The 57,671-nt window shown below is 63.5% G+C and carries 49 protein-coding genes and 1 riboswitch (2 of these 50 cut by a window edge); of the genes, 31 read left to right on the top strand and 18 right to left on the bottom strand.

All coding sequences use genetic code 11. The annotated features are described in order from the left end of the window. The 4 genes from pgi to HWE01_RS18050 all read left to right on the top strand — a co-directional run. A protein-coding gene (gene pgi, locus HWE01_RS18065) for a glucose-6-phosphate isomerase (protein WP_241822492.1) crosses the window boundary here: on the top strand, window positions 1-1,369 show its 3' portion. The gene continues 335 nt to the left of window position 1, outside the view; 1,369 of the gene's 1,704 nt are visible here — the last part of the coding sequence; its start codon lies beyond the left edge, outside the window; it ends in the stop codon at window positions 1,367-1,369. 351 nt (window positions 1,370-1,720) lie between these two features. Next, on the top strand, window positions 1,721-3,325 hold the full coding sequence (locus HWE01_RS18060; RefSeq protein WP_241822491.1) for a sensor histidine kinase: 1,605 nt from the start codon (window positions 1,721-1,723) through the stop codon (window positions 3,323-3,325). 49 nt (window positions 3,326-3,374) lie between these two features. After that, a complete protein-coding gene (locus HWE01_RS18055; protein ID WP_008329193.1) occupies window positions 3,375-3,839 on the top strand; it encodes a response regulator in 465 nt (154 codons plus the stop codon). Beyond that, entirely contained in the window at window positions 3,836-5,023 is a 1,188-nt protein-coding gene (locus HWE01_RS18050) for a hybrid sensor histidine kinase/response regulator (protein ID WP_241822490.1), read from the top strand. The genes HWE01_RS18055 and HWE01_RS18050 overlap by 4 nt, the downstream gene beginning before the upstream one ends. A 51-nt stretch (window positions 5,024-5,074) precedes the next feature. On the opposite strand, the gene HWE01_RS18045 is transcribed toward HWE01_RS18050, so the two are convergent. Next, on the bottom strand, window positions 5,075-7,267 hold the full coding sequence (locus HWE01_RS18045; RefSeq protein ID WP_241822489.1) for an ATP-binding protein: 2,193 nt from the start codon (window positions 7,265-7,267) through the stop codon (window positions 5,075-5,077). Window positions 7,268-7,820: 553 nt separating this feature from the next. On the opposite strand from HWE01_RS18045, the gene HWE01_RS18040 reads away from it, so the two are divergent. The 3 genes from HWE01_RS18040 to HWE01_RS18030 all read left to right on the top strand — a co-directional run bounded on the left by HWE01_RS18040 (window position 7,821) and on the right by HWE01_RS18030 (window position 12,576). Further along, a complete protein-coding gene (locus tag HWE01_RS18040; protein ID WP_175343491.1) occupies window positions 7,821-8,027 on the top strand; it encodes a hypothetical protein in 207 nt (68 codons plus the stop codon). Window positions 8,028-8,040: 13 nt separating this feature from the next. Continuing rightward, window positions 8,041-8,403: a hypothetical protein gene (locus HWE01_RS18035; RefSeq protein WP_008329186.1), complete on the top strand. Its 363-nt coding sequence runs from the start codon at window positions 8,041-8,043 to the stop codon at window positions 8,401-8,403. A 372-nt stretch (window positions 8,404-8,775) separates the two neighbouring features. Further along, a complete protein-coding gene (locus HWE01_RS18030; RefSeq protein WP_241822488.1) occupies window positions 8,776-12,576 on the top strand; it encodes a hybrid sensor histidine kinase/response regulator in 3,801 nt (1,266 codons plus the stop codon). Between the two features lie 16 nt (window positions 12,577-12,592). On the opposite strand, the gene HWE01_RS18025 is transcribed toward HWE01_RS18030, so the two are convergent. Together HWE01_RS18025 and HWE01_RS18020 are read right to left on the bottom strand one after the other, a co-directional pair. Further along, window positions 12,593-13,207, bottom strand: a complete 615-nt coding sequence (locus tag HWE01_RS18025; protein WP_008329175.1) for a hypothetical protein — start codon at window positions 13,205-13,207, stop codon at window positions 12,593-12,595. Window positions 13,208-13,209: 2 nt separating this feature from the next. Continuing rightward, a complete protein-coding gene (locus tag HWE01_RS18020; protein WP_008329173.1) occupies window positions 13,210-13,683 on the bottom strand; it encodes a PAAR domain-containing protein in 474 nt (157 codons plus the stop codon). A 246-nt stretch (window positions 13,684-13,929) separates the two neighbouring features. Between HWE01_RS18020 and HWE01_RS18015 the strand changes: the two genes are divergently transcribed. Continuing rightward, entirely contained in the window at window positions 13,930-16,101 is a 2,172-nt protein-coding gene (locus HWE01_RS18015) for a TonB-dependent siderophore receptor (RefSeq protein ID WP_241822487.1), read from the top strand. A gap of 66 nt (window positions 16,102-16,167) precedes the next feature. Next, entirely contained in the window at window positions 16,168-17,418 is a 1,251-nt protein-coding gene (locus HWE01_RS18010; protein ID WP_241822486.1) for a PepSY-associated TM helix domain-containing protein, read from the top strand. A 25-nt stretch (window positions 17,419-17,443) separates the two neighbouring features. On the opposite strand, the gene HWE01_RS18005 is transcribed toward HWE01_RS18010, so the two are convergent. After that, entirely contained in the window at window positions 17,444-18,268 is an 825-nt protein-coding gene (locus HWE01_RS18005; RefSeq protein ID WP_008329167.1) for a universal stress protein, read from the bottom strand. A 229-nt stretch (window positions 18,269-18,497) separates the two neighbouring features. Here HWE01_RS18005 and HWE01_RS18000 point away from each other — a divergent pair, with 229 nt between their 5' ends. Next, on the top strand, window positions 18,498-18,914 hold the full coding sequence (locus HWE01_RS18000; protein WP_008329166.1) for a VOC family protein: 417 nt from the start codon (window positions 18,498-18,500) through the stop codon (window positions 18,912-18,914). Continuing rightward, window positions 18,911-19,861 (top strand): 2-hydroxyacid dehydrogenase, encoded by a 951-nt coding sequence (locus HWE01_RS17995; RefSeq protein ID WP_241822485.1) that lies wholly within the window; start codon window positions 18,911-18,913, stop codon window positions 19,859-19,861. Before HWE01_RS18000 ends, HWE01_RS17995 begins: the two co-directional genes overlap by 4 nt. A 14-nt stretch (window positions 19,862-19,875) precedes the next feature. Here the strand turns inward: HWE01_RS17995 and HWE01_RS17990 are convergent, their stop codons facing one another. The 6 genes from HWE01_RS17990 to HWE01_RS17965 all read right to left on the bottom strand — a co-directional run bounded on the left by HWE01_RS17990 (window position 19,876) and on the right by HWE01_RS17965 (window position 29,393). Next, complete coding sequence (locus HWE01_RS17990) at window positions 19,876-21,312, bottom strand: heavy metal sensor histidine kinase (RefSeq protein ID WP_241822484.1); 1,437 nt, start codon at window positions 21,310-21,312, stop codon at window positions 19,876-19,878. Then, window positions 21,305-21,997 (bottom strand): heavy metal response regulator transcription factor, encoded by a 693-nt coding sequence (locus HWE01_RS17985; protein ID WP_008329163.1) that lies wholly within the window; start codon window positions 21,995-21,997, stop codon window positions 21,305-21,307. The genes HWE01_RS17990 and HWE01_RS17985 overlap by 8 nt, the downstream gene beginning before the upstream one ends. Before the next feature lie 99 nt (window positions 21,998-22,096). Then, window positions 22,097-25,249, bottom strand: a complete 3,153-nt coding sequence (locus HWE01_RS17980) for an efflux RND transporter permease subunit (RefSeq protein ID WP_241822483.1) — start codon at window positions 25,247-25,249, stop codon at window positions 22,097-22,099. Beyond that, the gene (locus tag HWE01_RS17975; RefSeq protein WP_241822482.1) at window positions 25,246-26,460 is read right to left on the bottom strand and encodes an efflux RND transporter periplasmic adaptor subunit; all 1,215 of its coding nucleotides are present in this window, start codon (window positions 26,458-26,460) and stop codon (window positions 25,246-25,248) included. Before HWE01_RS17975 ends, HWE01_RS17980 begins: the two co-directional genes overlap by 4 nt. A gap of 55 nt (window positions 26,461-26,515) precedes the next feature. Continuing rightward, a complete protein-coding gene (locus HWE01_RS17970; RefSeq protein WP_241822481.1) occupies window positions 26,516-27,976 on the bottom strand; it encodes an efflux transporter outer membrane subunit in 1,461 nt (486 codons plus the stop codon). A gap of 232 nt (window positions 27,977-28,208) precedes the next feature. Next, complete coding sequence (locus HWE01_RS17965; RefSeq protein ID WP_008329158.1) at window positions 28,209-29,393, bottom strand: citrate synthase family protein; 1,185 nt, start codon at window positions 29,391-29,393, stop codon at window positions 28,209-28,211. Window positions 29,394-29,501: 108 nt separating this feature from the next. Between HWE01_RS17965 and HWE01_RS17960 the strand changes: the two genes are divergently transcribed. From HWE01_RS17960 to HWE01_RS17945, 4 genes are all read left to right on the top strand, one after another. Then, on the top strand, window positions 29,502-30,890 hold the full coding sequence (locus tag HWE01_RS17960) for a CoA transferase (RefSeq protein WP_241822480.1): 1,389 nt from the start codon (window positions 29,502-29,504) through the stop codon (window positions 30,888-30,890). Window positions 30,891-30,939: 49 nt separating this feature from the next. Then, window positions 30,940-31,635: a signal peptidase I gene (gene lepB / locus HWE01_RS17955; protein WP_241822479.1), complete on the top strand. Its 696-nt coding sequence runs from the start codon at window positions 30,940-30,942 to the stop codon at window positions 31,633-31,635. Window positions 31,636-31,741: 106 nt separating this feature from the next. Continuing rightward, window positions 31,742-32,392: a TetR/AcrR family transcriptional regulator gene (locus tag HWE01_RS17950; protein WP_283817522.1), complete on the top strand. Its 651-nt coding sequence runs from the start codon at window positions 31,742-31,744 to the stop codon at window positions 32,390-32,392. Window positions 32,393-32,810: 418 nt separating this feature from the next. Continuing rightward, complete coding sequence (locus HWE01_RS17945; protein ID WP_237713545.1) at window positions 32,811-33,149, top strand: hypothetical protein; 339 nt, start codon at window positions 32,811-32,813, stop codon at window positions 33,147-33,149. An 8-nt stretch (window positions 33,150-33,157) separates the two neighbouring features. Here the strand turns inward: HWE01_RS17945 and HWE01_RS17940 are convergent, their stop codons facing one another. Together HWE01_RS17940 and HWE01_RS17935 are read right to left on the bottom strand one after the other, a co-directional pair. Further along, complete coding sequence (locus HWE01_RS17940) at window positions 33,158-33,955, bottom strand: endonuclease/exonuclease/phosphatase family protein (protein ID WP_241822477.1); 798 nt, start codon at window positions 33,953-33,955, stop codon at window positions 33,158-33,160. Next, window positions 33,955-36,264, bottom strand: a complete 2,310-nt coding sequence (locus tag HWE01_RS17935; protein WP_241822476.1) for a VTT domain-containing protein — start codon at window positions 36,262-36,264, stop codon at window positions 33,955-33,957. Before HWE01_RS17935 ends, HWE01_RS17940 begins: the two co-directional genes overlap by 1 nt. Before the next feature lie 337 nt (window positions 36,265-36,601). On the opposite strand from HWE01_RS17935, the gene HWE01_RS17930 reads away from it, so the two are divergent. Genes HWE01_RS17930 through HWE01_RS17910 form a run of 5 tightly spaced genes read left to right on the top strand, consistent with a single transcriptional unit; the run spans window position 36,602 to window position 41,823 of the window. Continuing rightward, window positions 36,602-39,028 carry an ATP-binding protein gene (locus HWE01_RS17930; RefSeq protein ID WP_241822475.1) on the top strand — a complete coding sequence of 809 codons (2,427 nt, stop codon included), beginning with the start codon at window positions 36,602-36,604 and terminating at the stop codon, window positions 39,026-39,028. Window positions 39,029-39,080: 52 nt separating this feature from the next. After that, complete coding sequence (locus HWE01_RS22885; RefSeq protein WP_283817521.1) at window positions 39,081-39,806, top strand: methyl-accepting chemotaxis protein; 726 nt, start codon at window positions 39,081-39,083, stop codon at window positions 39,804-39,806. After that, a complete protein-coding gene (locus HWE01_RS17920) occupies window positions 39,803-40,411 on the top strand; it encodes a hypothetical protein (protein WP_241822474.1) in 609 nt (202 codons plus the stop codon). The genes HWE01_RS22885 and HWE01_RS17920 overlap by 4 nt, the downstream gene beginning before the upstream one ends. A 31-nt stretch (window positions 40,412-40,442) precedes the next feature. Continuing rightward, window positions 40,443-41,396 (top strand): chemotaxis protein CheX, encoded by a 954-nt coding sequence (locus tag HWE01_RS17915; RefSeq protein ID WP_241822473.1) that lies wholly within the window; start codon window positions 40,443-40,445, stop codon window positions 41,394-41,396. Between the two features lie 58 nt (window positions 41,397-41,454). Continuing rightward, complete coding sequence (locus tag HWE01_RS17910) at window positions 41,455-41,823, top strand: response regulator (RefSeq protein WP_008329138.1); 369 nt, start codon at window positions 41,455-41,457, stop codon at window positions 41,821-41,823. A 50-nt stretch (window positions 41,824-41,873) separates the two neighbouring features. Here HWE01_RS17910 and HWE01_RS17905 read toward each other — a convergent pair whose 3' ends face one another. The 4 genes from HWE01_RS17905 to HWE01_RS17890 form a co-directional block, all read right to left on the bottom strand. Then, the gene (locus tag HWE01_RS17905; RefSeq protein ID WP_241822472.1) at window positions 41,874-42,743 is read right to left on the bottom strand and encodes a PCC domain-containing protein; all 870 of its coding nucleotides are present in this window, start codon (window positions 42,741-42,743) and stop codon (window positions 41,874-41,876) included. Window positions 42,744-43,111: 368 nt separating this feature from the next. Beyond that, window positions 43,112-44,428: a voltage-gated chloride channel family protein gene (locus HWE01_RS17900; RefSeq protein WP_241822471.1), complete on the bottom strand. Its 1,317-nt coding sequence runs from the start codon at window positions 44,426-44,428 to the stop codon at window positions 43,112-43,114. 89 nt (window positions 44,429-44,517) lie between these two features. After that, window positions 44,518-44,591, bottom strand: a riboswitch (Fluoride riboswitch). Window positions 44,592-44,657: 66 nt separating this feature from the next. Beyond that, window positions 44,658-45,482 (bottom strand): tetratricopeptide repeat protein, encoded by an 825-nt coding sequence (locus tag HWE01_RS17895; protein ID WP_081486055.1) that lies wholly within the window; start codon window positions 45,480-45,482, stop codon window positions 44,658-44,660. 28 nt (window positions 45,483-45,510) lie between these two features. Then, on the bottom strand, window positions 45,511-45,885 hold the full coding sequence (locus HWE01_RS17890; RefSeq protein ID WP_008329124.1) for a cupin domain-containing protein: 375 nt from the start codon (window positions 45,883-45,885) through the stop codon (window positions 45,511-45,513). Between the two features lie 264 nt (window positions 45,886-46,149). On the opposite strand from HWE01_RS17890, the gene queE reads away from it, so the two are divergent. From queE to ldcA, 4 genes are all read left to right on the top strand, one after another. After that, window positions 46,150-46,785: a 7-carboxy-7-deazaguanine synthase gene (queE, locus tag HWE01_RS17885; RefSeq protein ID WP_241822470.1), complete on the top strand. Its 636-nt coding sequence runs from the start codon at window positions 46,150-46,152 to the stop codon at window positions 46,783-46,785. 106 nt (window positions 46,786-46,891) lie between these two features. After that, window positions 46,892-47,338 (top strand): 6-carboxytetrahydropterin synthase QueD, encoded by a 447-nt coding sequence (gene queD / locus HWE01_RS17880; RefSeq protein WP_008329122.1) that lies wholly within the window; start codon window positions 46,892-46,894, stop codon window positions 47,336-47,338. Beyond that, window positions 47,338-47,895 (top strand): tRNA adenosine(34) deaminase TadA, encoded by a 558-nt coding sequence (gene tadA, locus HWE01_RS17875; RefSeq protein ID WP_175343578.1) that lies wholly within the window; start codon window positions 47,338-47,340, stop codon window positions 47,893-47,895. The genes queD and tadA overlap by 1 nt, the downstream gene beginning before the upstream one ends. Then, window positions 47,892-48,902, top strand: a complete 1,011-nt coding sequence (ldcA, locus tag HWE01_RS17870; RefSeq protein ID WP_241822469.1) for a muramoyltetrapeptide carboxypeptidase — start codon at window positions 47,892-47,894, stop codon at window positions 48,900-48,902. The genes tadA and ldcA overlap by 4 nt, the downstream gene beginning before the upstream one ends. Window positions 48,903-48,950: 48 nt before the next feature. Here ldcA and HWE01_RS17865 read toward each other — a convergent pair whose 3' ends face one another. Beyond that, a complete protein-coding gene (locus tag HWE01_RS17865; RefSeq protein WP_008329119.1) occupies window positions 48,951-49,529 on the bottom strand; it encodes a DUF1439 domain-containing protein in 579 nt (192 codons plus the stop codon). A gap of 244 nt (window positions 49,530-49,773) precedes the next feature. Here HWE01_RS17865 and HWE01_RS17860 point away from each other — a divergent pair, with 244 nt between their 5' ends. The 7 genes from HWE01_RS17860 (at window position 49,774) to HWE01_RS17830 (ending at window position 56,446) form a co-directional block, all read left to right on the top strand. Further along, complete coding sequence (locus HWE01_RS17860) at window positions 49,774-51,372, top strand: ABC-F family ATPase (RefSeq protein ID WP_017451103.1); 1,599 nt, start codon at window positions 49,774-49,776, stop codon at window positions 51,370-51,372. 37 nt (window positions 51,373-51,409) lie between these two features. Next, window positions 51,410-52,549 (top strand): quinolinate synthase NadA, encoded by a 1,140-nt coding sequence (gene nadA, locus HWE01_RS17855; protein WP_241822468.1) that lies wholly within the window; start codon window positions 51,410-51,412, stop codon window positions 52,547-52,549. After that, entirely contained in the window at window positions 52,546-53,451 is a 906-nt protein-coding gene (gene nadC, locus HWE01_RS17850; protein ID WP_241822467.1) for a carboxylating nicotinate-nucleotide diphosphorylase, read from the top strand. The genes nadA and nadC overlap by 4 nt, the downstream gene beginning before the upstream one ends. Before the next feature lie 145 nt (window positions 53,452-53,596). Further along, window positions 53,597-54,703, top strand: a complete 1,107-nt coding sequence (locus HWE01_RS17845; RefSeq protein ID WP_241822466.1) for a zinc-binding metallopeptidase family protein — start codon at window positions 53,597-53,599, stop codon at window positions 54,701-54,703. Between the two features lie 115 nt (window positions 54,704-54,818). Then, window positions 54,819-55,199 (top strand): PAAR domain-containing protein, encoded by a 381-nt coding sequence (locus HWE01_RS17840; protein WP_175343522.1) that lies wholly within the window; start codon window positions 54,819-54,821, stop codon window positions 55,197-55,199. Further along, entirely contained in the window at window positions 55,141-55,701 is a 561-nt protein-coding gene (locus HWE01_RS17835) for a Tox-REase-5 domain-containing protein (RefSeq protein ID WP_241822465.1), read from the top strand. The genes HWE01_RS17840 and HWE01_RS17835 overlap by 59 nt, the downstream gene beginning before the upstream one ends. A 16-nt stretch (window positions 55,702-55,717) precedes the next feature. Next, entirely contained in the window at window positions 55,718-56,446 is a 729-nt protein-coding gene (locus tag HWE01_RS17830) for an Imm52 family immunity protein (RefSeq protein ID WP_241822464.1), read from the top strand. 93 nt (window positions 56,447-56,539) lie between these two features. Here the strand turns inward: HWE01_RS17830 and HWE01_RS17825 are convergent, their stop codons facing one another. Beyond that, window positions 56,540-57,671: the 3' portion of an MFS transporter gene (locus HWE01_RS17825; RefSeq protein ID WP_008329105.1), read on the bottom strand. It continues 212 nt past the right edge of the window; only the last 1,132 of its 1,344 coding nucleotides appear in the window; its start codon lies beyond the right edge, outside the window — the gene reads right to left on this strand; its stop codon occupies window positions 56,540-56,542.

Raw genomic sequence — 57,671 nt, 5'->3', positions numbered from 1 at the left:
CCTCCATACGGCCCTGCGCATGCCGGCCAGCGCCCGGCTGATGGTGGAGGGCGAGGAGGTGATCGCCCAGGTGCAGCAGGTGCTGTCCCGTATGGAGAATTTCGCTCAACAAGTCCGCAGCGGCCAGTGGACCGGTCATACGGGCCGTCGCATCCGCCATGTGGTCAACATCGGCATCGGCGGCTCCGACCTCGGCCCGATGATGGCCTGCGAGGCCTTGCGCCCCTATGCGCAATCGGACCTGTCCCTTCACTTCCTCTCCGACGTGGATGGGGCCGCGCTGCTGGAGACCGTGCGCAGCCTGCCCGCCGAGCAGACGCTCTTCATCGTCTGCTCCAAAACCTTCACTACGCTCGAAACCACCACCAATGCGCGTGCCGCGCGTGACTGGCTGGTCCGGCAATTGGGCGAGCCCGCCGCCGTGGCCCGTCATTTCGTCGGCGTCACCACCAACATCGAAGAGGCCAGCCGCTTTGGCATCGACCCGCAGAACATGTTCGGCTTCTGGGACTGGGTCGGCGGACGCTATTCCATGACCAGTGCCATCGGCCTGTCCACCATGATCGCCATCGGCCCCGCGCAATTCCGCGAGATGCTGGCCGGCTTTCATGCCATGGACGAACACTTCCGCACGGCACCGCTGGAGGCCAATCTGCCGGTCATTCTCGGCATGCTCACGGTGTGGTACACCAATTTCTTCGGTGCGGCCAGCCAGGCAGTGCTGCCCTACAGCCAGTATCTCAAGCGCCTGCCAGCCTACCTGCAGCAACTGACCATGGAGAGCAATGGCAAGCAGGTCACCCTGCAGGGTGATGCCGTGGATTACCAGACCTCGCCCGTGTACTGGGGCGACAATGGCATCAACGGTCAGCATTCGTTCTACCAGATGCTGCATCAGGGTACGCAGATGGTGCCCTGCGATTTCATCGGCTTGTGCCAGCCGCAGGAAGCGCTGGGCCAGCATCACGCCCTGCTCATGGCCAACATGTTTGCCCAGAGCGAGGCGCTGGCCTTTGGCAAGAACGCGCAGCGGGTGCGCGAGGAGGGCGGGCCCGAGGCCCTGACGCCGCATCGCGTCTTCCCTGGCAGCCGTCCGAGCAACAGCATGCTGCTCGACAAGCTCACCCCGTATAGCCTCGGCACGCTGGTGGCCTTGTATGAACACAGCGTGTTCACTCAGGGCGTGATCTGGAATATCGATTCCTTCGACCAGTGGGGGGTGGAGCTGGGCAAGCAGTTGGCCCGGCGTACCGCGCGCGAGTTGCTTGATCCCTCCGAACCTCTGCACCATGACAGTTCCACCAACGCCCTGATTCGCCTCTACCGTGCCCGCCAGGGGGCGGATGCTGGTGCAGCCGGGGCGGCATAAGCCGTCGCGCCCCCAAGGTCTGGCATCCCCGTCCCGACAGCGCGTTGCCGGGCTTGTGTATGGTCCTTGCCAGGGTCTGCACGCGCGGGCATAGTGTGAGTTTATAATCCCACGTAACAAGCGATTACCCTGAAAGTACGCGCCAGGTCCGCAGCTCTTCGGTCAACAGGACCGCGCAGTCAGGGGTGTGCGCAGGACAGAACAACAAGGAAATGTCGAAGGGGGCGCACTGCAGGTCAGGCCCGTTGCGCTCCGAGCTACCCACCCATGTGCGTGGAGCGCTCGGGGACGTGACGGCGCTTGATCGATGGCTTTGCACCGTAACAATGATCATGAAGCGGGCGAACGCACATGAGATTGCTGACCAAGGGCTTGTTGATCGTTGCCATACCAAGCCTGTTTGAAGTGCTGCTGTTGGGGGCGCTGTTCAAGTCACAGGCCGATGCCGAGGACGCCGAGCGCTGGGCCTCGCACTCTCTGCAGGTGATGAACAAGGCCGCCGAGCTGCGCGAGCCCATGCTGCTGGAGGCCGCGCGCATCCGCAATGCGGTCCTGCTGGACCAGCCCGATACGCTCAGCCGGGGCGACCTGTGGGCCGACATCGAGGTCAGGGCTGGCGAACTGGCGCGCCTGGTGGCGGACAACCCCGTGCAGGGCGATACCCTGCGCGCGGTGCACGAATCCATCGCACGCTACCGTGCTTGGGACGACGGTGCCCGCCAGCGCCTGATGCGAGGCCAGCGCGATGATCTGATCCGCCAGTTGCGTGATGAGCAGGGACCGCACCGGCTCTCCGAATTTCTCGTTCTGCTGGGCAACTTCATGTCCGAAGAGCGGCGTCTGGGGGCCGCGCGCCAGCAGCGCCTGCAGGAGGCACGCCATTCGCAGACCTGGCTGCTGGTTCTGGCAGTGCTGGGATCCATCGTCACGGCCGCCCTGGCTTCGCTGGCTTTCACGCGCAGCATCAGCAGTCGTATCGCGGTATTGACCGCCAATGCCCGCCACCTGGCCGATGGTCAGCCACTGGCTGCACGCGTGGGCGGCAATGATGAAATCTGCCTGCTTGACGATGCCCTGCATCGCAGTCACGAACGCCTCACCGAAGCCGCCCGCCAGGCCCAGGGGTATCGCGAGGAACTGGAACAACGCGCCCGCGAGCTGGCCGACGTCAACAGCGACCTGCGCCAGCAGACCCAGGACAACGAGATGTTCATCTACAGCGTCTCGCATGACCTGCGTTCGCCGCTGGTCAACCTGCAGGGCTTCAGCAAGGAAATCGGCCATGCCACGCGCGAGCTGCTGGACGAAGTGGATCGCCTGACCTTGCCCGAGCCGGACCGGCAGCGCCTGCGCGCGCTTGTCGAGGACGACCTCCAGGCATCGCTGCGCTTCATCCAGAATGCAGTGACACGCTCGTCGGGCATCATCGATGCCATGTTGCGACTCTCGCGTGCAGGGCGGGTGGAATACCAGCCGGTCATGCTGGATATGCACGCCATCGTCCAGCGCATCGTCGCGGCGATGAGCGGCAGCATTCGTACCAAGTCAGCCCGGGTGGACATCGAGCCCGATCTGCCTCCGGCCTATGGCGATCCGACTTCGGTAGAGCAGGTATTGGGCAACCTGGTCGGCAATGCCGTCAATTACCTGGATCCGTCCCGCCCCGGTCACATCATCATCGGCCACGTGCCGCAGTCCGACAGCGTGGTGGCGGCTCCCAGCCTGGTGACCTATTTCGTGCGCGACAACGGGCTGGGGATTCCCGCGGCCTACATGGACAAGATGTTCATCGCCTTCCAGCGTCTGCACGGCAATGCCGCCAAGGGCGAGGGCATCGGACTGGCACTGGTCAAGCGGGTGGTGGAACGGCATGGCGGGCGCATCTGGGTGGAATCGGTCGAGGGCCAGGGCAGTTGTTTCTATGTCGCCTTGCCGGCTCGTCCGCCGGTGTTCTGAAGGTGGTGCGGACAAACACGGATTACGCAACGGACAAGGGGAAAACAAGATGGCCACAGAGCAGAGCGTCAACATCATCCTGGTCGAAGACGACGACGGCCATGCGGTACTGGTCGAGAAGAACCTGCGGCGCGCCGGACTGGTCAACGGTTTCCAGCGCCTGCGCGATGGCCAGGAAGCGCTGGATTTCTTCTTTGGCGGCGATCTGGCCCGCGCCGACCTGCAGCAGGTGGTGGTACTGCTGGATGTGAACATGCCACGCGTCAATGGTGTGGAGGTGCTGCGACGCATGAAGCAGGCAGCGGCCACCGCGGCCATTCCGGTCATCATGCTCACTACCACGGATGATCCGCGTGAAATCGCGCATTGCTATGACGTGGGCTGCAATGTCTACATCACCAAGCCGGTCGAATACGATGACTTCATCGAAGCCGTGCGGCGCCTGGGCTTCTTCCTGCAGGTGGTCAAGTTGCCGGTGCCGGGTGCGGTGGTGCGTGAGCCTGAGTCACGATGACGATCACAAGCGCGCACGTGCTGGTACTGGAGGATGACGAAGGCTTGCTGGCGCTGGCCAGCCGGGTCCTCCAGAAGCAGGGCTACCGCGTCACTGCGGTGGCCGATGCCGAGTCCGCCCAGGCGGCCGTGCAGCAGGCTGTTCCTGACCTGCTCATCGTGGACTACCAACTGCAGGCCCCTGACAGCGGGCTGGACTTCTTCCGCAGTCTGCGTGCGGCGGGGAAGGATATTCCGACCATCATGGTCTCGGGCTTTTCGGACGAATTGCACATCATCGAAGCCTGGCGGGCAGGCGTGGCCGATGTGCTGCCCAAGACCAGCGATTATCTCGACCACCTGCCGCAGATCGTGCAGCGCGTACTGGCGCAGCAAAGGCAGGCACAAGCCGCAGGGCAAGCCTGGGACGGGGTGCAGCAACTGCAACAGCTGCAACAGCTGCAACAGGAGTGCGCGATGCTGCGAGCCTCGGCAGCCTCCGACCGCGCGGAAATCGAACGCCTGCGCAGCGCACACGAAACCTTCCTTGCTACGCTCTCACACGAACTGCGCACGCCCCTCAATGCCATCCTCGGCTGGACCGGCTATCTGCTGCATCACGCTGCCGATCCCGCCACGGTGCGGAAGGGCGTGCAGGTGATCGACCGCAATGCCAGGCTGCAATCACTGTGGGTGGAAGAACTGCTCGATAGCAACCGGATCCTGTTGGGCACGGTGCCGCTGGCGGCTGCGCCGGTGCACCTGGCCGAGCTGATCCGCGATGCCATCGCGGCTGCCGAGGGCCCCGCAGCGGACAAGCAGATCGCCTTGCGCGCCGAGTCGGCGGCAGTGACCGTGCTGGGGGATGTCGGGCGCTTGCGGCAAGTGCTGGGCCGGCTGCTGATGAATGCCATCCGCTTCACGCCGCCCCAGGGGCGGGTGTTGCTGTGCCTGCACCGCAGGGAGCATGCAATCGAACTGGAGATACGCGATAGCGGCCGGGGGCTGACACCGGCCGAGCTGGAGAGCCTGTTTCCGTCGGCGCCCGAGAGTGGCGCGATCCGGGGCGATATGGTCGCATCAACAGCAGCCCCGGGACTGGCCGTGGCAGGCCGACTGGTGGCGCTGCACGGGGGGCGTCTGCGTGCTGCCAGCGCCGGTCCCGGACAGGGGGCCAGTTTTTTTGTGAGCCTGCCGCTGGCTTAGGGGGTGCTCACGTTAAATCTCGCGCAGATTGAATGTGAACAGGCCCTGGCCCTACACAATGGGCAGAGTGACCGTGAAGGTGATGATGTGGTTGTCGCAGTGGACGACGATCTTGCCGCCATGGCCGCTGATGATTTCGCTGACGATGTACAGGCCCAGGCCCAGGCCGCGGGCATTGCGCTGGTTGCCCATCGACTCCTTCTTGTAGGGCTTGAACATGTGCTCGCGCACGGCAGCCGGGATCGCCGGGCCATGATTGGAGACCGAAATGGTCAGCATGTCGTCGCGACGAAACACGATCAGGGTCGAGGGCTTGCCGATCTCGCCATGATGGCGCGTGTTCGACAGCAGGTTGGAGACCACCTGGCTGATGCGGTCGCCATCGACCTCGATTTCGCCGCAATCTTCCGCTTCGAGGATGATCTCGTTGTCGGGGTAGGCCATGCGCGCTTCGTTGACGATTTCGGTGACCATCTTGCACACGTCCACCGGGCGGCGCTGGATATCCAGCCCCATGCCGCTTTGCAGGCGACTGATGTCGAGCACCTGGGAGATCAGGCGGTGCATGCGGCTCGATGAGGAGGAGATGCGCTTGCTCAGGTTGGAGCTTGAAGGCGAATGCTCGCGCACCTCGATCATGCGCGCGGCCATCATGATGGCCTGCAGCGGATCGCGCAGGTCATGGCCCAGCGTGGCCAGCAGGGTCTCGCGGGCGCGCTTGATCATGTTTTCGTTGGACAGCGCCACTTCCTGGAAGTCCAGGCGCAACTGGCTGGCGATTTCGGTTTCGGTGTTTTCCCAGGGCAGGCTCTTGCCGCGTACGGTTTCCTTCCAGACGGCGAAGGAGCCGCGTGGCGTCAGCCGGGGTCCCAGTGGGCCGATGCTGTATTTCTTTTCAGGATTGCCGCCCCAGCGCACGTCTTCCACCTGCTCGGTACGGAACCAGAAGGCATAGCCGTCCTGCTCACGATAGAAGCGCACCGCCAGCACGCCGCAGATATCGCCCAGTGCTCCCTTGAGTGCCGGTACGTCGGCGCCCAGCGCACTGGTGGAAAAATAATCGCCCGGCTCGTTTTCGTTGAGCCAGTTGATGAGGGCGTTGACGCCTTCCCGCGTAGGGGCCTTGCCAAATACCTGGGTCTTGCGATCCAGAGTAATGGCACCGCCATGGGCATTCATCAGTCGCAGGAAGCCCTCATGATCGGCGGCCAGGGCCAGCACGATGTCTTCCCGGTCGGTGACCTGGGCCACGATCTGGCGGCGCAGGTCGGCGCTGTGCTCCAGGGCGCGGGCACGCTCGCCGTTGAGATTGCGTTCCACCAGCGCGCTGACGAATTGCGAGAGCAATTGACACGACATGCGTACCGCGTGCGGTACCAGGTGCGGACTCATGTGGTGGCAGGCGATCAGGCCCCACAGCCGTTCGCCGATCACGATCGACAGGCTCATGGAAGCACCCACGCCCATGTTGCCGAGGTACTCGACATGCACGGGCGAGACGCTGCGCAACATGCTGTGGCTCAGGTCCAGCGCACGGCCGGTGAGCGGGTTGTGGTCCGGTTCCAGCGCCACGGTGGGCGCGCTCACGTCGGCGATCAGGCGGATCGGATTGATCACGTACAGACGCCGCGCCTGGGCCGGAATGTCGCTGGCCGGATAGCGCTGGCCGAGGAAGGGTTCGAGGTCCTCGCGCTTGTGTTCGGCGATGACTTCGCCACTGTCGTCATGCAGGAAGCGGTAGGCCATCACGCGGTCGAAGCCGGTGATGCGGGCGATCTCGTCCACGGCCAGGGCCAGCAGATCTTCCACGCCGGGTTGGCGCTGGATGCGCTGGATGGCCTGGTGCGCGGCCAGGGCAAAGGCCTCCAGCGACAGCGCATCCGAGGGACGCTGTTCGAATTCGGCGATGAGCACACCCTCGGACTTGTGGGTGACCAGGTCGAAGGCCCCGGAATCCAGTGTGATCATGCGAGAGTCGACATAGCCCTGCCGGTCTTGCAGCGCCGACTGAATCACTGCACGGGCCGCGGCATTGAGGTGCTCTGCCGCCAGCGGCTGTCCGACCTCGGGCAGCTCGCCCAGCAGTGCAGCAGCATTGGCACTGCGCGTGGCCAGCCGGCCCTCGGGCGTGAAGCACAGGAGGGCGCCATGGTTCTGGATGGAACCGGGAATGTGGATCGGTTCCTGATCACAATTGCTCAGATCGACCGGTCGCCGGCGGCTTGCGTGATACGGATTGCTCATGCACTGCTTTCTCGATGCTGCAGCAGCAGGGCATCGAACTGCCGGCGCATCGATGATCGATGGTTGCGCCAGCAAGTTGGAGGGGAAGAAGAGAGCGGCATCCGGGAGACCCGTGTCTCCGGTCCGGTAGCCAAGGGCTGCGGCGGAGAATGATGCACATTCTTGGCTTCGGGAAAGCCTGATTATAGGCGTCATCGCAAGCCCGCGCGCAGGCGGCATGACAATTAATTCGTCGCCTTACCCGCCGGGCGATCCGTCTAGTCTCGTCAGGGGGGGGCTCTTTCGCTTTGTCCTACAAATCAATCGGGCGCCGTCCGATAGGACTCATCCGTAACCTGGTTCTAAGATCACCAAAACTCGCAGAAACAACGCGGCACCATTGGACTCGTCGCTGGATGGAGCAGCCGTCGTGGATGCCGCATGGGAAAAGAAAGCCCGGTCCTGCGCTGTCATCGAGCCGAAACGACAATTCATGCGCGCGTCCGCTGCATCAAGCTCTTCCAGTTTGGCGCCACGCGGCTAAAATGAAGTGTCATCAGAAGGTGCAGACAGCATGGCGACCTGGCGTACATCAGGGAGCGAACACCCCATGCTGTCGATGAAACACAGGGAAGAAACCGATCGCGGCGTCGGCCAGACGACGCGCCCGGTCGGTCAGTGGCAATGCGAACGCCTGCACGTGCGGGCCCGACGCAGTGCCGCACAGGACAAGCTGACGTTGCAACCAGCCTGGCGCAAGCGGTCCGCGCCGGATCTTTGAGCAGGGTAGCCTCATGGACAAGTCTGATTCCACCCATCCTTACGATCCTCTGATCGCCATTGCACAAGGCGACTGGAGCGCATATCGCAACCATATCGCCGCGCAGTCCCAGGCGGACGCCGAACCGCCGCCGGCCTGTCCCGAGCCCGCACAGGACAGCGCAGGACCGCCGTTGCACGGCGAGGAGGACATCCTGGCTTACCGGCGCCGCTGTGCCCGTGCCTACATCGGCATGAACGGGCGCCTGGGCGGGCGGGCCTATCGCGCCAATGAACCGGTGATCCTGACTCAGGAAGCGGTGCAGGAGCTGGCCGAACTGAACCGTCTGCTGCGCGAGGAACGGGCGCAGAAAAAGAAGAGCCGCTCAGACAGCTGAATCACACCCCGCCAGTCACATGCAGGCTTTGCGAAAAAGCACCCTGTGCAGGGACATGGGCGTGTAGGTGCGTGGCGCAATTTCGTGTAGGAAAGCAGGAAGTCTGCGCTCACGCTTGTGCCGAGCGGGGTTGCGGCCGACGGCTGGTTTGCCGTCGGTTGAGAGCGCCTCCGGAAGCGGCATGGGCTTCCCGTATAATCACCGGCGGCACGCAGCAGGTGCGCCGGGCGTTCGCGCCCCTCGGCAAGCGCCTGCTCCAAGCGGATGCGAACAACAATGAAGGGACCCGCGGGAGGATGACGGCGCAAGTCCGTCTTTCCCGCTCGACCGACCTCGGTGCTCAAAGCTAGGCTTAAAGGTAAGTTTCACGACATGGCAGACATTTCTTGGTTGCGCGGCTCAGGCCTGGCCGCGCAGATCGTCACGGCAACCGATTGGACGGCAAGTCCCCTGGGAGCGCCGGCGCAATGGTCCCCGACCTTGCGTACCTCGCTCAACATCGCACTGCACTCGCCGCTGCCCAGTCTGCTGGTGTGGGGTGCGGCACGCCAGATGCTCTACAACGACGCGTTCGCCGCCTGCATCGGAGCGGCCCATCCGGCGGCCTTCGGTACGCGCCTGAGTCAGTCGCCGCTCTGGCGTGGCGCGGCACGTCTGTGCGAGGCGGCGATTGGGGCGGCCTTCAATGGCCAGCAACAGCAGCTGCCGCGCGTGTCGCTGTTTGCCGATGCCAGCCCGACAGACGGTGGGGCCGGCCAATGGGATCTGTCCTGCCTGCCGGTGTGGGAAGACGCTGCGGAGGGTGAGCCGGCGCAGGTGGCCGGCGTGTTCTGTACGCTTGTGCGCACCTCGGGCCTGGATACCGCACTGGCGCACACCGACATGTTGCGCGACCTGATGGAGCAATCGCCCAGTTTCAAGGCGATCGTGCGTGGTCCGCAGCACGTGTTCGAACGTGTCAATGGTGCCTACTTCAAGTTGTTCGGCGATCGCCCGGTGCTGGGCCTGCCGGCGCGGCAAGCGCTGCCGGAATTGCTGGACAAAAATCTTTACGAACTGCTGGACCGTGTCTACCAGACCGGCCAGACCTATACCGAACGCGGCGCACGTCTGTTCTTGCGACGCGAGCACCAGAGCGGCTTTGCGGGTGCGGTGCTGGACTTCGTGTTTCAGCCCATCAAGGGTGCCGATGGCCGGGTGGCTGGCATATTCATCGAGGGCAACGATGTCACCGAACGCTTCGTGGCCGAAGAGCGTCTGCGCATCGTCGATCGTGCTGGCGGGATCGGCATCTTCGAGTGGTTCCCGGTTTCCGGCAAGCTGGCGGTCTCGGACCGTTTCCGCCGCCTGTGGGGCCTGCCTGCCGAGGGCGAAGTGACTTCGCAGCAACTGGTGGACATGATCGACGAGGAATTCCACCCCAATCTCGGTACTTCTCGCATCAAGGAGGGCGGACCGCGCAATCCGCTCGAATACACCGAGTACCACATCACCCGCCCCGACGGCGAGCAGCGCTGGCTGGCGCGCAAGGGTGAGGTGGTGGAGGATGATCCGCGTACCGGTTCACGCTATGTCGGGGTGGTCTTCGACGTCACTTCGCGCAAGCTCGTGGAGCAGGCACTGGCCGCTTCCGAAGCCAGCGTGCGCGCCAACAACGCCTTCGTGCGGCAATTGCTGGACTCGACCGACCAGGGCTTCTTCTCCATCGACCGCGATGGCATCGTCACGCTCTGCAATGCCGCCTTCCTGCAATTGCTGGGCTATGCCGGCGAGAAGGATGTGCTGGGGCGTTCCATCCATGAGGTGATCCTGACTGCGGCTGACGACGGCACCGGCACGCGCGGCCAATGCGCCGTGCTCAAGGCCGCGCGAGAAGGGCTCGCGGCCCATGTGGAGAGCGAGGATTTCCTGCGTGTCGATGGCAGCAGTTTCCCCGTGCAGTACCAGGCCCATCCGGTATGGCAGGATGGCCAGCTGCAGGGAGCGCTGTGCACCTTCGTCGACCTGACCGAACGACGACGCGGACTGCAGGCCCTGTCATGGAGCGAGAACCGTCTCACTGCCATCTTCAACCAGGCCTCGGTGTGCTTCTCGGAGCTGGACCTGGAAGGCCGCTATCTGCGCGTGAACCAGGCACTGTGCCGTATGCTCGGACGCACCGAGGCCGAGATGCTGCAGATGACCCTGGCCGACGTCACCCATCCTGACGATGTGCCGATGAACATGACTCTGTTCAATCGCTGCATTACCGACGGCAGTTCCTTCACACTGGAAAAGCGCTACCTGCGTCCGGATGGCAGTTCGTTCTGGGTCTCCAGCGACATCAGTCGCATCGTCGATGGCGAGGGCAGGCCGCAGGCCATGATCGCGGTGTCGACCGACATCACTGAACGCCGCCGTGCGGAAGACGCGTTGCGCGAACTCAACGATACGCTGGAGCAGCGTGTGGTCGAGGAAATCGTTGAGCGCAGTCGCGCCGAAGCAGCGTTGCGCCAGATGCAGAAGATGGAAGCGGTCGGCCAGCTCACCGGCGGTGTGGCGCATGACTTCAACAACGTATTGCAGATCATCGGCGGCAACCTGCAATTGCTGCAGACCGATCCGCGCCTGGACGACCGCAGCCGTCAGCGTGTGCGCACGGCCATCGGCGCGGTTGATCGCGGTGCCAAGCTGTCCTCGCAACTGCTGGCGTTCGCCCGCCGCCAGCCGCTGCAGCCACGCAGCATCAACCTGGAGCGGGTGGTGCAGAACATGGATGATCTGCTGCGCCGTGCCGTGGGTGAAAACATCGAGATTTCCACCGTCATTACGCATGACCTGTGGAACACCATGCTCGACCCCAACCAGGTCGAGAACCTCATCATCAACACCGCCATCAATTCGCGCGATGCGATGCCCAATGGCGGACGGCTCACCCTGCAGATCGACAACGTGCAGCTGAGTGATCCGGCCTTCCTCTCGCAGGCCGACCTGCAGCCGGGCGATTACGTGGAGCTGCAGATTTCCGACAATGGCGCCGGCATGTCGCCCGAGGTACGTGAGCGCGCCTTCGAACCTTTCTTCACGACCAAGCGCGAAGGCGAGGGCACCGGGCTGGGCCTGTCGATGGCCTATGGCTTCGTCAAGCAGAGCAGGGGCCACATCAGCCTGCACAGTGAAGCGGGCAAGGGCACCACGATCCGCATCTACTTCCCGCGCTGCATCGATCAGGAAGTGCTGATCGACGACAACCGCGACATGGAGGTGCGCGGTGGTGACGAGACCATCCTGGTCGTTGAGGATGATCCCAATCTGCAGTTGACGGTGATCGATACCCTGTCCTCGCTGGGCTACCGGGTGCTCAAGGCCGACAATGGCGAGCGTGCCCTGGCCATCCTGCAGAGCGGCATTGCAGTGGACCTGATGTTTACCGATGTGGTCATGCCGGGCAGTGTCCCCGTGACCGAACTGGCACGTCAGGCGCGCCAGCTGTTGCCGGAGATCGAGATTCTGTTTACGTCCGGCTATCCGCGCGATGCCATTGTGCATGAAGGACGCCTGGATGCGGGGGTGGAGCTGCTTTCCAAGCCGTATCGCATCAACCAGCTGGCCCAGCGCATCCGGCAGATGCTCTCCAGCCGGGCCCATCGCATCGAACTGGCCCAGCTCACGCGCGAGCGCGATCAGGCCAATGCCAGCGCCAGCCTGCATGTGCTCCCGGTGGGGGATCCCCAGCGCCAGCCCGAGGGACAGGACGCGCATTTCGAACAGGCCGACGCCGGGAGCGCCGCTGCCGCGACGGCGACACCTGCGACACCTGAGCCGACGGCGGCATCTTCCAGCGGATTGCGTCTGCTGGTGGTGGAAGACAACATCGATTCCCAGCAACTAGTGTGTGAATTGCTGGAGACGCTGGGCCACCAGGCACGCGGCGTGGTCAGTGCGGAAGATGCGCAGCAGGCCCTGGACGAGCAGAGTTTCGATGTGCTCTTCACTGACGTCAATCTGCCGGGCATGTCCGGGGTGGACCTGGCCAGGCACGCCCTGGAGCGGTTTCCGGAAATGTCGGTGATCTTCGCTTCCGGCTACGGCACCATGGTGGCGCGCAACGTCGGCTTTGCCTCGCACTCCCTGCCCAAACCTTACGATATCGATCAGTTGCAGGAGATCCTCAGCAGGATTGCCATGGCCTGAGGAGAGCGGGGCGGTGTCACGATGGTTTCCTGGGATAGAAATTTTTCCTGACCAGACGGCGCGACTTCTCCAGCGCCGCGAGCAGTTCCGCGGGAGTCACCGGGGTGGGTGGCCAGCGCGGATCATGCGCGAGGATGCCAATCAACTCAAGGACATCGGCAACGTTGGTCGAACATGAATTGTCGAGAATGCTGTAGCTGCTCCGGGTGCCATTGCTTTGAAGGATCAGCTGCCTGTCCAGTGCCACTCTTCGTTTGAGCTCGACGTCCAGCATCTGCTTTTCCTTTGCCGATAACCAAAGGACGAGGCCAACACTGTCGCGATAGCTTTGTCCTCTGATGCTCAGGATTTTGAGAGCCTTCTCGAGTTTGCCACCATTCATGTACACGGTTTTGCTCATGACCAGGTATTCGTCATGCGCGCGCAAGTAGACGGTTCCATCAATCATGATCGCCGCATGACCCCACTGCTCCCCACTGCCGGGCAGTCGTGTGTCGCCAATGATGACCTCGATGAACTCCCTCTTCACGGTGACGACCTTCTCGCCGACATCGGTCATCGGCGTCAGCGTCCGGGTAGCGACCTTGCGCAAGGTCTTGCCGGTCCTGGGCGAGCGCAGCGGGTTATCCATCGTCAGCCCTCCAGATAAATATCCACCTCCCACCGCTGCGCCGCCGTTGCAGTCATGTGGGTGCGGCCATGCGCGTCGGTGAGGCCGAACTGCGGCGCTCCGCCGGCGATCGACAAGGCATATTCGGCATGGGCAATCGGGTTGCCGTGCTGGTCGCGCAGGAGGTAACGATCGCCATAGCGGGTCTGTGCGGGCTGCGCCGTCGCCGTGAACTCATCCGCCGTGACCTGCCGCTGGGTCGCCTGCAGCACGGCACCGCATGAGGTCATCATCCCTTCCACCGCCACCTGACGCCCCAGATAGCGAAACTGCTCCGCGCCCTCGACAATGCTGAACACGCTGCGACATTGCGGGCAATAACCGCGATGCCCCACGCCGGCCATGGGCTTGCCAAACAGCGTGAAGTTGGAAAAGCCTTCCTGCACGATGCCGCCGTGAGAAGTGGGATCGCCTTGGCGGATGATGGCTCTGGCCATGTGCTGCTCCTCTTCATGGTTGAAACAGCACGAAGGTAAGCCGAGTTGCGCGCTTGTTGCTTATAAGCTGAAAGAGATCAAGCGGAGTCCGAAGTTATTCCAAAGACTCTTCTCATTATTTCGAGACAGCGAAGCGGGCAGGGGTGAAGACTTGTCAGGAAACTTTCTTTTTTCCGTCATATTGCTTAAAATAAATAAGAACTATTATCGTTCGCATTAAAGTTAATCAATATGAAGAGGAAACCCTTGATCCAGTCGTCGCTGCGCGCTCGTCCCCGCGCCATGTATCGCGCCTTGCGCCCGGTTTTCATCAGCATGGCGCTGGCCGGCGCGCCTGCACTGGCGGTGGCGCAGGCGGTACAGACCGGCGCTGCCGAGAGCGATGCCAATGACGCTGGCAGCGTGCAGTTGCCGACCGTGACCGTCTCCGCCACTGGCACAGGCGAGGCAACGCAGCACCTGCAAAGCCAGTCCAGCGCGGGTGCATTGGGATCGCGTTCGCTGCTGGAGACACCTTTCTCCGTCACCAGCATCACCGCTGCCGACCTGGCCGACAAGCAGGTCAACAAGCTTGGCGACCTGTTCTACAACGAGGCTTCGGTCAGCGACAACAGCGGTGGTTACAGTGCCTGGGCCTCCTACATCACCATTCGCGGCCTCCCTGCCGACTGGCAGAATTCCTTCCGCATCGATGGCAAGCCTTTCCTCGGCTATGGCATCACGTTGCCCTACGATCACTTCGAGCGGGTCGACCTGCTCAAGGGCTCGGCCGGCTTCATGTATGGATTCGGCTCGCCGGGCGGGGTACTCAACTACGTCACCAAGAAACCGACCGACACCCCCGTGCGCAGCGTCTCGGTGGGCTACACCAGCAACAGCATCTGGAGCGAGCACATCGACCTGGGCGGGCGCTTCGGCAACGACAACATGTTCGGTTATCGCCTCAACGTCACGCATGACCAGGGCCAGACCTTCAATGATGGCCACCTGCGCCGCAACTCGGCCTCGCTGGCGCTGGACGGACGTCTGACGCGCGACCTGACCTGGGATTTCCAGGCCATCTGGCAGAACAGCAATTCCACCGACCAGACGCCGTCCTTCGTGACCAGCAGCCTGAGCGGCAGCGCACTGCCCTCGGTAGTGAGCGGCAGCGACAAGACCCTGGCCGGCCCCGGCCAGCATCTGGACACCAACTTCCAGTTCTACCAGACCGGGTTGACCTATCGGCTCAACGCCGACTGGAAGGCCAACCTGAGTTACAGCCACAGCACGGCCAAGCGCTTCCGCAATGAAGACATCGCCATGCTCTCGGATGCGGCAGGCAACTATGCCGACTGGCGTTCCGACAGCCGCGAGGGCCATACCTTCGACCAGTGGCAGGCCATGCTGGAGGGCAATGCCCGCACCGGCGGCATCGACCATCAGTTGGTGCTGGGGGCGTCATGGCAGAAGCAGGTCAATGATTATTCGATCAGTTCGGTGTACCAGCAGATCGGCAGCGGCAATCTGTATGTGCCCAATACCAATGCCTACTACAGCAACACCGGCCTGCAGACCTATCACAACGCCATCATCAGCCAGCAGGCGATCTTTGCCAGCGATACGCTGAACTTCTCGGAACGCTGGTCACTGCTGGCCGGTGGCCGCTACAACCAGTTCAAGCAGGACAACTTCACCACCGCCGGTGCACTCAGTTCGCGTTACGACAAGTCGGCCCTGACGCCGACAGTCGCCCTCATGTTCAAGCCCGAGCGCAATACCACCCTCTACACCAGCTATGTGGAATCGCTGGAGCAGGGCGGTGTCCCCGGCGTGACCAACACCAACTACGGCAGCCAGTTGAAGCCGCTCAAGAGCAAGCAATATGAGGTCGGTGCCAAGACCGATCAGCAGAACTGGAGCGCCACCGCCGCGCTGTTCCGCATCGAGCGGGCTTCCGAATACACGCGCAATGGCGCGCTGGTGCAGGATGGCCAGTCCAACTACCAGGGCCTGGAGCTGGGCGCGGCCTATCGCCCGACGGCACGGTGGCTGGTCGCAGGCAGCCTGATGCTGCTCGATGCCAAGTACGACCAGGGCAATACCTACAACGGCAACCGTGTGGCCGGTGCACCGCGCAACATGGCCACGGCCCGGGTGTCCTACCTGGTGCCGCAGGTGGCCGGCCTGAAGCTGTCGGCCGATGCCAAGTTCACCGGCAGCACCATGGTGCGTGCAGCCAATGACATTGAACTGGCCAGTTACATCCTGTTCAATCTGGGTGCCAGCTACACCACGCGCATCGGGCAGCACGACACGACCTTCCGGGCGTCCGTCAACAATCTGCTGGACAAGCGCTACTGGCAATACCAGTACGAGAACTACATCAAGCCGGGTGACCCGCGTACCTTCAGCGTGTCGGCCAAGGTCGATTTCTGACCCGGTCATGGTCGCCTTCCGAGCAGCCCCTGAATCACTCCGCCATCTAGCCAGGTAAGTCAGCCCATGCGTGCAATTCTCGTCCTCCTCCATCGCTGGTTCGGCCTGGCCGTGGCCGTGTTCCTGTTCATCGCCGGCGTGACCGGCGCGTTGATCTCCTGGGATCACGAACTGGATGCCTGGCTCAATCCGCAACTGTTTCATGCCCGCAGCGCCGACCGCCCCGACGCCGGGCCGCCGTTGCCGGGCCTGGAACTGGCACGGCGCGTGGAAGCTGCCGAGCCCGCCTTGCGCGTGACCTATGTGCTCACCGAGGCCGAACCCGGTCACACCATCAGCATGATGGTCGAGCCACGCCTGGATCCGGCTACCGGCAAGCTGCCGGTGCTGGATTACAACCAGATCGCGGTCGATCCGGTCACCGGCGACATACAGGGGCGCCGCATGTGGGGCGCGATCTCGCTGGCGCGGGAAAACCTGCTGCCCTTCCTCTACAAGCTGCACTACACGATGCACCTGCCGGACGTGGGCGGCATCGAGACCGGCATCTGGCTCATGGGCATCATCGGCATCGTGTGGACACTGGATTGCTTCATTGCGCTCTATCTGTCTTTCCCCAACTGGCGCAGCTGGCGCAAGTCGCTGGCCTTCCGCTGGCGCGAGGGCGGGCACAAGCTCAATTTCGATCTGCATCGCTCGGGCGGTGTCTGGATCTGGGGCTTGCTGCTGATACTGGCGGTGACCTCGGTGTCGATGAACCTGGAGCGCCAGGTCATGCGTCCCCTCCTGCAGAGCGTTTCCACGCTGAGCGCCGGCCCCTTCGATACGCGCACCCCGATCGCGCCCGACAAGGTGCCGGAGCCGCGTATTTCACGCGAACAGGCCGTGGCCCTGGGGCGCGCGCAAGGACAGAAGCTGGGGCTGACCGAGCCGGTCGGCGGGGTCTTCTATTCGGGCATGTTTGGCGTCTATGGGGTGGGTTTCTTCCAGCCTGGCAACGACCATGGCGATGTCGGGCTGGGCAATGCCTGGCTGTATTTCGATGCCATGAGCGGCGCCTATGAAGGCGGCAAGATTCCCGGTCGCGGCAGTGCCGGCGATATCTTCCTGCAGGCCCAATTCCCGCTGCATTCGGGCCGCATTCTCGGGCTGACCGGACGCGTGCTGATTTCCTTGATGGGCGTGCTGGTGGCGATGTTGTCGGTGACTGGCGTGATCATCTGGGTGCGCAAGCGCCGTGCGCGCCTGCAACAGCGTGATCGTCTGGCCGCCCAAAAGACACCGGCCCGCGAGGGGCCGGTGGTGCAAGCGCGCTGACTCAGCGCAGGTCGTGCTGATGGTGTCAGTGCGCCATCAGCACCGGCAGCGTCATGGTTTTGAGGATGGTCAGCGTCACGCCGCCCAGCAGCACTTCGCGGAAGCGGGTGTGACCGTAACCGCCCATGACCAGCAGGTCGGAACCCTTGTCGGCCGCCAGCGAGAGCAGGGCATTGCCGATATCGAGCGTGGTCTGTTCCTGCGCCACTTCCACCTTCACGCCATGGCGCGCCAGGTAGAGCGCGATGTCGGCGCCGGGCTGCTCACCGTGTGTGCCCAGGCGCTTGTCGGAATTGAAGAGCACCACCGTGACGTTGTCGGCCTGCCGCAGCAAGGGCAGGGCGGCGGTGATGGCGCGGGTCGATTCCATGCTGCCGTCCCAGGCGATGAGCGCATTCTTGCCCACCTGCCTGAATTCACCCGCGCTGGGGATGATCAGTACCGGACGCGGTGAATTGAGCATGACGTATTCGGGCAGGTCGGTGAGGAAGCTGTCGTCGGCATCATCGAGGTCGGCCTGGCTGACCACCACCAGGTCGGCATAGCGCGCCTGCAGAGCCAGACCGCCTTCGGCGTCGTCATCGACGAAGCGCTTTTCGCAGGAGGGCACGCCGACGCTGTTGGCGATCTTGTCGAAGTTTTCCAGCGCAGCCAGGGCACGGTCGCGGAAACCATCCATCTGCGCCGCAACGTAGGCGGCGCCTTCCATGGTGATGAAGCTGGAGATGCCGCTGACGGCACTGCCGATCAGGTGCGCCTGCTGTGCGCGGGCCAGTTCGGCGGCAATGCGGATGCGCTGGGCGGCGTGACGCGACTGGTCGACATGGACCAGGATGGACTTGTAGCTCATGGTGGCTCCTCGGAGATTCGTGGGGGAAGGCATCCACGGCGGAATGCCATGTCTTCAGAGTAGGCCGGACATGGGCAGGCGTCCAGCGCAAATCCGGGGCTGCTTGACGCATGTCAATGGCGTTTCGGCGCGATTGTATGGAAGCATCGTTGGCATGTTTCCATACAAGCACGCCCATTGCGGTATGCTAGTCGGCTTTCGCAACCAGCCTGCCGATCCGGGACTTTTCATGCCATCCATCTTCCACCTGGCCTACCACGTGCGCGACCTCGACCAGGCGCGCCGCTTTTATTGCGATCTGCTGGGCTGCGCCGAAGGGCGCAGCACCGACACCTGGGTCGACATTGACTTCTTCGGTCACCAGCTCTCGCTGCACCTGGGCGAACCCTTTGCCGTGAGCAACACCGGTCATGTCGGTCATCACCTGGTGCCCATGCCGCATCTGGGCGTGATCCTGCCATTGGATCAATGGCAGCAACTGGCCGACCGTCTTGCCGCCAGCGGCGCGCTGCAGTTCGTGCTGGCACCGCAGATCCGCTTTGCCGGCGAGCCAGGCGAGCAGGCCACGATGTTCTTCCTGGATCCCTCGGGCAACCCCATCGAAGTCAAAGGCTTCCGCGATCTGGCCACGGTGTACGCCAAATGAGCGCGGTCACGCCCATTGCCTTCGTCAGCCAGGGCGATGCCGCCTCGGTAGCCGCCTGGTTGCAGTGCTTGCGCGCGGCCATGCCGGAAGAAGAGATCCTGGCCTATGCCGACCTGGATGAAACGCGACGCGCGCAATGCCGCGTGGCCATCGTCGCCAATCCCGATCCGGCGCAACTGAAACTGCTGCCGCAATTGCAGTGGGTCCATAGCGTCTGGGCCGGGGTGGAGCGGCTGGTGGCCGATCTCGATCAGAGCGGTCTGCAGATCACGCGTCTGGTCGATCCCCGGCTGGCTGCCACCATGGCCGAAGCGGTACTGGCCTGGACCCTCTACCTGCACCGCGACATGCCGTATTACGCCCGCCAGCAGCAGGCGCGGCAATGGCAGCCGCTGGACTACGTGCTGCCGGAGCAGCGTCGCGTGGGCATCCTCGGGCTCGGTGCCCTGGGTGAAGCGGCAGCAGCGGCCCTGCGCCAGGCGCGCTTTCCGGTGACGGGCTGGAGTCGCAGTGCGCGCAGCATACCGGGTATGCAGACCTGTAGCGGGATGGAGGGACTGGCACAGATGCTGGCACAGACCGACATTCTGGTCTGCCTGCTGCCACTGACGGCCCAGACACGCGGTTTGCTGGATGCCGCGCGGCTGGCGCTGTTGCCACCGGATGCACAGATCATCAATTTCGCGCGCGGACCCATCATCGATGATGCCGCCCTGCATCAGGCACTGGATGCGGGGCAGTTGCGGCATGCGGTGCTGGACGTCTTTGCGACTGAACCATTGCCGCCTGACGCCTGGCCGTGGTCGCATCCTGCGGTGACGGTACTGCCGCATTGTTCGGCACCGACCGATTCGGGGACGGCCTCGTCCATCGTGGCGGCCAATATCCGCCATTACCGCAAGACCGGCGAGATCCTCGCCAATGTGGATCTGAAGCGCGGCTATTGAGGCCATCGGGCGCCTCAGTGGCGCGCGATGGTAAAGCCGATGCTGTTGTACCCGTCACGGCTGCTGGCGAAGGTCCGTCCACCGTGCATGCGCGCCACCGCCTTGACGATGGCCAGGCCCAGGCCGTGGCCGTGGCTGCCGTTGATGTCCTGGCGCGCGCTGTCGACACGATAGAAGCGGTCGAACAGGCGCGGCAGGTGTTGCTCGTCGATGGCCGCGCCGGGATTGGTGACGGCCACGCGCACCATGTCTTCGCCGCTGGCGATGTCAATGCGCAACTGCGCACCTTGCGGCGAATGCTGGATGGCGTTCTGGATCAGGTTGGTCAGGGCGCGCTTGAAAAGCGCGGTTTCCATGGTGGCCGTGGCCTCCAGGTCGCCCGCCACCGTGATGGCCATGCCGGTGTCATCGAGCACGAATTCGAAGAAATCCACCGTCTTCTGCACCGCCTCGGCCACCCGCACCGGCACCCGTGCGGTGGCGGCTTCGCCCTGGTCGGAGCGCGCCAGGAACAGCATGTCGTTGACGATGGAGCGGATGCGGTCCAGCTCTTCCAGATTGGATTGCAGCACGTCCTTGAATTCCCCCGCACTGCGTTCGCGCGCCAGCGCGACCTGGGTCTGGCCGATCAGGTTGGCCAGGGGCGTACGCAGTTCGTGGGCGACGTCGGCATTGAAGGCTTCAAGCTGCGTATAGGCCTGTTCGATGCGTTCCAGCGCGCCGTTGAAGGCTTCGGCCAGGACCGACAGCTCGTCCGGCAAGGCTTCCACCGGCATGCGCGCCGACAGCTTGCGCGGAGAGAAACTCTGGGCGCGGGCCGACATGCGGCGCAAAGGGGCCAGGCCGGCGCGCGCAATCCAGTAGCTGGAAATGACGGCCAGCACGATGCCCAGCAGTGAGGAAATGCTCGTGGCCAGAAGAAAAGTGCGCCGCATCTCGAAGTAGGGTGCACCGTCGACCCCGACCGTGACCCGGACTTCCGGGCGCTCCTCGAAGGCCGGCAGGGTGCGCGTCATGATGTGCAGCGGATAGGCCCGCCCCGGCAGGTGCAGCCGTCCGACCTCCTTGCCATCCACATGATTGATGGCCGCCGGGGACAGCCGCGTGAGATCGCCATAGGTGAAGCGTGCATCCTCGCTGGCGATCCAGAAGAATACGTGCTGGTCCGCCTGCGACAGGGTGGACAGTTTCAGTTGTACGCGGCTCCAGCGTTCGGTAGTGCCGGCGCGTTCGATCTGGTAGCTGATGTCATTGAGGGTAGTGAACAGGGAATCGCGTTCATGGCGCAGCAGCTCGCCCTTGAGGACGGTGTAGAGCACCACGGCAGCCACGGCGAAGATGAGCAGTGCCGATACCGCCGACATGAGCACCAGGCGCGCCGTGATGGAGCGCTGCAGCGGCAGGCGGCGTTTGTTCCGGCGGGCCCCCTGCGGGATCGGCGTCTCACTCATCGTCGCTGTCACAGGTGGCGCGCGGCTCCAGCACGTAACCCATGCCGCGCACGGTATGCAGCAGCTTCTGTTCGAAGGGCGCGTCGATCTTGGCGCGCAGGCGCTTGATGGCGACTTCGACCACGTTGGTGTTGCTGTCGAAATTCATGTCCCAGACCAGTTCGGCAATGGCCGTCTTGGAGAGGATTTCCCCCTGGCGCCGTGCCATCACGGCCAGCAGAGCGAACTCCTTGGCGGTGAGGTCGATGCGCAGCCCGCCGCGGAAGGCCTTGCGCGAGATCAGGTCGATCTGCAGGTCGCCGATGCGCAGCTGCGGTGCTTCCTGGACACGTCCCCGGCGGGTCAGTGCCTGCAGACGGGCCAGCAGTTCGAGGAAGGAGAAGGGCTTGATGAGGTAGTCGTCGGCCCCCTCGTGCAAGCCCTTGATACGGTCTTCCACGCTGTCCCGTGCGGTCAGCATGATGACCGGCGTCTGCTTGACCGTGCGCAGCGAACGCAGCACGGCAAAGCCATCCAGGCCCGGCAGCATGACGTCCAGCACGATGACGTCATAGTCATGCTGGATCGCCAGGTGTTGTCCGTCGACCCCGTTGCCGGCCACATCGACCGCGCAACCCTGCTCGGTGAGGCCCTTGCAGAGGTACTCGGACATCTTTTGCTCATCTTCGACTATCAGGATCTTCATGCGCTCTCCACTGGCGGCGCCAGGAACATTCCCCGGCGCTCGCCCATGCCGGATTCTACCTTCCCGGCCGGACCTTGTTGATGACGCTGCTGCACAGGCTCAGTGCTCCTGTGCCAGGCGTGCCGCCTTGCGTTGCTGGCGCGCCTTCTTCTTGCGTTCGTACCAATAGTGGGCGCGGTCCAGATAAAGGTAGACCACCGGCGTGGTGAAGAGCGTGAGCGCCTGCGACAGCACCAGCCCGCCCACCATCGCATAGCCCAGCGGACGACGCAGCTCGGAACCGGCACCATGGCCCAGCATCAGCGGCAGGCCCGAGAGCAGGGCACACATGGTGGTCATCATGATGGGGCGGAAGCGCAGCAGGCAGGCCTTGTAGATGGCTTCTTCCGGTTTCAGTCCCTGGCTGCGCTCGGCGGTGAGGGCGAAGTCGATCATCATGATGCCGTTCTTCTTGACGATGCCGATGAGGAGGATGATACCGATCAAGGCAATCACCGACAGGTCGTAGCCGCCTATCATCAGGATCAGCAGCGCCCCCACGCCCGCCGAGGGGAGGGTCGAGAGAATGGTCAGCGGATGGATGTAGCTCTCGTAGAGCAGGCCCAGCACGATGTAGACCGCAATGAGGGCGGCCGCGATCAGATAGGGTTGCGAGGCCAGCGAATCACCGAAAGCCTTGGCCGTACCCTGGAAGTTGCCCACCAGCGTTTGCGGCACGCCCATCTCGTCCTTGGTCTTCTGGATCACGTTGACCGCCTCGCCCAGCGACACGCCCTTGGCCAGATTGAAGGAAATCGTCACTGCCGGGAACTGGCTCTGGTGGCTGATCGACAGGTAAGAGGTCTTGCTGGTATCGATCTTCACGAAGGTCGACAGCGGCACCTGCTGACCGGTCAGCGGCGAGGTCAGGTAGAGTTTGTCGAACAGTGAAGGATCCTTCTGCAGTTGCGGCGTGACCTCGAGAATGACGTGATAGCTGTTGATCTGGGTGAAGTATTGCGCCACCTGGCGCTGGCCGATGGCGTCATAGATGGTGGCATCGATCAGCGAGGGCGAGATGCCGAAGCTGGAGGCGCGCGCCCGGTCGATGGTGATGACGGCGGCGGCCGCCTGGTTCTGCTGGTCGGAAGCCACGTCGGTCAATTGCGGCAGACGACGCAAACGCTCCAGCATGCGCGGCGCCCAGACGTTGAGTTCATCGAGGTCGGTATCGGTGACGGTGTATTGGTACTGGGTACGCGAAAGACGGCCACCGACGTTGATGTCCTGGCTGGCCTGCATGAACAGGTTCACTCCCTGGATCTTCGCGACCTGGGGACGCAGGCGCGCGATGATCTCGTCGGCATTGGTGGTGCGGCCTTCGTCCTTTGGCTTGAGCGCGATGAAGAATTGGCCGGTGTTGAAGGTGGTCGAGCCGGCACTCATGGCAAAGCCGAGCACGTCCGGATCACGGCGGACCACCTCGGCCACCTTCAGCAGGCGCTCGTGCATGGCCGCCGATGAGGTGTCCTGCGAGGATTCGGCAAAGCCGACGATGACGCCATTGTCCTGCTGAGGAAAGAAGCCCTTGGGGATGAAGATGAACAGCACCACCGTCAGCGCCACGGTAGCGATGAAGCTCATCAGGGTGATGAACTGGTGCCGCATCACCACGTCCAGCCCGCGCTTGTAGCCATTGAGCATGGCATCGAAGCCGCGCTCGAACCACTGGTACAGCTTGCCGTGCGGGTGACCATGTTCGTTCTTGAGGAAGCGCGAGCACAGCATGGGAGTCAGGGTGAGCGAGATGATGACCGAGACGGCGATGGTCAGCGTGACCGTGACCGCGAATTCGCGGAAAAGCCGCCCCACGATGCCACCCATGAGCAAGAGAGGAATGAACACTGCCACCAGCGACACCGAGATCGAGATGATGGTGAAGCCGATCTCGCCGGCCCCCTTCAAGGCCGCCTCCAGCGGCGTCATGCCTTGTTCGACGTAGCGATAGATGTTTTCCAGCATGACGATGGCGTCATCCACCACGAAACCGACTGCAATGGTCAGGGCCATGAGCGAGAGGTTGTCCAGGCTGTAGCCGACCACATACATCACCCCGGCCGTGCCCATGATGGCCAGTGGCACCGTCACCGAGGGGATCAGGGTAGCGGCGACGTTGCGCAGGAACACGAAGATCACCATCACCACCAGCGCGATGGTCAGCACCAGGGTGAATTCCACATCCTGAACCGAGGCACGGATGGTCTGGGTGCGGTCGATCAGGGTATTGACGTGGATCGCCGCCGGAATGGCAGCGCGCAGGCGGGGCATGGCGGCCTTGATGCGGCCGACCGTCTCGATCACGTTGGCGCCGGGCTGCTTGGTGATGGCCAGCACGATGGAACGGCCATTGGTGATGGTGTGGTCGGCGGTATTGGCGGCCCCCGCGAAGGCCCAGGCGGCGATCTTGTTGTTTTCCGGGCCATCGACGGCTACGCCGATGTCCCTGACCCGGATCGGCGCCCCATTGCGCCAGGCCAGGACCATGTCATTCCATTGCTCGGCCTTGAGCAACTGGTCGTTGGTATAGACGGTAAAGGCCTGGCGCGCACCATCGACGGTGCCCTTGGGCTGGTTGACGGTGGTGGTGGCGATGACGCCGCGCAGGTCTTCCAGGCTGATGCCCAGCGTGGCGATCTTGGCCGGATCGACCTGGATGCGCACGGCCGGTTTTTGCTGGCCGTTCACGTTGACCAGGCCGACACCGGAGATCTGCGAGATCTGCTGGGCCAGGATGTTGTCGGCGTAGTCGTTGACCACCGTCAGGGGCAGCGCATCGGACTGCACGGACATGATCATGATGGGCGAGTCGGCCGGGTTGATCTTGCGGAAGGTCGGCGGATTGGGCAGGTTCGAGGGCAATTGCCCGGTGGAGGCGTTGATGGCCGCCTGCACGTCCAGCGCGGCGGCATCGATGTTGCGGTTGAGATCGAACTGCAGCGTAATCTGGGTGGTCCCCAGGGTACTCTGCGAGGTCATCTGCGACAGGCCGGCGATGAGCGAGAACTGTCGCTCCAGCGGCTGCGCCACGTTGGAGGCCATGGTCTCGGGACTGCCTCCGGGCAATTGCGCCGTCACCTGAAGGGTGGGGAAGTCGACCTGCGGCAGCGGTGCCACCGGCAGCAGCGGCCAGACCGCAATCCCCACCAGCAGGAGGGCGATGGCCAGCAGCGTGGTGCCGATGGGGCGCTTGATGAAGGTGGCCGAGACGCTCACTTGGTGCTTCCTTTCGTCTGGGCACCGGACGACTGCGGCTTGCTTTCGACGATGCGGCTGCCGGGCTTGAGCTTGTACTGTCCGTCAATGACCACGCGCTGGTCAGCGCTCACGCCGCTGTCGGCGGCCAGGACGGCAATGCCGTCCTGGATACGGTCGACCTTGACCGGCTGCATGTCGGCCTTGTCGTCCTGGTCGATGGCATAGACGTAGGTGCCTTGCTGGTTGCGCTGGATGGCCGCTGCCGGGACCGTCAGGGCGTTGCCGTGGCTGTTCATCTGCAGGCGGGCATTGACGTACTGGCCTGGCCAGAGCGTGTGTTGGGCATTGTCGAAGCGCGCCTTCAGTTGCACGGTGCCGTTGCCGGTGTTGATCTGGTTGTCCAGCAGCACCAGTTTGCCGGTGGCCAGTATCTCCTGCGAATCGCGCGCATAGGCGATCACCTTGAGCGGCTGCTGGCTGCTGCGCTGAGCGCGATTGATGCCGACCACGGCGTCTTCCGGCAAGGTGAAGACCAGGGTGATGGGATCGATCTGGTTGATCACCACCAGCCCGTTGGCATCGCTGGCATGCACGATATTGCCCGGATCGACCAGACGTGCGCCGACGCGCCCCGAGATGGGCGCATGGATGGTGGTATAGCTCAGTTGCACCCGGGCATAGGCCACTTGCGCCTCATCGGTCTTGACCGCAGCTTCCAGCTGCGCCACCAGCGCCTTCTGCGTATCGAGCTGCTGCTGTGTCGCGGCATCCTGGCTGCGCAGGGTGGTATAGCGCTGCAGGTCCAGTCGCGCATTCATGAGGGTGGCGGCGTCCTTGGCGCGCTGCGCCTCGGCCTGGGCCAGCTGTGCCTGCAGGGCACGCGGGTCGATCCGGGCCAGCAGTTGTCCCTTCTTGACCTCGGCACCTTCCTGGAACCCGACCTGGTCCAACTGGCCGTCGATGCGCGTCCTGACGACCACGCTGGCATTGGCGGTGACGGTGCCGACCCCGGCCAGGTAGAGCGGCAGATCGCGCTCCTGTACGCGGGCCAGCGAGACCGACACTGGCGGTGTTGCCTTGGCAGCCGGCTGGTCGGCGGCGCGGGCGCGCTGCAGGGTGATCCAGCCGCCAGCACCGGTGGTGAGGATGAGTGCCGTCGCCACGAAGAGGGCCAGGCGGGAGCGTTGCGCAGTCGGGGAAGTGTTGCGGGAGTTGGGTGAGGTGGTCATGCCGGAAACTCGTCCTGGAAAATGCACATGGGATTGGGAAGATGCAGCACGCCCGTCAGCGCGCCGCCATCGGTACCTGCACGCTGGCGGCAGCGGGCTGTCCCACCTGCCAGCCGCCGCCGGTCGCCTTGATCAGCGCGACGCTGGCCACCAGCTGGCGGCCCAGCAGGGTGACGGCACTGCGCTGATTGCTCAGGGACGTGGCCTGGGTGGTCACGACCGACAGGTAGGTGACGGTGCCGGCCTGGTACTGGCGCATGGCCAGCCGTTCGGCCAACTGCGCCGATTGCACCGCCTGGGCCTGGGCCGCGCTTTCCTGGTCCAGCACACGCAAGGTGGAGAGGTTGTCTTCCACGTCCTGCAGAGCGGCCAGGACCGTCTGCTTGTATTGCGCAGCGGCGGCGTCATAGGCGGCGACAGCGGCATCGTTGCGGGCACTGCGTGCGCCGCCATCGAAGAGGGTCTCGGCCAGCGCTGCGCCCAGCGACCAGACGCGGCCCGGGGTATTGAACAGATCGGCCAGGGAAGCGCTGTTGTAGCCCCCGCTGGTCGACAGGGTCAGGGTCGGGAAGTAGGCTGCACGCGCCACGCCGATGTTGGCATTGGCGGCGGCGGCCAGGCGTTCGGCATTGGCGATGTCGGGACGGCGTTCCAGCAGGTCCGAGGGCAGTCCTGCCGGGATCTGCGGCAGGCTGGCTTGCAGGTGCAGGGCGTTGGCATCCATGCCGCGGTCGCTGGCCGCGGCGGGCGGCAGCGGTGCCAGGCTGAAGGCGGCCGGCGCCTTGCCGATGAGCATGGCGATGGCGTGTTCCAGCTGGTTGCGGGTGGCGTCCAGATCGATCCATTGGGCTTGGGCAGCGCGCAGTTGCGTATCGGCCTGGGCGACGTCGGAGCGCAGGGCGGTACCGGCTTCGTATTGATGCGTGGTCAGTTGCAGGGAGCGTGTATAGGCCGCCACGGTGCGGCGATACAAGTCTTTCTGCAGGTCGGTCACGCGCAGTTGCAGGTAGTTTTGCACCAGGGTCGCCTGAATTGCCAGGCGGGCAGCCGCGAGGCTGGCGGCACTGGCTTCGGCGCCGGCGTCACCGGCCTCGGCGCCACGGCGGATGCGGCCCCAGAGGTCGGCCTCCCACGAGGCGTTCAAGCCCACGGTATAGCTGTCGCCCAGGCGTTGTACGCCGTTGGTATTGGTCTGTGCGCGCGTGGCCCCGGCCTGCGCACCGATGGTCGGCCACAGGCTGGCCCGCGCCGCCGCAGCCGTGGCCTGGGCCTGGCGATACTGGGCCGCAGCCTGCTGGATGGTCTGGTTGGCGGCGTTGGCCTGACTGACCAGCTCATCGAGGACGGGGTCGCCATAGGCTTCCCACCAGCGCTGGCGATCATCGACCTGGCGCGGGACGGCGACTTTCCAGGGGCCCTGTTCCTTGTAGGCCGCGGGCAGGTCGATGGCCGGGCGCACATAGTCGGGTCCGACCGCGCAGCCGCCCAGGAGCGCAGCCAGCACCAGTACCGTCATTGCCTTCTTGGCGCGGAAGGCGAAGTGTTGTGGAGGATGAGTGAAATGACGAAGACGGGCGCTGGCTGCGACGCGGCAAAACGGGACGACCATAGGGCTCACGATGATGGCTTGCGGATGAAGGACCGGCCGGCCTGGCGGCACCCCTCAGCGCCCAAGGCCGACCTCGGCTTACGGCGACAATGTAAGCGTTGACACTCAACGCGAGGCTGACATCAAGATGACAATTTTGTCAGCCAGGGCGCACACCGGTGTAGGCCGCGCGCGGGCGGATCAGCCCACCGCTGCGTCCTTGTTCGAGGGCGTGGGCGATCCAGCCTAGCGAGCGGCCCAGGGCGAACAGCCCGAAGGCGCTGCCCGGTGGCAGTTGCAGATGGCGTCGCAAGGCGACCAGGGCGAAATCGACGGAGGGAGGATGGCCGGTCAGCGTGCGCACTGCCTCGATCACGGCTTGCCAGCGCGGATGCGACGATAGCAGGGGGGCCAGCAGGGCGCTGGCCCGCACGTCACCCTGCGGGTAGAGATGGTGGCCAAAGCCGGGGAGTTCCTCGCCGCGTGCCAGCCGTTCTTGCACGGCGGCAACCGGGTCGGCCTGATTGTCCAGCGCATCAAGCAGCGCTTCGACGCGCGCCGTGGTGCCACCGTGCAGCGGGCCGGACAAGGCGGCCAGGCCGCCGATGATGGCGGCTTGCAGACTGGCACCGGTCGAGGCAACACAACGGGCGGTGAAGCCGGAAGCATTCAGTTCATGATCAGCGCACAGCACCAGGGCTCGCCTGACCAACTGGGCAGCGGCCTCATCGAGTCCCCAGGCGCTGGCGCATTGCAGGTGCAGGGGGCCGGTGGCGGGGGCGGTTCCCAGCAGGCAGGCCGCCAGGCGGCGCACCAGCAGGCCGCAGCTGGCCAGTTGCCGCGGCCGGGGCAGATGCCATTGGGCGCCGATGTCCTCGCCGCAGGCCAGGGCGAACAACGGTAACAGCGTCTGTTCGGCGCGGCCCCTGGCCCAATCGGCCTGTACGGTGGCCAGCCGGGCGCAGACGGTCGGCAGCGTCCCATCGAAGGCATCCTCCACGTTGCAATCCCACAGCAAAGCGGCCACCTCCTCGACGGTGGCCGTCGCGCTGAGCTGCGCGGCATCAACGCCCCGGTAGTAGAGCCTTCCGTCTTCGATCAGCGTAAGCGCCGACTCCAACACCGGCAGCCCCCAGTCCAGCGTGGCGCGCGCCACTTCGCGCGGCTTGCGGCCACGGCTACGATTGGCCGCCAGTCGCTCGACATCGGTGGCGAGGTAGCGGCTGTCGCGGGCTTGCCCGCCGGGGTGGGCGTGCAGCAGCCCGCGACTGACATAGGCGTACAGCGTCTGGCGTGATATGCCCAGCAGGGTGGCGGCCTCGGCAGAGGTCAGGTAGCGGCTCATGGGTCAATGGATGCTTGGATAGGTTGATTAAATTAATCAATATTGACGATTAATTCAAGCGGGGTATCCTGAGTGTATTCATTTCAATTGCTCAGCAAGGGGACTTTCATGACTTCGCACGCAACCGCACAGGCCATGCTTGGCCAGATCTGGAACGCACTCGACGGCCATCCTGAGGAACTGGCCTCCGTCCGCTACGTCGGCCAGGGGGCCCTGCCCTCGGTCTTCGCCACCACGGATCTGGCCCAGGCCTCGGTGGCCGCCGCCGGACTGGCCCTGGCCGGACTGGTCCAGAGCGACGGTGCCGCGCCTGCGGAGGTGGTCTGTGACCGCCGCCTGGCGGCGATGTGGTTCAGTGGCAGCCTGCGCCCGCAGGGTTGGGCGCCGCCGCCCTTGTGGGATGCGGTGGCGGGGGACTATCGCGCCGCCGATGGCTGGATACGCCTGCACACCAACGCCAGCCATCATCGTGCGGCGGCACTGGCCGCGCTGGGGCTGGACGCCCGGCAGGCCACGCGCGAGGAAGTGGGGCAGGCCGTCGCGCGCTGGAAGGCGGGCGAACTGGAAACTGCGGTGGTAGCACAGGGAGGTTGCGCTGCTCAAATGCGCAGCCAGGCGCAGTGGGCTACCCATGCGCAAGGTGCGGCCGTAGCCGCAGAAGCGCTGGTTGCACGGCAAGGCGTCGAGGCCGCCGCGCAGCCGTCGGGTTCCATCGATCCACGGCGACCCCTGGCGGGAGTGCGGGTACTGGATCTGACGCGGGTGCTGGCCGGGCCGACGGCCACGCGCTGGCTGGCCGGTTTCGGGGCCCAGGTGTTGCGCATCGACCCGGCCTGCTGGGAGGAGCCCGGGGTGGTCCCCGAGATGACCCTGGGCAAGCGCTGTGCCGGGCTCGATCTGCGCCAGCGTGCCGATCTGGCTTGCCTGGAGAATCTGTTGCGCCGGGCGGACGTGCTGGTACATGGCTATCGCGCCGATGCACTGGAACGCCTGGGCCTGGGCGTGCAGCGTCGGCGCGAGCTCAACCCGGCTCTGGTGGACGTGGCCTTGAACGCCTACGGCTGGAGTGGTCCGTGGGCGCAGCGGCGCGGTTTCGACAGCCTGGTGCAGATGAGCAGCGGCATTGCCGAGGCCGGCATGCGCGCCGCCGCCAGCGACAAACCCGTGCCGCTGCCGGTACAGGCCCTGGATCACGCCACCGGCTATCTGATGGCCGCCGCCGCCGTACGCGGTCTGACGCTGCGCCGGATCGCCGGTGAAGGCAGCCAATACCGCCTGTCGCTGGCGCGCACCGCGCAGTTGCTGGCCGATCATCCCGCCGCCTCGGGGCTGGCCGGACTGGCACCGGAAACGCCAGCCGACCTGCATCCGCATCTGGAACAGACCGTCTGGGGCCCGGCCCGGCGCTTGCGCGCGCCGCTCAGCGTGGGCCATGCCGAGATGGCCTGGGATCATCCGGCCTCGCCCTTGCGTTCGGCGCGGCCTGAGTGGCTCTGATTTCGTTTAACATGATGGCCTTGTGAATACGGGGCAGGCAGGCGGCATCATGACATCCACGCTCAAGGAACTGGTGGCAGGCAACAAGGGCCTGCTGGCCTTCATCGCGCTGATGGTGGTGTTTCGCAGTGCCATCGCCGACTACAACGTGGTACCCAGCGGTTCCATGCTGCCGACCGTGATGGTGGGGGACCGCATCCTGGTCGACAAGCTGGCCTACGACCTGCGCCTGCCGCTGACCCATATCAGTCTGTGGCGCCTGGGCGAGCCGCGACGCGGCGACATCGTCACCATCGATTCGCGGCAGGCCGGCGAATTGCTGCTCAAGCGTATCGTTGGCCTGCCTGGTGACGTGGTGGAACTGCGCGACAACGTGCTCTTCATCAATGGCCGGGCCGCCAGCTACGGTCCGGCCCACGCCCCTCGCGAAAGCGGTGACGGCATCGACCAGGCGCGCTACCGCGATGAAGAGATCGATGGCATGAACCACCTGGTACGCCTGTCCGCAGCGCATCCCAGCCTGCACAGCAGCTTCGGCCCGGTGGTGGTGCCGGCCGATCACTACATGATGCTGGGCGACAATCGCGACAACAGCATGGATTCCCGCTATTTCGGTTTCTTTGCCCGCAGCGAGCTGATGGGACGTACCCGTCGCATCGCCTTTTCCCTGGACGCCGACCACTTCTTCAAGCCGCGCCCGGATCGCTTCGGTCTTCGCCTGGATGCGGTGACCCGACCGCAGTGAGATTTCGGCGATTTTTTGTCACAATAATCTTCGTTTTTTTGCTGTCAATCGCTCAAGTTGTCCAAAAGCATGCCGTTACCAGTGACGGAAAACATGCCTTTGTCATCTGGAGCACATCATTTCTCTCACCTTCATCTCCGATCCGGCCACCGGTCGCCGCAGGAATGCCGTCAGTCATGACGCCATCCTCGATGCCACTTATGTGATGCTCGAGGAGATCGGTTTCGACAAGCTCTCCCTGGAAGGGGTGGCGGCGCGCGCCGGCGTGGGCAAAGCCACCATCTATCGCTGGTGGCCCAACAAGAGCGCGCTGGCCATGGAAGCCCTGCTGCGTGCGGTGGAACCCCTGCCAGCGCTGGGCGACAGCGGTTCGACCCGCGTCGACATCGAGCAGCACATGCTGCAACTGTCCCAACTGTTGCGCGGCAAGTCCGGCCGGGTGGTGCGCGAGATGATTGCCCTGGCCCAGTTCGAGCCGGAAAGCCGTCGCATTTTCAATGACAACTACCTGGAGCCGCGCCGCCTGGCGCTGGTCAATGTACTGCGCCGTGGTGCCCAACGCGGCGAGTTCCGGGAGGATGCCGACCTCAACCTGGTCTTCGACCTGCTGTATGCCCCCGTACTGCAGCGCCTCCTGACCGGCAGTGCCGACATCGACGAGCGCCAGATTCAGTCCCAACTGAAGCTGGTCCTGGGCAGCATCGCGCTGTCCCAACCCTTTTTGACGTCTAGTAAAATTTCGAGCCAACAAGCGTAAATTTTGTTGAGCAGTCCCCTGATTGCACCTAGAATCCGAGACGAAACGTATCGTATTGGTTCTGGGTAAGTGAACTTTTGCGTCAAAAATCAGCGATTCCGGGCAGCCGGGAGAAGCTGGAAGCGCCAGCAGACGGCGCCACACGACGATAAAAATCCATCTCTTCCTCCGCAGAGGGTGCGGAGGACAGCCCACGGGAAATGCGAGCCGCCTGCATGCCGGGCGTCCTGTTGCTTTCCATGCGCCGGTGCAGGCCGGCGCTTGACCAGTCTACGTTGATCCGAACAGACATCGTCGGCTTCCCGCCTCGGGAGGCCGGCACATGGTTGCCGCAGCGCATTTGGGCGTCGTCATGACGGCGCGGTGGCAACCCAGGGGCAGACCACACATGCAAGATATGCCAGTGCAAGGGGGAAACATGCACAGCAACGCAATGCAGCCATGCCGGGGCGGTGACGCCTCCGGGCAGGGAAAACTACGCTGTCGCCGCTATCGCACGATGCGGCGCTGGTGCCTGACCGGCTTTGTCGGCATTCCGCTGTTGCTGGGATTTCTCTGGTTGCAGTTCGCGGCCGCGCGCAACGGTGGCGAATTGTTCTATGCCGATCAGGTCTGCGACTGCCGCCAGGCGATATCGATGTGGGTGCGGGATTATGTCTGGACCCAGATGATCTGGTTGCCGGGCAACATGCTGTTCCTGCTGATCTGGATCGCGCTGGCGGTCAAGCTGTGGAACGGCAAGCGCAACCCTGGCTGAGAACTGAATCAACCGTCGATGTGCGCCACCAGCGGCAGATGATCGGACGCCACCCGTGCCAGTGCGGTGCGATGCACCTGCACCTGCAGCAGGCGCTGGCGCGGACTGATCCAGATGCGGTCCAGCGCCAACAGCGGCCAGCGCGAGGGGAAGGTGGCCGGTGCCGGAGCGGCTTCGAAGTGCGACACCAGCCAGCGCAGCGCGCGCCCCCACATGAACCATTCATTGACATCGCCCATCAGGATCACCGGTGCCTGGTCGGTATCGAAGGCCTGCAGCAGTCGTTTGATCTGGGCGCGCCGCTCGGCAGGCTTCAAGCCCAGATGGGTGGCGATCACCCGCAGCATGTGACCGTGGCAGTCGATATCGGCATCCAGCGCCCCGCGTGGTTCGCGACTGCCGAAGGAAAGGTCGATGCTCTCCTTGGCCAGGATGGGGTAGCGGCTCAGGACGGCATTGCCGTAACGGCGCTCGGCGCTTTGCAGGGTGGGGCCCTCGACCGCATGGAAACCGGTCTCTTCGCGCAGCAGCGCCAGCACATCCGGCTGCGAGCGGCCTCCCAGCGGTACCTCCTGCAGGGCCACCACATCGGCCCGGATTTCCTTGAGCACCCCGGCGATGCGTTGCGGCGCGAAGACGCCATCGGTACCGACGGCACCGTGGATGTTGTAGGTCGCCACGGTCAGCGGCCAGGGATCGCGCTCGCGCAGCGGTACATCCGCCGTGAGGACAAGCTCGGTATCGGCGTGGGGCGCAGACGGCGCAGAGTGGTCCGGCTCACGATGGGACAGGGTACCGGTCGTCATCAGGCCTGCCTTGCCTCCACGCCATGCTCGGCATTGACGCGGGCGATGCCGTCATCGCTCGTCGACGGCGGCGGCGCACTGCGGCGCGCCGCCCTTGCGGAGGTGTTCGACGGTCTTGCCGCGCGCGGCTTGAGCAGCTTCTGCAGGCCAAAGGCCATGAGCATCAAGGCGGCTGTCACGCCGACCAGGATCAGCACTGTCTGCACACTGGGATGACGGATCGCTTCAGCCAGATTGTGCGAAAAGACCACCGTCAGGACGATGCCCGGCGCCATTCCGATCAAGGTGCCCAGCAGGTAATCTCGCAAGCCCAGATGAGATGCTCCCGCCACCACGTTGACCACGGTGAAGGGGGCAATCGGCAGCAGTCGCACCACGGCCATGGCGGCGATGCCGCGCTGGGCAAAGCGGCGGCTGAGCTTGTTGATGCGCGGCCCCAGCATGTCACGCAGGGCATCGTGGCCCAGCCAGTGGCCGAGTCCGAAGCCCAGCAGGGCGCTCAGGCCCACACCCGCGGTGGCATAAAGGCCGCCATTGACGGGGCCGAACACCACCCCCGCCACGGCGATCAGGACGGTAATCGGCACCATCAGCATGCCTGCCACCACGAAAGCGGCAATCACGATGGCCGGCGTGAAGGGCATCTGGTCGACGCTGCGCGCCAGCGCAATGAGTGCGCTCAGATTGATCCATTCGCGCAGCGGGGTGAAGCGCCAGGCCAGCGCAAAGATCACCAGCGCCACCGCCAGCACGCCCAGGCCGATCATCCGGCGCGGCACCGGCTTCCTGGCACTGCGCGGCACATAGGCATCGACGATCTCATCGGGGCTGACAGGGCGCTCGGGATCGAAGACGGCGTTGTCCTGGGTCAAGGCGTCCAGTTCGGGAATCAGGCGCGGATCCATCGGCCGCAGCTCACGCCGGCCAGCCTGGCGCAACCTTGCAATCGCGGCGTGCAGGCCGTGCTCCTGCTGCATGGCGGCCCGCACGTCCTGCACTGAGCAGCCCAGATGTTCGGCCAGCAGACGATTGCGCATGAGGGCGATGGCGGTGCGGATCTGCTCCTCTTTGGCGGCATCGCCCTGTACCTCGATAGTGAGGCTGCATTCGGTATCGAAGGCCATGGAGCGATTGCTCATGTTGGCCGAACCCACCGAGAACAGGCGGTCATCCATGGCAAAGACCTTGCTGTGCACATTGAGGCAGCAGCCATCCTCCAGTCCGGGCAAGTGCGGGCAATACATCTGGTAGCGGGCGGCGGCATGCTCGCCCTGGTTTTCCAGTGCCGTCTTGAGGCGGTGGTGGATGCGCGCCCGCAGCGCGCCCATGGTGGCCTGCTCCAGCCAGCCGCTCTGGGTCTGGGGCGAGATCACGGCCACTTCCGGGCCTTGGGGTTCGCGCAGGCGTGCGCCGATGGCTTCGGACAGTACGTTCGAGGTGAAATACTGGTTTTCGAAGAAGAGGTGATGCCGTGCTCCCGCGATGGCATCCAGATACAGCTCACGGATTTCGAAGACGCCCGGGCGGTCCTCATAGGCCGGTTCGGTACGGGAGATGCCGATCTGCAGGTCGCACAGATCGGGCTCGACACCGTGTGGCCATGGATCGTCGGCAGGCAGGGCCGGCACCGTTGACCAGGACGTGCGCCGCTCGGCATAGCCGGCCAGGGCCCAGCGTCGGCGCGCCAGTTCACCCAGGGCGCGGGCGACATCGCCATCGGCCATGGCCTGGACATCATGGAAGGGAGCGTAGGGCTTGTCATCGGGATCGCGCCGCAGCGGGTTCTCGGGCAAGTGATCGGGGGTATCCCAGCGGCAGCGCGTCAGGTCCAGCCCGCCCACGAAGGCCAGCCTGTCGTCGATCACCACGATCTTCTGGTGATGCGACGCTCCCACCGGATGCCGCGCGTCAGTGCGGAAGTGCAGGCGCTTGTTGCGCGGGCGGCCGGGCTTGCGGGCCATCATCCATTCGCGTTCGAGCGCGTAGAGCATGGCGTAGTCCCAGTTCAGCACATGGATGTGCAGATCCGGCTGGCGCTCCACCAGTGCGTGCAGCAGGTCGCCCAGCTGCGGCGGAAAGCCGTCATCGGTGACACCGGGGACCAGCACGGTGCGGCTGTCGATGTCCCAGCCCAGGATGTAGACGCTGTGCCGTGCATTGAGCAAGGCCAGGCGCAAGGTACGGAAATAATCGGCCGCATCGATGAGCAGCTTGAACCGGTCCGCGTGCGCCAGCCGCCAGCAATTGCGGCCGGGTTGCAGCAGCCCGGCCGGCGAGCGGTCCTGGGCAGTAGGGATCTTGTCGCTCATGGTGTGCTGCTCCTCCATAGGGAAAGCGTGAGGGCGGCACGACGACGCGCACGGTGCCGCAAAAAGCTTCACCTTAGAATCTTCCTGCATCGCCGCCCATCGGACAGCCCCCCAAGCTGATGTAGGAAGATGCTGTCGCGCCGCGCCCGTCGGTGATCAAATGCGAGTTTCCCGATAGTGACGAAGATGTGAATTTTTGTTGTCACGCAGTAGTAATACTTGAGTGCAACAATGCGCCCCGCATCCAGACCGGCTGTTCATTCGTTCAGTTTCCAGGGAAGAAACTGAAGCAAATGATCAAACTTCGCCGGTTCACCGCCACCTCAAGGGGAATTCCATGACCATCCGCATGCGTATCACGCTTTTGGTGATACTTACCTTCGTTGCTATCGCCGGTATTGGCGGCTATGCCATGATGCAGTCCCGCAGCAGCGCCCTCGAGGTACGCTCGGTCACGGAAGGCGTCATGCCCAGCGTGCTGGCGTCGGCCGACCTGATGGGGCAGTTGAAGGATGTGCAGCTGGCCGCGATGGTGATGGTCAACGAGACCGACAAGCAGCTGGTGGCCCAGGAAAACGACAAGCTGGCCGAGAAGAAGGCGGTGCTGGAGAAGGCCCTGGCGGCCCAGACCCGACAGGCTCAGGGTGTGGCCCAGCACGGCTTGATCGAGCAGGCCAGGGAGAGCCTGGACAATTACTTCGGCGCCATCGATACCACCGCCAAGTTCAAGCTGGCCGGCAAGAACGAGATCGCCCAGGCGCAGTTCTTCGGCGGCGTGATGCAGTACCAGACCGAGCTCGAAGGCATCGTCAACACCCTGCGCATCGAGAAGAACCGTTTCAAGGACAATGCGATCGCCTCGTTGAACGACAAGCTGGCGCAGACCACTACCACCATCAGCATCGTCACCGTGGTGGCGGTGTTGCTGCTGGGTGGCCTGGGCTTCCTGCTGTATCGCCAGATCACCGGGCCGATCAGCCGCATGGCGGCCATGATGGGCGAGATCGCCACCAGCCAGGACTTTACCCGTCGCCTGCCGGTACAGCGCATGGATGAAGTGGGGCACTCCATCGTTGCCTTCAACGGCATGGTCGAGAAGATCGAACTAGCCTCGGCCCAGGTGCGCCAGAAGACTGCCGACATGCAGGCCATGCTGCAGAACATCCCGCAGGGCATTCTGACCATCGTGGACGGCAACAAGGTGCATCCGGAGTATTCCGCCTTCCTCGAAACCGTCTTCGAGACCACCGACATCGCAGGTCGCGACGTGATGGAGCTGGTCTTCTCCAACACCAACCTGGGCGCCGACACCCTCTCGCAGATCGAAGTCATCGGTGGTGCCTGCATCGGTGAAGACCTGATGAATTTCACCTTCAACGAACACCTCATGGTCGGCGAAATCGAAAAGACCATGGCCGATGGCAGCGTGAAGATCCTCGATCTGTCCTGGTCGCCCATCACCGATGAAGAGGACAGGGTGATTCGCCTGATGCTGTGCGTACGCGACGTGACCGAGCTGCGCCAGCTGGCTGCCGAAGCCAACGAGCAGAAGCGCGAACTGGAAATGATCGGCGAAATCCTCGCCGTCGCGCCGGCCAAGTTTGCCGACTTCATCGGCAGCGCGCGCCGCTTCCTGGACGAGAACGAGCAGATCGTCCACCAGAACCCGGAAGCCACCGCCTTTGCCATCGCCAAACTGTTCCGCAACATGCACACCATCAAGGGCAACGGTCGTACCTATGGCCTGCTGCACCTGGCCAACGTCGTTCACCAGACCGAGCAACACTACGACGACCTGCGCCACGCCGACAGCGGCGCTGTCTGGAGTCAGGAAGCGCTGCTGCTGCAACTGGCGCAGGTGCGCGAGATCATCGACCGTTACGCCCGTATCAACGACGTGACCCTGGGTCGTGGTGCGGCTGCGGGTGTGGAAGCGGTGCTGCCGGGTTATGCGCGCCATGTCCTGACCATCGACCGCAAGCATATCCAGGACAGCCTGCTGCGTCTGGAAAACGTCAATACCGCCAACCTGCATGAACTGGTGGCCGTGCGCAACGATGTGCGCCGCACCCTGCGCCTGCTCGGTACCGAGACCATCGAGGAAGTCCTGGCTCCGGTCATCGATTCGCTGCCGGCCCTGGCGGAGGATCTCGGCAAGGCGGCTCCGGTCGTGCTGATCGATGACAACGGCTACGTGGTCCACAGCTTCGCCTCGCCGCTGCTGCAGAACGTCTTCATGCACCTGATCCGCAATGCGGTCGATCATGGCCTGGAGACCGGTGAAGAACGCCTGGCCAAGGGCAAGCCGGAGGCCGGCACCATCAAGCTGGAGATGGGCGTGATGGACGACATGTTCCAGATGGCCCTGTCCGACGATGGCCGCGGACTGGCGCTGCACAAGGTGCGGCAGATCGGCATCGAGAAGCAGCTCATCACGGTGGACCAGGTGCTCACCGATGCCGAGATTGCACGGCTGATCCTGCAACCGGGCTTCTCCACCCGCAGCGAAGTGACCGAGGTCTCGGGACGCGGCGTGGGCATGGATGCGGTGTTGGACTTCGTGACCCGCGAACACGGCAGGATCGAGATCCGTTTCATGGATACCGAGGAAGGCGCAGCCTTCCGCACCTTCCAGATCATCGTCATGCTGCCCGAGAACGTGGCGGTGGAAGTCGACGGCATCGATGTCCCTTACCCCATGGCGGGGCAGGACGTGGCCGCACCGGTCGTGCTGCCGCAGGGCGGCGACGAGCAGGTGGCCTGAGCTTCCGGGCTGCGATCACGGACCATCATCAAGACAGCAGGAAAACCGATCCATGTTTCATTCTCTTCTCCTGGTGGCGCTGGGCGGCGTGCTGGCCGGTCTGCCGCTGGCCGGGCTGTGGTTGCGCCAGAAACGCCGTGCGCGCCAGCTCATCGATGCCGGCCAGCTCGAACGGGTGCGCGACCAGGCCCAGGCCACCCTGGCCGAGCAACAGCAGCAATGGGCCGAACTTCAGCAGCAGCTGGAGCAGGATCGCCTGGCGGCCCAGGAGCACATGGCCGCGATGCGCCGCGAGAGCGAGGCCATGCTGGCCCGCCTGTCCAGCGCGCAGTCCGACCATGTCTCACGCGTGCGCCAGAGCTGCGACGAGTCGCAAGACACCATCAGCAAGCTGCTGGGCCTGGTGCGCACCTTCGAGCGCTGGCACGACGACATGAACGAACTGATCGCTCACAATCGCGAGATGCACCGCAAGAACGACGAGTTCGCCCTGATCGTGAACCAGGTCATCATCGTGGCCCTCAATGCCTCCATCGAGGCTGCGCGCGCCGGGGTGCATGGTCGTGGCTTTGCCGTGGTGGCACAGGAAGTGCGTGATCTGGCGCAGCGTGCCGAGAAACTTTCCAAGAGCTATCGCGCCAACCTGTACCAGAACGACCTGATCACCACCACCACCTTCCAGGACCTGCAGGCTGGCGGCAAGATGATCATGGGCGCCGTCATCGGCCTGGACCTGATCAACAAGAAGACCCGCCAGGCCCTGGCTGAAGCCGCATGAGCGCCAACGACATGGACGAATTGCAGGCGGTGGCCGAGGTGGTGGGCGACGAACGCATCAGTGCCAGCGCCCGCGACGGCTTCGATAGCCTGCTGCTGCAGGCGCTGCGCAGCAGCCTGATACCTGCGGACACCAGCGCGGAGATCTCGGTGAGCGAGGATGCGGCCGATCTCACCGATCAGAAGATGGTGGTGCTGACCATCTCGTCTTACCTGTTCCGCCTGATGGTGATGTTCCACTTCAGGCCCGACGCCGGCACCCGTGCGCATTTTGCGCGGCTCACGCGAGCCGCCGCCGGCGAGATGGACTATCAGGCCCTGCTGGATGCCATCGCCGAATGCGGCAATCTTTGCTGCGGCATCTTCAACCGCGAGCTGGGGCGTTATTTTCCGCACCTGGGCATGTCCACGCCCAATGTGATTGATACCCGGTGTGTGGCTTATCTGCAAAAACTGAACTGTGCGCACGTACGGCATTTCGCCATCGACCTGCCGGAGGTGCCGCGCCTGCATGTCTCGCTGGCGGTCTGCGCCTACGACCGGCTGGACTTTGCCGTGGCAGCGGGCGAAGCGGGCGATGCCACGGGCGAACTGGAACTGTTCTGACCCATCAACGATTCGGGGGAATCTCATCACCATGGAAACCACTGCCAGCCTTGACGACGCCGTCACCAGCAAGATTCTGGTGCTCGATCGTGACGCCGATTGCTACGACACCATCAAATCCTTTTGTGATCGCCACAATCTGGTGGGCCTGAAGGCCCATGAGGAACACGTGATGGCGGTCCTGCGCAGCAACGTCGATCTGGGCGGCATCATGCTCTCGGAAAGTCTGGCCGGACTGGGCGGCACGGTGTCGGGCCTGGCCCGTCGCATTCGCGAGGTACGTCCGGAACTGCCGATCTTCCTGCGCCGTCGCCGCGAGAGCGTGGATAGTGAATTGTCCGAACGCGACAGCGAACTCTTCAGTGCCGTCTACCGCATCGAGGATATCGATGCGCTGGCACCGGCGGTGGCCTCGTCCATCTTCAGCCAACGCTATCCCAATGCGCTGGTGCGGGGCATTGCCGAGATCAGTCGCATGGTGCTGGAGAGCCAGTTCCCCGGCAAGCAGGTGGAGATCGAACAGCCTTACCTGGTACGCGACCGCATCATCTTCGGCGAGGTGTTCACGCTCATCCCGCTGGAGAGCAGCTGGTGCCGTGGCTACATGATGCTGCAGGCTGAACAGAAGACGTTGCAGGCACTGGCTCCGGAGGAGTCGGGTGATTTCCGCCATCTCAACAATGCGCTGGGCGAACTGACCAATCTGATCTGGGGCTGGTTCAAGAACCGCTTCATCAACCAGGCCCCGCCCATCCATCAGTTGAGCCAGGTGCCGATCATCATCAATCATCAGCATCGCTACATTTCCTTCGGTTCCGAGGATGCGCAGCTGTGCTTCAAGTATCTGCTGCGCCGTGATGACGATGCACCGCTGGTGCTGTTGCAGCGCTTCATCTTCAACCTGTCTTGGTCGCCGGAGGATTTCACCGAGAACCAGACCTCTGTCGAGGAACTGTTCGAATCCGGCGAACTGGAACTGTTCTGAAACCGGGCTGCCCGGCACTGATTTACCTTCCCCCCCCAAAGCAAAGAGAGCATTCAAGATGGCACAAATCCTGGTAGTGGACGATTCGAGCACCGTGCGCGCCGAAGTCGGTGACTTCCTCAAGAAGAATGGCCTGGACGTCGCCCTGGCCGTGGACGGCCGCGATGGCCTGGCCAAGCTCAAGGGCGACCCGGCCATCAAGCTGGTAGTCTCCGACGTGAACATGCCCAATATGGATGGGCTGACCATGGCCGAGAAGATCCGCAGCGAACTGGGCAATGCCAGCGTGAACATCATCATGCTGACCACCGAGAATTCGCCCATCATGAAGGAGCGCGGCAAGGCGGCCGGCATCAAGGGCTGGATCGTCAAGCCCTTCAAGGGGGAGGCAGTATTGCCGACCTTCAAGAAGCTGGTGGGCGTCTAAGCCCTGCCTGACGGGCGATCAAGCCGGCTCCCTGCCGCAAGGGGCCGGCTTCATTTTTCTTCCAGCACCAATTCGAAGCAGATCAGGACCGGATTGCGACCGCGTGCGAGCACACCCTCGCAGACCTCGCCTTGCGGATTGATGAGCCCGATGTCCAGCTGCCCGCGGCCCTCGCGAACTTCGCCCGAGCGAATCAGGATTTCGGTGGCGCGGTCCTCCAATACCCGTCCATCCGCGAATTCGGCGCCGATGATGCTGCCCACGCTGCCGCGCACGATGGCATGGTCGATGCCATGTGCTGCACAGGCGCCTTCGACGGCGATGGTCAGGTCCTGGTCCGGGCGGATGCGCGCCAGCACGACGCGTTTGCCGCTGCTCGCAGTGGGCCGGTCGCTGAGGCGGGTGGGGTAGAACAGGGTGAAATTGGTTTCAGGGTCGTAACGGGTCGCCATGGTGGCGTCGTGCAGTCCCCAGGCTTGCGCCGGTGTACTGGTCGCGACCATGGTCTTTTCCATCATCAGATGCCCGCCCTGGCGCTGGCCGTTGCGGCCGCGCCAGACGGCGTGACAATGCACGAAGGGTTCGCCGTCCTTGCGGCCCACGGTGGCGCAGGCATATTCGATGAGCGTGCCTTCCTCCATGGCATGCGGCGCACTGTAGAAGGCGGCATGCTGGTCATCCACCGCCAGCGCGGGCATGAGGAAGTGCAGGGCGGCAATCGGCAGGTTGGCAAAGCGCACGGTGCCGCCCTCCAGGCCTGCGCGCGCCAGGGGAATGCAGATGGCGTCCCGCAGGTTGAGGCCGGCTTCGAGGGTGAAATCAAGCTGCATCGCCGGACCCGCCAGCGCGACGATGCGCTGCGGGTCGGGCGTGCCGGGATGGCGGACGGTGCGGGCGAAGGATGGTGCGACGACTGGCATGGGGTCTCCTGGTCAGCTGGCTGCGGGCGGTGCGGCTTTGGCGGGCCGTCTGGGCATATCGGGAGCAAGGATTATCGCGCGTTCGATGCAAGCATGCGGGTGAATGTTTTTAATCTTCCGGCATGACGGAAAAGTCTTGATCAAATAATGCGGACGATTGTTTGAGGAGATTTCCAGCCTGGAACAGTTGCACTTCTGCAAGGGAACGCACGGGAAATCGGCATTTACCCTGACACCGTCCGTACACATCAGCTTCGATCAGCAGTACGGATCATGGCCGGGGCCATTACAGTCCCAGTACACTTTACTGTACAGTTCTGGCGCCGACATCCTCTCTCACAAGACCGGATGTCGGTCCTGGTCCAAGCTCACTGCTCGGCAACGCTCTCCTGCGCGCTCTCCGCCCGGCGGCGCGCCCGATAAGCCCCGATCTCCCCGATCTTCAAGCCCTCCGGCAGCCGCAGATACTTGCCTTGTCCCACCCGCTGGGCATGATAGATCCCGGTATGCCCTGAAAACAGGTAAGCCACCACGCAAGCTAGCGCCGCAAACGGTCCAATCTCCGGACCGAACAGTTCGATGGCCATGATGGTGGAGGCAATCGGCGTGTTGGCCGCACCCGCAAAGATCGCGACGAAACCGATTCCCGCCAGCATCGAGAACGGCAGATGCAGCAGCGGCGCCATGGCATTGCCCAAGGTCGCGCCGATGTAGAAGAGTGGTGTGACTTCGCCACCCTTGAAGCCGCTGCCCAGCGAGGTCACTGTAAAGACCAGCTTGCCCAGAAAGTCCCAAGGGGCCAGCGGATGCTGGAAGGCTTCCACGATCACCGGGATACCCAGACCAATATAACGATGTGTGCCGATCGCCCAGACCGCCACCGCGACCACCGCGCCGCCGATGAAAGGCCGCAGCGGCGCATAGCTGACATGACGCTTCATGAAGGCCGACAGGCGGTGTGTGCTGTTGGCAAACACCATCCCCGCCAGCCCGAAGACCACGCCCGCCGCGATCACCGCTGCCACGCTCCAGAGCGCGACAGGCGCACTGCCGCTCATGAGGTAGTGCGTATGATGCACCCCCCAGGCCAGGCCGACCTGGTCGGCCGCGATGGCAGCGACGAAGCAGGGCAGGATGGCGTCATAGCGCATGCGGCCGATGGCCAGCACTTCCAGCCCGAAGAGCGCGCCTGCCATGGGGGTGCCAAACACCGAGGCAAAGCCGGCGCTGATGCCGGCCATCAAGAGAATGCGCCGGTCCTGGGTGCGCAGGCGCAGCAGGTGCGTGAGCTGGTCGGCCAGCGCCCCCCCCATCTGTACGGCCGTCCCCTCGCGGCCCACCGAGGCGCCGAAAAGATGCGACATCACGGTGCCAAACAGCACCAGCGGCGCCATCCGCAGCGGGATCACCTTGCGCGGATCGTGGATCTCATCGATGAGCAGGTTGTTGCCAGCTTCCACCGGCTTGCCGGTATGCAGATACAGCCAGCCCACGGCAAAGCCGCCCAGCGGCAGCAGCCAGATGATCCATGGATGGGCTTCCCGCCATTGGGTGGCATAGTCCAGCGCGAAGAGGAAGAAGGCCGAGGCCGATCCGGCCAGTACCGCGATCAGGCAGGCAATCAGACACCATTTGAGAATGTAAGGCAGCAGGTGCAGCTGTTCGGGGATATTTTGATTTTTCATGTAACCAGAGTGCTGAATGAACATCCTGGCACACGGAGCGTGGAGCGCGCGAAGCAGAAAGGCGAACGCCTACAGCCCCGGATTGCCAGGTCACTGTAGGCATCATCAGCCCCAACATGAAGTTGGTGGCGGTTGGAGGAGGAATGCCATCTCCTTGTCGGCGATAGTAGCAATTTTGCAGCTCATCGGCAACGGTGCGTTGCTTGTCACCGACAGGGTGTGGCGGTAATCATGCCCGCAAGGCCGCTTCCAGGTCACGCATGTGCAGCCAGAGGCGGCCGCTGGTGCCGGCCGTGAGGGCGTGGGCGATGCGTCCGAACCATTGTGGTTGCAGCCTGAGCGCCGTGCGGAAGGCTTGCAGGGCCTCGTCCATGCGATGGACTTCCTGCAGGGCCACGCCCAGGTTGAGGGCGGCATCGGCATAGTCGGGGCGCAATTGCAGCGCCCGGGCGAAGGCCTCGACGGCGGCGGCCGTCTCCTGCAGATCCTGCAGGGTCAGTCCCAGGTTGAACCAGGGTTCGGCCAGGTCCGCGCGCAGGCGGCACGCTTGGGTGAAGGCGGTGCGCGCGGCGGCCAGGTCTCCCAGTTCGCGCAGCGCACTGCCCAGGTTGAGGACGGCTTCCATCGCCTGCGGTGCCAGCGCCACGGCCTGGCGCAGGGCCGTGGCCGCTTGCGCATGACGGCCCAGGGCCGACAGGCTGGTGCCGAGATGGAAATGGGCCTGGCTCAGATCGGGCTGATGGTGCGCCGCCGCCTCGAAACAAGCTACGGCGCCTTCCGGATCGGCGTTGGCCAGCGCAATTCTCCCGGCGATGAGCAACGAGGGTACATGCTGCGGGCGCGGCGCCAGGCTCAGCAGGATATGTTGGCGCGCCTGTGCCAGCGCTTGACGGTTCAGCGCCAGCATGGCCAGCAACTGATGCGCCGCAGGATGTTGGGGGGCCAGCGCCAGCACGGCATGGCTGGCCTGCTCGGCTTGCGCGAAATGCCCGGCATTGTAGTGCTGCAGGGCGCCAGCCAATAGCTGGTCCGGACTGGGCGACGGGGCTGGCATGGGAGCGCTGGGCAGTGGCCGGAAGGCGTCAGCCAGCGGCGCGTTCGACGATGACGTAATGCTTGCGGACCGGCTCGACCACCTCAAAGACACCCTTGAAGCCGGCCGGGATCACCATGGCATCCCCCGGGCCCGCCTCGGCAACCTTGCCTTGCTCATCGATGACGCGGCAGCGGCCCTCCAGCACGCAGAAATATTCATCCTTGTCGGGGGCGAAGGCGATACGCCAGCTGCCTTTTTCGCAGGCCCAGACGCCGGCGTTCATCTGGCCGCTGGCGCTGGTGAAGTAATTCCACGTGGTGCGCAGGGGATTGCCCTCCAGTCGGCGGTCTTCGCGGGGATGGTCGTATTCGGGCGTGGGCGCGGCAAGGCGAAACTGGGTGATGGCGGGTGTGGCGGACATGATCGGCAGGCGTGGCGGTAAAGGGTCGACGATGAGCTCAGCAGTGTAACAGCAGCAGACGCCTGGCCGATGAGGATCAAGGCGCTGAATCGGTCCGGGGAACCGCTATAATGACGCCCCTGACGCGGAAAATGGGCTGCTATATCAGTACCAGTCACTTGGTCACGCCTGCCGATGCAGGACGGTCCTATTTGATGATGCCCTGGCCGTGTCGTGTACATTCATCCCCGTGCGGCCCCGCGCCTGCCTTTCGTCTTTCCTATCGTGACTTACAGTATCAAAGAAATCTTCTATACCTTGCAAGGCGAGGGGGCGCATGCCGGTCGTCCGGCGGTGTTCTGCCGTTTTTCCGGCTGCAACCTGTGGACCGGTCGCGAGGAAGATCGCGCCCGCGCCATCTGCCAGTTCTGCGACACCGATTTCGTCGGCACCGATGGCGAGAATGGCGGCAAGTTCAAGTCGGCCAGCGAACTGGCCGACCGGATCAACAGCTTCTGGCCGGCCCGCCATGCCGCCAGCAAATACGTCGTCTTCACCGGGGGCGAGCCGCTGCTGCAACTGGATGCGGTCCTGATCGAGGCCATGCACGCGGTCGGCTTCGAGATCGCCATCGAGACCAATGGCACCATCGAGGTACCACCGGGGGTGGACTGGATCTGCGTCAGTCCGAAGATGGGCGCGGAATTGAAGGTCAGGCAGGGCAGCGAACTGAAGGTGGTGGTGCCGCAAGCCGGACAGCCGCTGGACGAGTATGAACAACTGGACTTCCGGCATTTCCTGCTGCAACCCATGGATGGCCCGCAGGCGGCGGCCAATACCCGCCTGGCCATCGAGATGGTCAAGAACAACCCGAAGTGGAAGCTGAGCATCCAGACCCACAAGCTGCTCAACATTCCCTGAGCGATTTTTTGCTTTTTTCTTCATGCGGCTGCGCGCCGCATGATTACAATGGCTTTACCCCGCCCGCTGCACGGCTTGTGCGGCCGGCATCCTCGAAGAAACATTCATGCTGACCATTACCCGCAAACTCGAATTCGACGCCGGCCACCGCATTCCGGACCACAAGAGCCAGTGCCGCAACCTGCATGGCCACCGCTATACGCTGGAAATCACCCTGACCGGCGCGGTCATCGACATCGAGGGCAATTCCGACAATGGCATGATCATGGATTTTTCCGACATCAAGGCTCTGGCCAAGGAGCATCTGGTCGACGTCTGGGACCATGCCTTCCTGGTCCATGAAAAGGATGCGCCGGTGCGCGACTTCCTGGCCAGCCTGCCGGGCCACAAGACGGTCATCATCGGCAGCATCCCGACGGTGGAAAACCTGGCCCGCGAAGCCTTCGCCATCCTCAAGGCGGCCTACAAGGACCGCTACGGCACCGGCCTGCATCTGCAAAAACTGGTGCTGCACGAAACGCCCAATTGCTGGGCCGAGATCACGGCGGATTGATGGACGGCGCCAGCAGCCCCTTGCCAGCGGTCATCACGGAGGCCGACCTGCGCCACATGCGCGCTGCGCTCGACCAGGCCAACCATGCCTGGGCGCTGGGCGAGGTGCCGGTGGGCGCGGTGGTGGTCAAGGACGGGGTGGTCATCGCCAGCGGCTTCAACCAGCCCATCGGCAAGCACGATCCGACCGCGCATGCCGAGATCATGGCGCTGCGTCGCGCAGCCGAAAAGCTGGGCAATTATCGTCTGCCTGGCTGTGAACTCTACGTGACGCTGGAGCCCTGCGTGATGTGTTCCGGCGCCATGATGCACGCGCGCCTGGCCCGCGTGGTCTATGGTGCGGCCGATCCCAAGACCGGCGCCTGCGGTTCGGTGGTGAACCTGTTCGAACAGGAGAAGCTGAACCATCATACCGAGCTGCTGGGCGGCGTGATGGCCGAGCAATGCGGGCAGTTATTGAAAGAATTCTTCGCCATGCGACGCGAACAGGTGAAGCAGCAACGGCTGCAGGAAGCCGCCGCGCAAGGCGATGCCCCCACATCAGGTGAACACGCATGAAGACTGCCTCTGCTGGTCGCGAATTGCTGGAAGAACTGGTGCCACCGGGCACCGGGGTGGCCGTCGTCGCCCCCTGCGGTCATGCCGGGCTTGATCCGACCGGCGTACAGCGTGGCGTGGCCTTGCTGGAGTCGCTGGGCTGCCGGGTACGCAACTTCTACGACCACGCCCGGCGTTACCAGCGCTTTGGCGCCAGCGATGAACGGCGTGCTGCGCAACTGATGGAGGCGGCGGCCGATCCGGACATCGACATCATCCTGGGCCTGCGCGGCTCCTATGGCATGAGCCGTATCCTGCCGGCGCTGGATATTGGCGCGCTGGCGGCCAGCGGTAAGCTGCTGGTGGGCTATAGCGATTTCACGGCCCTGCAGTGTTGCCTGTTGGCGCAATCCGGTCATGCCGGTTTCCAGGGGCCGATGCTGTGCGGGGACTTCGGTGCGGAGTCGCCCAACTGGAGCGCGCTGGCGACGCTGTGGCGTACCCTGAGCTCAGCGCAAGTCGTGGTGCGCAACTATGACGGGCAGGACGGGGCGGACAGGGCGCCCAATGGTGATCGCCGTACGGATCCCTTGAGCCCGGTCGTGCAGTGCGCGGGCAAGCTGTGGGGCGGCAATCTGGCAATGGTGGCGCATATGGTGGGTCATCCGCAGTTTCCGTCCATCGAGGGTGGAATTCTGTTCCTTGAGGATGTGAATGAACATCCTTTCCGGGTGGAGCGCATGATCCTGCAGCTGGAGCAGGCTGGCGTGCTCGGTCGGCAGAAGGCCATCCTGCTGGGTGATTTCTCCGCCTACCGGCTCGCCGAGATCGACAACGGCTACGATTTCGGCGAAATGCTGGCCTACCTGCGCGGGCGCATCGCCACTCCCATCGTGACCGGCCTGCCGTTCGGTCATGTGCGCGACCTGGTGACGCTGCCGCTGGGCGCGCATGCGGTACTGGATGCCCGCGGTGCAGAAGGCTTCACCTTGACCTTGTCGGATTATCCGACGCTGACCCGCCGTTGAGGTGCCCGGCGGGCGCGCGGGCAGCCTTCGGCACGACGGAAGAAAAGCTCACTTTTCCTTGATGTCGACCTTGACCGCGTCCTGTTCGACGGTGATCTTGCCCGGCTCGAAGGTCTTGCCGTTCATCTGCAACTGTTCCGGCTTGAAGGTGTAGAGCGCATAGTCGCGCAGGAACTGGTCGGCGGCGGCATTGCCCAGGGCTGTCAACTGCTGCGCATATTGCGGCGGCAAGTCAGTGCTGTCGACCTTGTCCACCTTCGGGCCGTCCAGACGCAGCGTGCGTGTGGACGGATCGTACTTGAAGGCGCTGCTCAGGGTCAGCACCGCGTTGACCGGGCGCTGCAGCAGCAGGGGATTGGCGATCTGGGCGTCGACCACGGTCTCCATGCGATTTTGTGCCGGCAACATGCCCAGGCGCGGGTTGCTCAGGGTGACATCGAAGATGTCCATGTAGCGCAGCTTGCGCGGAAATTGCGGCGCAATGGCGCTTTGCAGCTGCTGCCTGGAGACGGTGTATTCGCTGGTCCAGATGTTGTAGCCGGTATCGGCAGCGTGCGCCGATACCGGCGCAAAGACCAGCGTAGACAAGGCCAGGACGGCGGCTGCGGAAATGAGGGCTTGCTTCATGCTTGCTGTTTCCAGAGTGGCAAAGTGGATCAGAGCGCCCGTGACGGGCAAAAAATCCCCGGCAATTGTAAGCCGGTGCCGGTCGGCAAGCGCAGAAACATGGCATTTCAGCAAGTTTTGGCCGCTACCCCGGCCCGCAACGTAAGCCGCCACGGGCTTGCAGTGGTAAAATGCCCGGTTTCGCGCGCCGCCCCTTTGGCTTTGGTCGGCGCACGCAAGTTACATTTTTGAAAAGGTTTTCGCAGTGCTATCCACCGCAAACATCACCATGCAGTTCGGCGCCAAGCCGTTGTTCGAGAACATTTCCGTCAAGTTCGGCGATGGCAATCGCTACGGCCTGATCGGCGCCAATGGCTGCGGCAAATCCACCTTCATGAAGATTCTGGGCGGCGACCTGGAGCCGTCGGCCGGCAACGTCAGCCTGGACGTGAACGAGCGCCTGGGCAAATTGCGCCAGGATCAGTTTGCGTATGAAGAAATGCGCGTGCTGGACGTGGTCATGATGGGCCACGTCGAGATGTGGGCCGCCATGTCGGAGCGCGATGCCATCTACGCCAATCCGGATGCCACCGACGACGACTACATGAAGGCCGCCGATCTGGAAGCCAAGTTCGCCGAATACGACGGCTACACCGCCGAAGCGCGTGCCGGCGAGCTGCTGCTGGGCGTGGGCGTGCCCATCGAACAGCACAATGGCCCGATGAGCAATGTCGCGCCCGGCTGGAAGCTGCGCGTGTTGCTGGCGCAGGCCCTGTTCTCCAACCCGGACATCCTGCTGCTGGACGAACCGACCAACAACCTGGACATCAACACCATCCGCTGGCTGGAAGAAGTGCTCAACGAGCGCAATTCCACCATGATCATCATTTCCCACGATCGCCACTTCCTCAACCAGGTCTGCACCCACATGGCCGACATGGATTACGGCACCCTGAAGATCTATCCGGGCAATTACGACGACTACATGCTGGCGTCTTCGCAAGCGCGCGCCCAGCAACTGGCCGCCAATGCCAAGGCCAAGGAAAAGGTGGCCGAACTGCAGGACTTCGTGCGCCGCTTCTCGGCCAACAAGTCCAAGGCCCGCCAGGCAACCTCGCGCGCCAAGCAGATCGACAAGATCAAGGTGGAGGACATCAAGCCGTCTTCCCGCGTGAACCCGTTCGTGCGCTTCGAGGGCGAGAAGAAGCTGCACCGCCTGGCCGTGGAAACCCAGAGCATCACCAAGACCTATGATCGTGACATCTTCAAGAACTTCAGCATCATGGTTGAAGCCGGCGAGAAGATCGCCATCATCGGTGCCAACGGCGCGGGTAAAACCACCCTGCTGCGCAGCATCGGCGGCGACGTTACCGGCCTGCATCCGGATTCGGGTGAGGTGAAGTGGGCGGAAAACGCCAATGTCGGCTACATGCCGCAGGATCCGACCGAGGAATTCGCCGGTGGCGAGACCCTGACCGACTGGATGGGCAAGTGGACCCAGGAAGGCGACGATGACCAGGCCGTGCGCGGTATCCTGGGCCGTCTGCTGTTCTCGGGCGACGACGTGAAGAAGTCGGTGAAGGTGCTCTCCGGTGGCGAGAAGGGCCGCATGATGTACGGCAAGCTGATGCTGGGCCGCCACAACGTGCTGCTGATGGATGAACCGACCAACCACATGGATATGGAATCCATCGAGTCGCTCAACATCGCGCTGGAAAAGTACGCCGGCACGCTCATCTTCGTCTCGCACGACCGTGAATTCGTGTCCTCGCTGGCCACGCGTATCCTTGAAGTCAAGGACGGGCAGGTGATCGACTTCCAGGGCAGCTACGAAGACTACCTGGCCAGCCAGGGTATCGAATAATTTCCCCAACCGCATCAGCACCGTATTGTTGACCGCCATGCAAGCAACAGCAACCAAGGTCGTCGAGTTCGAGCGACCGCAAATGGAGACCGGCGGCAGTTGTACCGCCAATGCGTGGGCCAAGGTACCGGCCACGCCCAGCCCCGAGGAACGCGCGCAATTGAAAGCGCGTATCCGCCAGCTGCTCAAGGAGAAGCAGGCGGTGCTGGTGGCGCACTACTACGTCGATGGTGACCTGCAGGACCTGGCCGAGGAAACCGGCGGCTGCGTCTCCGATTCGCTGGAAATGGCGCGTTTCGGCCGTGACCACGCCGCCCGGACCCTGGTGGTGGCCGGCGTGCGCTTCATGGGCGAGACGGCCAAGATTCTGAGCCCTGAAAAGCGCATCCTCATGCCCGACCTGGACGCGACTTGTTCACTGGACCTGGGTTGCCCGGCGGACGAATTCGCCGCTTTCTGCGACCAGCATCCGGACCGCACCGTGGTGGTCTACGCCAACACCAGCGCAGCCGTGAAGGCGCGCGCCGACTGGATGGTGACCTCCGGCATCGGCTTGGAAATCGTCCAGCACCTGCATGCGCAGGGCAAGAAGATCCTGTGGGCACCGGACAAGCACCTGGGTAGCTACATCCAGAAACAGACCGGCGCCGACATGCTGCTGTGGCAGGGTTCCTGCCTGGTGCATGACGAATTCAAGGGCGTGGAGCTGGAACTGATGCGCGCCGAGCATCCGGATGCCCTGGTGCTGGTGCACCCGGAGTCGCCCGAGGCGGTGGTGGCGCAGGCGGATGTGATCGGTTCGACGTCGCAGCTGATTGCAGCCGTGCAGTCCTCCGATGCGCCCGCTTTCATCGTCGCCACCGACAATGGCATCCTGCACAAGATGCGCGCAGCGGCGCCTGGCAAACGGTTCATCGATGCCCCGACCGCCGGCAACAGCGCTACCTGCAAGAGCTGCGCGCATTGCCCGTGGATGGCCATGAATGGCTTGCAGAACCTGCTGCACGTGCTGGAAACTGGCGCCAATGAGATCCACGTCGACCCGGCGATCGGCAAGCAGGCTGTAGTGTGCATTGACCGCATGCTGGATTTTGCCGCCCAGCGCAAGGCCAAGGTCCGCCCCTCGGCGCGCCTTGAAGACGAACAGCAACTGTTTGCAGGAATCGGCCCCGCATGACGCTCCACGCCCTCAAGACTGCCTCGACGATTGCGGCCAGCAACCTGCGCAATCCCTTCGGGCCTTTCGACGCCGCGCTGCATGCGGCCTTCGATGCCAATGTCAACCAGGCCATCGCCGAAGATGTGGGTGATTGCGATTACACCGGCTTGCTGGTGCCCGAAAACGAATTCGTGAAAGCCCGCGTGATCGTGCGCGAAGCCGCGGTGCTATGCGGCGCACCCTGGTTCGAAGCCGTCATGACCCGGCTCGATCCGCGTCTGCAGGTGAGTTGGGCCTATGCTGAAGGCGAGCTGATGGCCGCCGACAGCGAAGTGTGCTGCATAGAAGGGCCGGCGCGCGCCTTGCTGACGGCCGAACGTGGCGCGCTCAATTTCCTGCAACTGCTTTCCGGTGTGGCCACGGCAACCCGGCGCTACGTGGAGGTGGTGCAGGGCACCCGGGCGGCCATCCTCGATACCCGCAAGACCTTGCCCGGGCTGCGCCTGGCACAGAAGTACGCGGTCCGCGTCGGCGGTGGAGAAAATCAGCGCCTGGCGCTGTATGACGGCATCCTCATCAAGGAAAACCACATCGCCGCAGCCGGTGGCATCACCGCTGCCGTAGCGGCCGCGCTGAAGCTCAACGCCGGCGTGAGCATCCAGGTCGAGGTGGAGAGCATTGCCGAGCTCGACGAAGCCTTGCAGGCGGGGGCCGAGTCCATCCTGCTGGACAACTTCTCGCTGGAGATGATGCGCGAGGCCGTCACCGTCAATGCCGGCCGGGCGCTGCTGGAGGCCTCCGGCGGCATCAACATGCAGACCGTACGCGCCATTGCCGAGACTGGCGTAGACAGGATCTCGATCGGCAGCCTGACCAAGGATATCCAGGCGACCGATTTCTCTCTGCGCGTGATCGGCTGATTGCGCTCGCCTGGCGCTGCGAGTCTGCGCCAGGCTTCATTTTCCTGCGCCATCAAGTGCAGGAACGTATTGAGGTTTTCCCCTTCCAATGCCAGATGCCGGCGACAATGGTTCGCCGGCCATGACGACAAACAAAGGGGGAGCCATGAAAACCTTTCACTGCGACAACTGCGGCCTGCAAGTTTTCTTCGAAAACACCGTGTGCGGAAATTGCGGCTGGATGCTGGGTTATCAGCCCGAGTTGCAAGCCATTGGCAGCTTTTCGCTACTGGTTCCGGAAGTGGCGCCACCGCAAGATGCCGAGCCCGAACCGGGTCCGGGCCGCTGGCGCAGCGTCAGGCCGGACAACGAGGGCAGGGTCTTCAAGCAGTGTCTCAACTACTGGCGCGAGAACATCTGCAACTGGATGCTCGATGAGCGCGAACCGCACGAGCTGTGCGCTTCCTGCCGCCTGACCCGCGTCATTCCCAATCTCGACGAAGGCAACAACCGCGTGCTGTGGAGCCGACTGGAGACGGCCAAGCGACGCCTGCTGCATTCTCTCTGGACCTTGCAATTGCAGCCGGTACCAAAGATGGAGGATGAAGAAGCCGGCCTGGCCTTCGAATTCCTGCAGGATCTGCCGCATGGCGAGCGGGTGCTGACCGGGCACGCCGATGGCGTCATCACCATCAACATCGCCGAAGCCGATCCGGCCTACCGCGAACAGGCGCGCGAGCAGATGGCCGAGCCGTATCGCACGCTGCTGGGACATTTCCGGCATGAGAGCGGCCACTATTATTTTGATCGCCTGGTGGCCCCGACAGCATGGCTGGAGCCTTTCCGCGCCAAATTCGGCGACGAGCGCCAGGATTATGGCGAGGCGTTGAAGACTCACTACCAAAACGGCCCACGTCCCGATTGGGAAGAAAACTTCGTCAGCGCCTATGCCAGCAGCCACCCCTGGGAAGACTGGGCGGAGACCTGGGCGCATTATCTTCATATGTTTGATACGCTGGAGACGGCCTACGCTTGCGGCGTGCAATTGCGGCCACGTCACGAAGGCGAGCAGAAGCTGGTCATCACGGCGCCGCCGGTAGCGGCTGGCTCCTTCGATGAGCTGGCCCGCGAGTGGTTTGCGCTGACCTATGTGCTCAACAGCCTGAATCGCAGCATCGGTATGCCCGATTCCTATCCCTTCACCTTGTCCACGCCGGTACTGGAAAAATTGCGCTTCGTGCATGAGGTGGTCAATGCGGGCACACCTGACTGAGGCTCAAAGGATTTCGATTATTGCTCGTTGATTGAATGAGGCGGGGAGTCATTCTCCGCCGAGCGACTCGAAGCGGCTCATCAATTCCAGCGGTAGTGCTGGCAAGGAGAGCTGCATGGGGCGTCCCTTCATCGTTGTCGGCGACAAGACCAGCCATGGTGGCACGGTCATTTCCGGCGATCAGACCTTTCTCGTTCATGGCAAGGCCGTCGCGCGTGTCGGCGACCTGACTACCTGTCCCAAGTGCAAAGGGACATTTCCGATCACATCCGGTGCGGGCGACATGAAGTCCATGGGCCAGGCACCGGCGCGCGACGGCGACCGGACGGCTTGTGGGGCCACGCTGATGGCGAGTCAGGGGGTGGCCACGCATTCGGAGGGGCAAACGGCTGGCCAGACCGCGCCCGCCGAGGATGCCGTTACGGCCCAGTCCCTCCGTGATCCAACGCTGGTTGCCTCGTGCCGCAGGCGGGGCGGGGGGCGTGGTGGCGGGTGAGGGAGTCGAGAAGCGACGGGAAGAAGCAGATAAGACCAAAAATTCACCACTGGCCAAGGCCGAGGTGGATTCGGCGTCGCGGGACAAGTGCCGGGCTTGCCCGCCGCTGGCGGGGCATGAGATCACCAAGAATTTCAAGGAACACAAATCATGGATGGATTATCAGGCGCGCGTTACCGGCATGCGTGCCGGGCCGCTGTTTTTGACGGAGTGGAAGTACGAGGGCCGGGAGTTTGATGGATTCAAGGCGACCGAATGCTTGTTGATGGATGCAAAGGCTGGATATGACCAGTTTTTTGTCGCCCCGAATCAGTTCAAGTACCACTTCCAACGCGAAATCATGAGCGACATGGTTGAGAAGGCTCGAAAACAGCACGAAGTTGCGCTGCCTCGCCCGCCGGTGCAATTGAGATGGTACTTCCAAGAGCCCTTGTCTTTCCAATACATGGCACCCTTGATCGCCCAGATTTCTCCGACCATTCAAACCATTCACCTTCCCTGAATCCAGATCAAGCATCATGAAACCTTTTGACATGCAAATATTCTTGCCTGCTCCTGTCGTTGCACAGGACCTGATGCAACGAATGGGAACAATCCATGAATTTGTCCGGAACTTGGCTGAACAAGATGGGAATTTGCGACCACAGAACTGGTTATTGGCAACAGGCGATATGGAGGGGTCCTTCCGTTATCCTGCGTTCGATGGGGAAAAAGCTTCCTCGGCCCTGATTGCGGTTCATCGCGAGCGCTACCGAGGGGAGCCTGCTTCATCCTGCCGCCATGTGACGCTCTGGAATGGAGAAATGGAAGTGGGGCGTGGTGCCAGTATTGCATATCAGTTTAATCACGCTGATGGGGCACCGGAAATTATCTCTCTGTCCGTGCAGGATATGTCCGTCTGGACTGTGGCTACAGTGGTTGAAACTATTGAAATGGCAGTTCAGCTTTTTGCTCCTAAAGTACTGTTTGTCCAGCCTGCCCGGTATCGCCCGGTATTTCGAGACAAGCCTGGAGTCGGCTGGATGCTTTACCTGCCCCGGCAACTGTCGACCAGGCAAGTTCCCGAAGCTGCCCGACTGGAGCTTGTGCACGACGCTGCCGGCCAACTGATGGGCACGATCATCATCAGCGTCGCCGATACGATCTTCGACATCGATAACCCCGCTCACGTACGCCTCGCCCATGACATCGAGGTCAGGCTGACGGATCAGAACTTGCTGCCGCGCTACCCGGATCTGCTGATCTGACAGGAGGCTGGTGAATCGCCCAATAAAAACCCGGAAGTTTCCTTCCGGGTTTTTCCTTCATCATGCCCGCAGTGATGAGCTGCTCAGTACGGTTCAGTCATCCCGCGCCTCCAGCGCCCTGTTCAGACTCAACGCTGCCAGCGAACCTACAGCGCCCGACAGCAGATAGAAGCTCACGTAAGCCATGCCGAAGTGCGCCGACAAGCCCAGTGCCACCAGTGGTGCGAAACCGGCGCCGACCAGCCAGGCCAGATCGGAAGTCAGGGCTGCGCCGGTGTAGCGATAGCGGGCCTTGAAGTTGGCCGTCACGGCGCCGGCTGCCTGGCCGTAGGACAAGCCCAGCAGGGCGAAACCGATCAGGATGAAGGCATTCTGGCCGGATTCGCCACCATTCATCAGCGTCGGCACGAAGGCCGACAGGATCGCGATCAGCAATGCCATCGAGCCCAGCGTGTTGCGGCGACCGAAGCGGTCGGCGATCAGGCCCGAGACCACAATGCCCACCGCCATGATGAGGCCGCCCCAGATCTGGATCACCAGAAAGTCCACCGCTTCCCGCAGCGAATACAGCTTGATCCAGGACAGCGGAAACACCGTCACCAGATGGAACAGGGCATAGCTGGCCAGGGCAGCCAGGGCACCAATGATGATGTTGCGGCCCTGGGTGGTAGCGAGCTCAACCACGCCGGCCGGTTCCAGTTCACGCTCATCGAGCAGCTTGGCGTATTCCGGCGCCGAGACCAGGCGCAGACGCGAGAACAATGCGACCACGTTGATGGCAAAGGCCACATAGAAGGGATAACGCCAGCCCCATTCCAGGAAATCGGCGGTGGTCAGGCTGGAAAGCATGTAGGCAAACAGGCTGGCCGCCACCACGAAACCCAGCGGGGCACCCAACTGGCCCAGCGCAGCATACCAGCCACGCTTGTTCGGCGGCGCGTTCATCGCCAGCAACGAGGGCAGACCGTCCCAGGCACCGCCCAACGCCACCCCTTGACCAACGCGCAAGAGCGAGAGCAAGATGATGGCCCACATGCCAATGTGTTCAAAAGTTGGCAACAAGGCAATGCCTGCAGTCGAAAAACCGAGCATGAACAGGGCCAGCGTCAGTTTCACCTCTCGTCCGAAGCGTTTTTGAATCGCCATGAAGATCGTGGTCCCGATGGGGCGGGCCAGGAAGGCGAAGGAAAAGATCACGAAGGAATAGAGCGTGCCTTCCAGTTTG

The sequence above is a fragment of the Herbaspirillum sp. C7C8 genome, from assembly GCF_022627875.1.
Lineage (GTDB): Bacteria > Pseudomonadota > Gammaproteobacteria > Burkholderiales > Burkholderiaceae_D > Herbaspirillum.
Note: the sequence above shows the minus strand (reverse complement) of the source record. Positions and strands in the feature narration are given on the sequence as shown.

Coding starts and splice junctions, on each gene's coding strand:
- HWE01_RS18005 (WP_008329167.1), bottom strand. CDS start 18,268: ATGAGCTACAAGTCCATCCTGGTCCATGTCGACCAGTCGCGTCACGCC.
- HWE01_RS18020 (WP_008329173.1), bottom strand. CDS start 13,683: ATGGCCAGAGCCATCATCCGCCAAGGCGATCCCACTTCTCACGGCGGC.
- HWE01_RS17975 (WP_241822482.1), bottom strand. CDS start 26,460: ATGACCACCTCACCCAACTCCCGCAACACTTCCCCGACTGCGCAACGC.
- ldcA (WP_241822469.1), top strand. CDS start 47,892: ATGAAGACTGCCTCTGCTGGTCGCGAATTGCTGGAAGAACTGGTGCCA.
- HWE01_RS17965 (WP_008329158.1), bottom strand. CDS start 29,393: ATGAGCCGCTACCTGACCTCTGCCGAGGCCGCCACCCTGCTGGGCATA.
- HWE01_RS17895 (WP_081486055.1), bottom strand. CDS start 45,482: ATGCCAGCCCCGTCGCCCAGTCCGGACCAGCTATTGGCTGGCGCCCTG.
- HWE01_RS17995 (WP_241822485.1), top strand. CDS start 18,911: ATGAGCGCGGTCACGCCCATTGCCTTCGTCAGCCAGGGCGATGCCGCC.
- HWE01_RS17845 (WP_241822466.1), top strand. CDS start 53,597: ATGAAAACCTTTCACTGCGACAACTGCGGCCTGCAAGTTTTCTTCGAA.
- HWE01_RS18030 (WP_241822488.1), top strand. CDS start 8,776: ATGGCAGACATTTCTTGGTTGCGCGGCTCAGGCCTGGCCGCGCAGATC.
- HWE01_RS17970 (WP_241822481.1), bottom strand. CDS start 27,976: ATGACGGTACTGGTGCTGGCTGCGCTCCTGGGCGGCTGCGCGGTCGGA.
- HWE01_RS18010 (WP_241822486.1), top strand. CDS start 16,168: ATGCGTGCAATTCTCGTCCTCCTCCATCGCTGGTTCGGCCTGGCCGTG.
- HWE01_RS17900 (WP_241822471.1), bottom strand. CDS start 44,428: ATGAAAAATCAAAATATCCCCGAACAGCTGCACCTGCTGCCTTACATT.
- tadA (WP_175343578.1), top strand. CDS start 47,338: ATGGACGGCGCCAGCAGCCCCTTGCCAGCGGTCATCACGGAGGCCGAC.
- HWE01_RS18000 (WP_008329166.1), top strand. CDS start 18,498: ATGCCATCCATCTTCCACCTGGCCTACCACGTGCGCGACCTCGACCAG.
- HWE01_RS18055 (WP_008329193.1), top strand. CDS start 3,375: ATGGCCACAGAGCAGAGCGTCAACATCATCCTGGTCGAAGACGACGAC.
- HWE01_RS18045 (WP_241822489.1), bottom strand. CDS start 7,267: ATGAGCAATCCGTATCACGCAAGCCGCCGGCGACCGGTCGATCTGAGC.
- HWE01_RS17830 (WP_241822464.1), top strand. CDS start 55,718: ATGAAACCTTTTGACATGCAAATATTCTTGCCTGCTCCTGTCGTTGCA.
- nadC (WP_241822467.1), top strand. CDS start 52,546: ATGACGCTCCACGCCCTCAAGACTGCCTCGACGATTGCGGCCAGCAAC.
- HWE01_RS17915 (WP_241822473.1), top strand. CDS start 40,443: ATGGAAACCACTGCCAGCCTTGACGACGCCGTCACCAGCAAGATTCTG.
- HWE01_RS18050 (WP_241822490.1), top strand. CDS start 3,836: ATGACGATCACAAGCGCGCACGTGCTGGTACTGGAGGATGACGAAGGC.
- HWE01_RS18060 (WP_241822491.1), top strand. CDS start 1,721: ATGAGATTGCTGACCAAGGGCTTGTTGATCGTTGCCATACCAAGCCTG.
- nadA (WP_241822468.1), top strand. CDS start 51,410: ATGCAAGCAACAGCAACCAAGGTCGTCGAGTTCGAGCGACCGCAAATG.
- HWE01_RS17945 (WP_237713545.1), top strand. CDS start 32,811: ATGCACAGCAACGCAATGCAGCCATGCCGGGGCGGTGACGCCTCCGGG.
- HWE01_RS22885 (WP_283817521.1), top strand. CDS start 39,081: ATGTTTCATTCTCTTCTCCTGGTGGCGCTGGGCGGCGTGCTGGCCGGT.
- queD (WP_008329122.1), top strand. CDS start 46,892: ATGCTGACCATTACCCGCAAACTCGAATTCGACGCCGGCCACCGCATT.
- HWE01_RS18025 (WP_008329175.1), bottom strand. CDS start 13,207: ATGGATAACCCGCTGCGCTCGCCCAGGACCGGCAAGACCTTGCGCAAG.
- lepB (WP_241822479.1), top strand. CDS start 30,940: ATGACATCCACGCTCAAGGAACTGGTGGCAGGCAACAAGGGCCTGCTG.
- HWE01_RS17990 (WP_241822484.1), bottom strand. CDS start 21,312: ATGAGTGAGACGCCGATCCCGCAGGGGGCCCGCCGGAACAAACGCCGC.
- HWE01_RS17930 (WP_241822475.1), top strand. CDS start 36,602: ATGACCATCCGCATGCGTATCACGCTTTTGGTGATACTTACCTTCGTT.
- HWE01_RS17985 (WP_008329163.1), bottom strand. CDS start 21,997: ATGAAGATCCTGATAGTCGAAGATGAGCAAAAGATGTCCGAGTACCTC.
- HWE01_RS17935 (WP_241822476.1), bottom strand. CDS start 36,264: ATGAGCGACAAGATCCCTACTGCCCAGGACCGCTCGCCGGCCGGGCTG.
- HWE01_RS17840 (WP_175343522.1), top strand. CDS start 54,819: ATGGGGCGTCCCTTCATCGTTGTCGGCGACAAGACCAGCCATGGTGGC.
- HWE01_RS17890 (WP_008329124.1), bottom strand. CDS start 45,885: ATGTCCGCCACACCCGCCATCACCCAGTTTCGCCTTGCCGCGCCCACG.
- HWE01_RS17960 (WP_241822480.1), top strand. CDS start 29,502: ATGACTTCGCACGCAACCGCACAGGCCATGCTTGGCCAGATCTGGAAC.
- HWE01_RS17865 (WP_008329119.1), bottom strand. CDS start 49,529: ATGAAGCAAGCCCTCATTTCCGCAGCCGCCGTCCTGGCCTTGTCTACG.
- HWE01_RS18040 (WP_175343491.1), top strand. CDS start 7,821: ATGGCGACCTGGCGTACATCAGGGAGCGAACACCCCATGCTGTCGATG.
- HWE01_RS18035 (WP_008329186.1), top strand. CDS start 8,041: ATGGACAAGTCTGATTCCACCCATCCTTACGATCCTCTGATCGCCATT.
- HWE01_RS17920 (WP_241822474.1), top strand. CDS start 39,803: ATGAGCGCCAACGACATGGACGAATTGCAGGCGGTGGCCGAGGTGGTG.
- HWE01_RS17905 (WP_241822472.1), bottom strand. CDS start 42,743: ATGCCAGTCGTCGCACCATCCTTCGCCCGCACCGTCCGCCATCCCGGC.
- HWE01_RS17910 (WP_008329138.1), top strand. CDS start 41,455: ATGGCACAAATCCTGGTAGTGGACGATTCGAGCACCGTGCGCGCCGAA.
- HWE01_RS17940 (WP_241822477.1), bottom strand. CDS start 33,955: ATGACGACCGGTACCCTGTCCCATCGTGAGCCGGACCACTCTGCGCCG.